General features: G+C 63.6%; 49 protein-coding genes and 1 pseudogene (2 of these 50 only partly in view). 17 read left to right on the forward strand and 33 right to left on the reverse strand.

Going from position 1 to position 56578, the window contains the following annotated elements:
- The 3 genes in view from mpl to ACYCCG_RS11255 are tightly spaced (each overlapping or abutting the next) and all read left to right on the forward strand, a layout consistent with a single transcriptional unit that may run on beyond the window.
- A protein-coding gene (gene mpl / locus ACYCCG_RS11245) for a UDP-N-acetylmuramate:L-alanyl-gamma-D-glutamyl-meso-diaminopimelate ligase (RefSeq protein WP_459670410.1) crosses the window boundary here: on the forward strand, positions 1–444 show its 3' portion. Its footprint begins 906 nt before the window's first position; only the last 444 of its 1350 coding nucleotides appear in the window; its start codon lies beyond the left edge, outside the window; it ends in the stop codon at positions 442–444.
- On the forward strand, positions 441–1070 hold the full coding sequence (gene ubiX, locus ACYCCG_RS11250) for a flavin prenyltransferase UbiX (RefSeq protein WP_003255348.1): 630 nt from the start codon (positions 441–443) through the stop codon (positions 1068–1070). The genes mpl and ubiX overlap by 4 nt, the downstream gene beginning before the upstream one ends.
- The gene (locus tag ACYCCG_RS11255) at positions 1067–1354 is read left to right on the forward strand and encodes a YceK/YidQ family lipoprotein (RefSeq protein WP_209968201.1); all 288 of its coding nucleotides are present in this window, start codon (positions 1067–1069) and stop codon (positions 1352–1354) included. Before ubiX ends, ACYCCG_RS11255 begins: the two co-directional genes overlap by 4 nt.
- Before the next feature lie 107 nt (positions 1355–1461).
- Here the strand turns inward: ACYCCG_RS11255 and ACYCCG_RS11260 are convergent, their stop codons facing one another.
- The 7 genes from ACYCCG_RS11260 to ACYCCG_RS11290 all read right to left on the reverse strand — a co-directional run bounded on the left by ACYCCG_RS11260 (position 1462) and on the right by ACYCCG_RS11290 (position 9411).
- A complete protein-coding gene (locus ACYCCG_RS11260; RefSeq protein ID WP_252459503.1) occupies positions 1462–2106 on the reverse strand; it encodes an oxidoreductase in 645 nt (214 codons plus the stop codon).
- A gap of 27 nt (positions 2107–2133) precedes the next feature.
- Positions 2134–3867: a C13 family peptidase gene (locus tag ACYCCG_RS11265; RefSeq protein ID WP_392460581.1), complete on the reverse strand. Its 1734-nt coding sequence runs from the start codon at positions 3865–3867 to the stop codon at positions 2134–2136.
- Between the two features lie 212 nt (positions 3868–4079).
- Positions 4080–5144 (reverse strand): 2,3-butanediol dehydrogenase, encoded by a 1065-nt coding sequence (locus ACYCCG_RS11270; RefSeq protein WP_245355382.1) that lies wholly within the window; start codon positions 5142–5144, stop codon positions 4080–4082.
- A gap of 52 nt (positions 5145–5196) precedes the next feature.
- Positions 5197–6303 carry an acetoin dehydrogenase dihydrolipoyllysine-residue acetyltransferase subunit gene (locus ACYCCG_RS11275; protein ID WP_459670415.1) on the reverse strand — a complete coding sequence of 369 codons (1107 nt, stop codon included), beginning with the start codon at positions 6301–6303 and terminating at the stop codon, positions 5197–5199.
- Positions 6300–7322 (reverse strand): alpha-ketoacid dehydrogenase subunit beta, encoded by a 1023-nt coding sequence (locus ACYCCG_RS11280; RefSeq protein WP_274148801.1) that lies wholly within the window; start codon positions 7320–7322, stop codon positions 6300–6302. The genes ACYCCG_RS11275 and ACYCCG_RS11280 overlap by 4 nt, the downstream gene beginning before the upstream one ends.
- Positions 7323–7355: 33 nt before the next feature.
- A complete protein-coding gene (locus tag ACYCCG_RS11285) occupies positions 7356–8333 on the reverse strand; it encodes a thiamine pyrophosphate-dependent dehydrogenase E1 component subunit alpha (protein ID WP_459670418.1) in 978 nt (325 codons plus the stop codon).
- Positions 8334–8355: 22 nt separating this feature from the next.
- Positions 8356–9411 (reverse strand): ATP-NAD kinase family protein, encoded by a 1056-nt coding sequence (locus ACYCCG_RS11290; protein WP_176684380.1) that lies wholly within the window; start codon positions 9409–9411, stop codon positions 8356–8358.
- A 283-nt stretch (positions 9412–9694) separates the two neighbouring features.
- Here ACYCCG_RS11290 and ACYCCG_RS11295 point away from each other — a divergent pair, with 283 nt between their 5' ends.
- Positions 9695–11548: a sigma-54-dependent Fis family transcriptional regulator gene (locus tag ACYCCG_RS11295; protein ID WP_459670421.1), complete on the forward strand. Its 1854-nt coding sequence runs from the start codon at positions 9695–9697 to the stop codon at positions 11546–11548.
- A 193-nt stretch (positions 11549–11741) separates the two neighbouring features.
- On the opposite strand, the gene accC is transcribed toward ACYCCG_RS11295, so the two are convergent.
- The 6 genes from accC to ACYCCG_RS11325 form a co-directional block, all read right to left on the reverse strand.
- Positions 11742–13097 (reverse strand): acetyl-CoA carboxylase biotin carboxylase subunit, encoded by a 1356-nt coding sequence (gene accC / locus ACYCCG_RS11300; protein ID WP_003255333.1) that lies wholly within the window; start codon positions 13095–13097, stop codon positions 11742–11744.
- A gap of 17 nt (positions 13098–13114) precedes the next feature.
- Positions 13115–13576 carry an acetyl-CoA carboxylase biotin carboxyl carrier protein gene (accB, locus tag ACYCCG_RS11305; RefSeq protein WP_176684382.1) on the reverse strand — a complete coding sequence of 154 codons (462 nt, stop codon included), beginning with the start codon at positions 13574–13576 and terminating at the stop codon, positions 13115–13117.
- Between the two features lie 100 nt (positions 13577–13676).
- Entirely contained in the window at positions 13677–14132 is a 456-nt protein-coding gene (gene aroQ / locus ACYCCG_RS11310) for a type II 3-dehydroquinate dehydratase (RefSeq protein ID WP_003255330.1), read from the reverse strand.
- Positions 14133–14311: 179 nt separating this feature from the next.
- A complete protein-coding gene (locus tag ACYCCG_RS11315) occupies positions 14312–16084 on the reverse strand; it encodes a protein-disulfide reductase DsbD (RefSeq protein WP_459670424.1) in 1773 nt (590 codons plus the stop codon).
- Between the two features lie 188 nt (positions 16085–16272).
- Positions 16273–18234 (reverse strand): methyl-accepting chemotaxis protein, encoded by a 1962-nt coding sequence (locus ACYCCG_RS11320; protein WP_459670426.1) that lies wholly within the window; start codon positions 18232–18234, stop codon positions 16273–16275.
- 244 nt (positions 18235–18478) lie between these two features.
- Positions 18479–19834 (reverse strand): diguanylate cyclase, encoded by a 1356-nt coding sequence (locus tag ACYCCG_RS11325; RefSeq protein ID WP_176684385.1) that lies wholly within the window; start codon positions 19832–19834, stop codon positions 18479–18481.
- 248 nt (positions 19835–20082) lie between these two features.
- Between ACYCCG_RS11325 and ACYCCG_RS11330 the strand changes: the two genes are divergently transcribed.
- From ACYCCG_RS11330 to ACYCCG_RS11350, 5 genes are all read left to right on the forward strand, one after another.
- Positions 20083–21150, forward strand: coding sequence for a DUF2333 family protein (locus tag ACYCCG_RS11330; RefSeq protein WP_176684386.1), 1068 nt, complete (start codon positions 20083–20085; stop codon positions 21148–21150).
- Between the two features lie 2 nt (positions 21151–21152).
- The gene (locus ACYCCG_RS11335; protein WP_176684387.1) at positions 21153–21686 is read left to right on the forward strand and encodes an NUDIX hydrolase; all 534 of its coding nucleotides are present in this window, start codon (positions 21153–21155) and stop codon (positions 21684–21686) included.
- A 239-nt stretch (positions 21687–21925) separates the two neighbouring features.
- On the forward strand, positions 21926–22297 hold the full coding sequence (locus ACYCCG_RS11340; RefSeq protein WP_209968183.1) for a translation initiation factor Sui1: 372 nt from the start codon (positions 21926–21928) through the stop codon (positions 22295–22297).
- 150 nt (positions 22298–22447) lie between these two features.
- Complete coding sequence (gene speA, locus ACYCCG_RS11345; protein WP_176684389.1) at positions 22448–24361, forward strand: arginine decarboxylase; 1914 nt, start codon at positions 22448–22450, stop codon at positions 24359–24361.
- 170 nt (positions 24362–24531) lie between these two features.
- Positions 24532–24987, forward strand: coding sequence for an REP-associated tyrosine transposase (locus ACYCCG_RS11350; protein ID WP_459670429.1), 456 nt, complete (start codon positions 24532–24534; stop codon positions 24985–24987).
- 126 nt (positions 24988–25113) lie between these two features.
- Here ACYCCG_RS11350 and ACYCCG_RS11355 read toward each other — a convergent pair whose 3' ends face one another.
- Complete coding sequence (locus tag ACYCCG_RS11355) at positions 25114–26451, reverse strand: MATE family efflux transporter (protein WP_339443299.1); 1338 nt, start codon at positions 26449–26451, stop codon at positions 25114–25116.
- Between the two features lie 281 nt (positions 26452–26732).
- On the opposite strand from ACYCCG_RS11355, the gene ACYCCG_RS11360 reads away from it, so the two are divergent.
- The gene (locus tag ACYCCG_RS11360; RefSeq protein WP_459670432.1) at positions 26733–31634 is read left to right on the forward strand and encodes an alpha-2-macroglobulin family protein; all 4902 of its coding nucleotides are present in this window, start codon (positions 26733–26735) and stop codon (positions 31632–31634) included.
- Positions 31635–31785: 151 nt separating this feature from the next.
- Here ACYCCG_RS11360 and ACYCCG_RS11365 read toward each other — a convergent pair whose 3' ends face one another.
- Positions 31786–32079, reverse strand: a complete 294-nt coding sequence (locus ACYCCG_RS11365; protein WP_004577004.1) for a hypothetical protein — start codon at positions 32077–32079, stop codon at positions 31786–31788.
- A 77-nt stretch (positions 32080–32156) separates the two neighbouring features.
- Between ACYCCG_RS11365 and pbpC the strand changes: the two genes are divergently transcribed.
- Both pbpC and ACYCCG_RS11375 read left to right on the forward strand, forming a co-directional pair.
- Entirely contained in the window at positions 32157–34511 is a 2355-nt protein-coding gene (pbpC, locus tag ACYCCG_RS11370; RefSeq protein WP_459670437.1) for a peptidoglycan glycosyltransferase PbpC, read from the forward strand.
- Positions 34512–34603: 92 nt separating this feature from the next.
- Positions 34604–36268 (forward strand): ShlB/FhaC/HecB family hemolysin secretion/activation protein, encoded by a 1665-nt coding sequence (locus ACYCCG_RS11375; protein ID WP_459670440.1) that lies wholly within the window; start codon positions 34604–34606, stop codon positions 36266–36268.
- Positions 36269–36342: 74 nt separating this feature from the next.
- Here ACYCCG_RS11375 and ACYCCG_RS11380 read toward each other — a convergent pair whose 3' ends face one another.
- The 8 genes from ACYCCG_RS11380 to ACYCCG_RS11415 form a co-directional block, all read right to left on the reverse strand.
- The gene (locus ACYCCG_RS11380) at positions 36343–37119 is read right to left on the reverse strand and encodes a response regulator transcription factor (protein WP_176684394.1); all 777 of its coding nucleotides are present in this window, start codon (positions 37117–37119) and stop codon (positions 36343–36345) included.
- 119 nt (positions 37120–37238) lie between these two features.
- Positions 37239–37709 (reverse strand): A24 family peptidase, encoded by a 471-nt coding sequence (locus ACYCCG_RS11385; RefSeq protein WP_176684395.1) that lies wholly within the window; start codon positions 37707–37709, stop codon positions 37239–37241.
- A 276-nt stretch (positions 37710–37985) separates the two neighbouring features.
- The gene (locus ACYCCG_RS11390; RefSeq protein WP_180688901.1) at positions 37986–38555 is read right to left on the reverse strand and encodes a DUF4136 domain-containing protein; all 570 of its coding nucleotides are present in this window, start codon (positions 38553–38555) and stop codon (positions 37986–37988) included.
- Between the two features lie 19 nt (positions 38556–38574).
- Entirely contained in the window at positions 38575–39210 is a 636-nt protein-coding gene (locus tag ACYCCG_RS11395; RefSeq protein ID WP_209968168.1) for a DUF4136 domain-containing protein, read from the reverse strand.
- A 22-nt stretch (positions 39211–39232) separates the two neighbouring features.
- Positions 39233–39982 carry a methyltransferase domain-containing protein gene (locus tag ACYCCG_RS11400; protein WP_176684398.1) on the reverse strand — a complete coding sequence of 250 codons (750 nt, stop codon included), beginning with the start codon at positions 39980–39982 and terminating at the stop codon, positions 39233–39235.
- Positions 39979–40284: a MazG-like family protein gene (locus ACYCCG_RS11405; RefSeq protein ID WP_176684399.1), complete on the reverse strand. Its 306-nt coding sequence runs from the start codon at positions 40282–40284 to the stop codon at positions 39979–39981. Before ACYCCG_RS11405 ends, ACYCCG_RS11400 begins: the two co-directional genes overlap by 4 nt.
- Before the next feature lie 77 nt (positions 40285–40361).
- On the reverse strand, positions 40362–41213 hold the full coding sequence (locus ACYCCG_RS11410; RefSeq protein ID WP_339443292.1) for a MaoC family dehydratase: 852 nt from the start codon (positions 41211–41213) through the stop codon (positions 40362–40364).
- Positions 41214–41215: 2 nt separating this feature from the next.
- A complete protein-coding gene (locus ACYCCG_RS11415) occupies positions 41216–42568 on the reverse strand; it encodes a 3-oxoacyl-ACP reductase (protein ID WP_209968163.1) in 1353 nt (450 codons plus the stop codon).
- 117 nt (positions 42569–42685) lie between these two features.
- Between ACYCCG_RS11415 and ACYCCG_RS11420 the strand changes: the two genes are divergently transcribed.
- Positions 42686–43963: an acetyl-CoA C-acetyltransferase gene (locus tag ACYCCG_RS11420; protein ID WP_339535077.1), complete on the forward strand. Its 1278-nt coding sequence runs from the start codon at positions 42686–42688 to the stop codon at positions 43961–43963.
- Positions 43964–44052: 89 nt separating this feature from the next.
- Complete coding sequence (locus tag ACYCCG_RS11425) at positions 44053–44832, forward strand: AraC family transcriptional regulator (protein WP_176684403.1); 780 nt, start codon at positions 44053–44055, stop codon at positions 44830–44832.
- 95 nt (positions 44833–44927) lie between these two features.
- Here the strand turns inward: ACYCCG_RS11425 and ACYCCG_RS11430 are convergent, their stop codons facing one another.
- The 5 genes and pseudogenes from ACYCCG_RS11430 to ACYCCG_RS11450 all read right to left on the reverse strand — a co-directional run bounded on the left by ACYCCG_RS11430 (position 44928) and on the right by ACYCCG_RS11450 (position 50284).
- The gene (locus ACYCCG_RS11430; RefSeq protein ID WP_370688781.1) at positions 44928–45695 is read right to left on the reverse strand and encodes a methyl-accepting chemotaxis protein; all 768 of its coding nucleotides are present in this window, start codon (positions 45693–45695) and stop codon (positions 44928–44930) included.
- Positions 45696–45785: 90 nt separating this feature from the next.
- Positions 45786–46871, reverse strand: a pseudogene (locus tag ACYCCG_RS11435) (HAMP domain-containing protein); the annotation flags it as partial.
- Positions 46872–47038: 167 nt separating this feature from the next.
- Positions 47039–47449, reverse strand: coding sequence for a Cu(I)-responsive transcriptional regulator (cueR, locus tag ACYCCG_RS11440; protein WP_176684405.1), 411 nt, complete (start codon positions 47447–47449; stop codon positions 47039–47041).
- Positions 47446–49845, reverse strand: a complete 2400-nt coding sequence (locus tag ACYCCG_RS11445) for a heavy metal translocating P-type ATPase (protein ID WP_459670449.1) — start codon at positions 49843–49845, stop codon at positions 47446–47448. Before ACYCCG_RS11445 ends, cueR begins: the two co-directional genes overlap by 4 nt.
- A 52-nt stretch (positions 49846–49897) precedes the next feature.
- The gene (locus ACYCCG_RS11450; RefSeq protein ID WP_003255287.1) at positions 49898–50284 is read right to left on the reverse strand and encodes a hypothetical protein; all 387 of its coding nucleotides are present in this window, start codon (positions 50282–50284) and stop codon (positions 49898–49900) included.
- Positions 50285–50430: 146 nt separating this feature from the next.
- Between ACYCCG_RS11450 and ACYCCG_RS11455 the strand changes: the two genes are divergently transcribed.
- Both ACYCCG_RS11455 and ACYCCG_RS11460 read left to right on the forward strand, forming a co-directional pair.
- Positions 50431–50628 carry a heavy-metal-associated domain-containing protein gene (locus ACYCCG_RS11455; RefSeq protein ID WP_014589568.1) on the forward strand — a complete coding sequence of 66 codons (198 nt, stop codon included), beginning with the start codon at positions 50431–50433 and terminating at the stop codon, positions 50626–50628.
- A gap of 108 nt (positions 50629–50736) precedes the next feature.
- Positions 50737–51918 (forward strand): multidrug effflux MFS transporter, encoded by a 1182-nt coding sequence (locus ACYCCG_RS11460; RefSeq protein ID WP_176684407.1) that lies wholly within the window; start codon positions 50737–50739, stop codon positions 51916–51918.
- Here the strand turns inward: ACYCCG_RS11460 and ACYCCG_RS11465 are convergent.
- Complete coding sequence (locus ACYCCG_RS11465; protein ID WP_245354978.1) at positions 51869–52066, reverse strand: hypothetical protein; 198 nt, start codon at positions 52064–52066, stop codon at positions 51869–51871. The genes ACYCCG_RS11460 and ACYCCG_RS11465 overlap by 50 nt on opposite strands.
- Positions 52067–52555: 489 nt before the next feature.
- Here ACYCCG_RS11465 and ACYCCG_RS11470 point away from each other — a divergent pair, with 489 nt between their 5' ends.
- Positions 52556–53269, forward strand: a complete 714-nt coding sequence (locus tag ACYCCG_RS11470; protein ID WP_459670455.1) for a transcriptional regulator — start codon at positions 52556–52558, stop codon at positions 53267–53269.
- Positions 53270–53289: 20 nt separating this feature from the next.
- Here ACYCCG_RS11470 and ACYCCG_RS11475 read toward each other — a convergent pair whose 3' ends face one another.
- The 4 genes from ACYCCG_RS11475 to ACYCCG_RS11490 form a co-directional block, all read right to left on the reverse strand.
- The gene (locus ACYCCG_RS11475) at positions 53290–54237 is read right to left on the reverse strand and encodes an adenosine deaminase (RefSeq protein ID WP_209968151.1); all 948 of its coding nucleotides are present in this window, start codon (positions 54235–54237) and stop codon (positions 53290–53292) included.
- Between the two features lie 86 nt (positions 54238–54323).
- Complete coding sequence (locus ACYCCG_RS11480; protein WP_176684409.1) at positions 54324–55010, reverse strand: SDR family oxidoreductase; 687 nt, start codon at positions 55008–55010, stop codon at positions 54324–54326.
- Between the two features lie 368 nt (positions 55011–55378).
- Complete coding sequence (locus ACYCCG_RS11485) at positions 55379–55963, reverse strand: IMPACT family protein (protein ID WP_176684410.1); 585 nt, start codon at positions 55961–55963, stop codon at positions 55379–55381.
- 9 nt (positions 55964–55972) lie between these two features.
- Positions 55973–56578: the 3' portion of a TetR/AcrR family transcriptional regulator gene (locus ACYCCG_RS11490; protein ID WP_003255279.1), read on the reverse strand. 57 nt of this gene lie beyond the right edge of the window; the window shows 606 of its 663 coding nt (coding positions 58–663); the start codon falls outside the window, past its right edge; its stop codon occupies positions 55973–55975.

Below are 56578 nucleotides of genomic sequence, written 5' to 3' on the forward strand. Positions count from 1 at the left end.
GACGGCCTGAGTGCGTTCAAGAGCGTCAAGCGGCGCATGGAGAAGGTTGCCGAAGTACAAGGTGTGACCATCTATGATGACTTCGCCCACCATCCGACTGCCATTGCCACCACGCTCGACGGCCTGCGCAAGCGGGTGGGGGAGGCGCCTGTGATCGCGGTGATCGAGCCACGCTCCAACTCGATGAAACTCGGTGCCCACCGTGACGGCCTGCCAGAAAGCGTCAACGACGCCGACCAGGTGATCTGGTATGCGCCGGCCAACCTCGGCTGGGACCTGGCCGCAACCGCCGCGCAGTGCAAGGTGCCGAGCGTGGTGGCCGACAGCCTCGAAGCGATCATCGAGCGGATCAAAGGCCAGGCTCGCCCAGGCACCCATGTGGTGATCATGAGCAACGGCGGCTTCGGCGGCCTGCACGGCAAGCTGGCCGAGGCGCTGAAATGAACGGACCGGAGCGCATCACCCTGGCCATGACGGGCGCCTCGGGTGCCCAGTATGGCCTTCGCCTGCTCGATTGCCTGGTACGCGAAGACCGCGAGGTGCACTTCCTGATCTCCAAGGCCGCACAGTTGGTGATGGCCACCGAAACGGACGTCGTGTTGCCGGCCAAGCCCCAGGCGATGCAGGCCTTCCTGACTGAATACACCGGCGCGGCCGATGGGCAGATCCGTGTGTATGGCAAGGAAGACTGGATGTCGCCGGTAGCCTCGGGCTCTGGCGCCCCGGCGGCAATGGTGGTGGTCCCCTGTTCCACTGGCACCTTGTCGGCCATCGCCACTGGCGCCTGCAACAACCTGATCGAGCGTGCTGCCGACGTTACCCTCAAGGAGCGTCGCCAGCTGATCCTGGTGCCTCGCGAAGCGCCATTCTCCACCATCCACCTGGAAAACATGCTCAAGCTGTCGCAGATGGGCGCGGTGATCCTGCCGGCGGCACCGGGGTTCTATCACCAGCCGCAGACCATCGACGACCTGGTCGACTTTGTCGTGGCGCGTATTCTCAACCTGCTGAACATCCCCCAGGACATGTTGCCGCGTTGGGGCGAGCACCACTTCGGGGTGGATGATTGAAGCGAGCACTGGCGGGGTTGCTGGCGCTGGTGATGCTGGGGGGCTGCGCCACGGTGCGCACGCTGGATGCCAACAAGCCCGGCGCACCGGTGGTGTATGCCGGTACCCGGCTGGATTTGTATGTGATCAATGGCGGGTGTTGCCCGCGGGATCATTACGGTGCGGACGCTCCGGCGTATCCGCGCCTGGATCTGCCCGGCAGCATGCTGCTCGATACCCTGCTGCTGCCGTTGTCTTTGCTGACAGCGGCCGGCATAGGCTTCCAGGCCACCGGCGGCCTGTGATGGCCTCTTCGCAGGCACGCCCATTACTGCTGGTGAGTAGTCACTGGAAGATTATGGAGACCCTGTGGGAGCGGGCATGCCCGCGAAGAGGCCAGCACAAGCGAAGCCTAGATCCTGCCCAACTTGCGCAACTCATCCGACTCCACAACCCGCACGCCGTCTTCTTCCTCCAGCGCCAGCCGCCACAGGGCCCGCGCCAGGGTACAAGCCTCGATTCCCCGGTACTTCCCGGGAATCAACCTGGAAAACGGCGCCACAAGCTGTTCAGTCAGCCGTGGCTCCAGCCGCTCGCCCAGCAGGAATGAGGGCCGCACGATGGTCAACTGTGGCCAGTCCTGAGCCTTGAGCGCTTCTTCCATCTCGCCCTTGACCCGGTTATAGAAAATTGACGACTTGGGGTCGGCGCCTACTGCACTGACCACCAGCAGATGCCGCGCGCCCATTTCCCGGGCGCGCTTGCTGAAGGCGACCACCATGTCCAGATCCACTGCGCGGAAAGCCGATTCGGACCCCGCCTGCTTTAGCGTGGTGCCCAGGCAGCAGTAGGCGATGTCGACCCGGCCAGCCAGTTGCGGAAGGAATACCGCCGGGTCGCCCACCGGGTTTTCCAGGTGCGGGTGCTCGGCCAATGGTCGGCGCGTAGGCGCCAGTACGCGGGTGATGGTGGGCTCGTTGAGCAGGCGGTCCAGTAGGTGCTCACCGGTCAGGCCGGTGGCTCCGGCAAGCAGGACATGCTGAGGCGTCAAGTACATGATGTCTCTCCCTTGTTACACACAAGTCTAGTGAGTGCCGGGCATTTTTGCCTGTTCCCTCGCGTTGGCCTGTGTGGTGTTACGCAACGCTTCTTTGGCTTGTTGCTGGCGCAGGTGGTGCCAGTGCTCAAGCACGGCGGGCGGTGCCCACAGCTGCGGCTCGGAGGCCTCGAAGCCTTCCCTGTGTTCTCTTTCGGCAACGCTGGCGCGCGCCAGTTCAAACGCCTGTTTCAGGTCGTCGGTCTGGTTCAGCGCTTCCGCGAACAGGGCATCGCCAAAGTAGGTGAAGTCGGCTTCTTCCGAGCAACCGAAGGAGACGCGGTCGGCCCGGGCAGCGGTCATGATCAGCGTGCGCTCATCTTTGAGCGGGGCGATATAGCCCCCTGAATAGCAGGCGGAGATGACGATTACCTTGTCGCGATCCTTCAGCGGTGCCAGGGCAGTGGCCAGCTCGTCAGCGGCCAGGTCGGCCAGCTGCAGGCGGGGCTGGTCGAGCACCAGTTGGTGGTCCTGGCTGCCATGGCTGGTGAGGTAGATGAACACCAGGTCTTCAGGGCCGCTGCGCTCTGCCAGGGTGGTGGCGGCGCGGGACAGGTTCTCGCGGGTGGCCATGGGGCGTGTGGCCATGTGGTCGCGGTGGTTGACCAGCGTCACCTGGCCACTCGCACCAAAGCGCACCCTGAGCATGTTGCTGACATAGTCGGCTTCGCGCAGGAATACGCTTTGCTGGCCATCGCCGGCCACTACCAGGCTATACAGCTGGATCGGTGGCGCCGAGCGTGGTACCCGAGCCAGCGCCTCGTCCAGCAGCCGGCCCTGGTTGAGCAAAGCCAGGTCCAGTGGGTCTGGCAGCAGCTTGCCATTCTGGTCACGCACGCGCACGCCGTTGGCCCATGTTCCGCTTTCGACCTTGCCACTGGTCAGGATCAGCCGCCCGTGGCCATGGTAGGCATCGTTCAGGAACCCGCCGATGTACTTGCTGCCGTCGGGCAGTTGCAGGCTGCCCTGGCCCGACAGACGCCAGTCGGCGAACTCACCCTTGTAGTGGCTGCCATCGCTGCCCAGCAGTTCCCCTTCGCCGTTCAGCGAGCCGTCCTTGAATTCACCGATCCACACGTCGCCATCGGCATTCTCGTAACGGCCACGGCCCTCCAGGCGGTTGTCCTTGAACTCGCCGATGTACTGCTCGCCATCAACGCTGTCGTAGGTGCCGGCGCCTTGTAGCTGGCCGTTGACGAAGAGGCCGCTGAACTGGTTGCCGCTGGCATCGCTGCGCACCCCGGCGCCGTTGGGCTTGCCCTTGGCGAACAGGCCTTGATAGCGACTGCCGTCGGCCAGTTCCAGTTGGCCTGCGCCGTCGTACAGGTCGTCCTTGAACTGGCCGCGGTATGTCTGGTCGGCTTGCTTGAGGGTGCCCTCGCCGTCGCGGCGGCCGTGGCGGAAGGTGCCGCTATAGTGGCTGCCTGGGGTGGTCAGGTCGCCCAGGCCCTGAAACAGCCCCTCGGCGAACTGGCCGCGGTAGACCTCGCCGTTCTGGCCATGCCATTCGCCCTGGCCGTGCCACTGGCCGTCCTTGAAGCTGCCGGCGTACCAGCTGCCGTTGGGGTAGTCGATCCGGCCCTCACCCTGCAGCAGGCCATCGACCACCTGCCCCCGGTAACGCCCACCGTCAGGCAGACGTGCGTCCGGTGGGAGCAGCGATTCGCCATCGCCACAGGCGGCGAGCAGCAGGAGCAGGGTAATGGGGAGCAGTGGACGCATGGCGAGGACCGGGCAATAGGTCTGCCGAGTATGACGCAGAATGGGAGCCTGAGACAGTGAGCCCATGTCTCGGCGCATAGGCCGTGTACCCTGCGCGTACCCTGTAGGAGCGGCTTCAGCCGCGAACACCGGCGAAGCCGGTGCCCTCCACCGTGTTGCTTCTTCGCGGGCGCGCCCGCTCCCACAGGTGCCACGTTGCCTTCAAGGTACAATCAGCGCACAGCTGGTGAAACGATGATCTTCACGTTCTCCTCTTTGTTGTTCACCAGTTCCTCGAAGCCCAGCTCGACAATCTGCTCCAATCCGATCCGGCCGGTTACCAGTGGGCGAATATCCAGACGACCATCAGCAATGAAGGCAATCACGTCGGCAAACTCGCCGTTGTACGCCAACGCCCCCAGCACCTGCTTCTCGGTAGACACCAGCTCGAAGAAGTTGAACTCGCTGGGCTCTTCGAAAATACCCACCAGCACGCACTTGCCTGCTTTACGGATGGTGTCGATGGCCAGCTTGGCCGTATGTTTGTTGCCGATGCACTCAAAACTCACATCGGCGCCCAGCCCTGCTGTCAGTGCACGGATTTCCGCCAGGGCATCGCACTGGCTGGGGTCCAGCACCACATTGGCGCCCACTTCCTTGGCCTTGGCTTTACGCGCAGAGGACATCTCAAGGGCGATGACCTGCGCCGCACCCGCAGCCTTGGCGCACATGATGGTGCACAGGCCGATGGTGCCGGCTCCCACCACTACAACGGTTTGCCCAAGCAGGCTGCCGGCCTTTTTCACCGCGTGCATACCCACCGCCAGCGGTTCGATCAGTGCCCCGGCTTCGGCAGGGAAGCCCTGCGGCAGCCGGTAGAGCAGGTTGGCGGGCACGTTGACCAGCTCGGCGAAGGCACCGTTGTTCATCAGACCGGTGAAGGCCAGGCGTTCGCAGATGTTGTACAGACCATGGGTGCAGTAATAGCAGGTGCCGCAATGCTGGCAGGCGTCTGCTGCCACCGGGTCGCCTACGGCATAGCCTTCCACGCCTTCGCCAAGCTTGGCGATGTGGCCGCAGAATTCGTGGCCGAGGATGCACTGGCCCTGAATGCCGGTCAGCGGATGCGGGGCCTCTACCGGGATGAACACCGGGCCGGCAACATACTCGTGCAGGTCGGAGCCGCAGATGCCGCACCAGTCCACCTTGATCTGCACCCAGCCCGGCGCAGGGTCGGCCGGCAAAGGTACCTGTTCGACACGAATATCGTTGCGGCCATGCCAGACGGCAGCGCGCATGTGGGTGTGGCTCAGGTCATTCATTGTTGTTCTCCAGGCTCACGAAAAGGGCTTAGTGCTTGCGCAGGAATGCGAGCAGTTGCTGGTTGACCTGTTCGGCCGCCTCCATCTGCACCATGTGGCCGGCCTCTGGCAGCACCCGTATTTCGGCTTCCAGGCCCTCGGCATGGCTGGCCGGGATGATCGCATCCTTGCCACCCCACACCACCAGTGCCGGGTGATTGCCCAGTACCCCGCGCAAGTCGTGGCGCTGCCGGTCGCCGTCGGCGAGCGCCCCTGCCAACTGCTGCAGGGCTTGGTCCACACCTTCCAGGCGCTTGAACTTGAGCATGTCCTCCAGCATTTGCCGGGTGACCAGCGCCTGGTCGGCAAACAACTGCACCATCTGCGGTTTGAGTGCATTGCGGTTGGCCGCGGTGACGAAACCTTGCAAGTACTGCCCGTTGATCGCTTCGCCCAGCCCGGCGCTGGCCACCAGGCTCAGGCTGGCCACCCGCTGCGGGGCCAGGCGCGCCACATTGAGGCTGACGGCACCACCCATGGAATGGCCGGCCAGGTGAGCCTTGGCAATGTCCAGGTGGTCGAGCAGGGCGAGCACGGTTTCGCTGAGCTCATCCAGGTCGCCCCGCTGCAGGGCCTTGGCCGACTCGCCGTGGCCCGGCAGGTCGAGGGCGATGACCCGCCGCTCGGCCGCCAGCGCCGGGTGGTTGAACAGCCAGTTGTTGAGGTCACCGCCAAAACCGTGCACCAGCACCAGCGGTGTGCCGCCTTCACCCAGCTCGAACCAGCGCAGCAGGCGCCCACCTACTTCCGCCTTCTGCGGGGCCGGCCCCTGGCTCTGGTCGGCCGCACCTTCGGCGACGAACTCGGCCTGGAAGCGCTGTACCACCGCATCGATTTCGGCCTCTTCTGCTTCGCCTTCGACGACCACCGCCAGCAGTGCGCCGACGGGCAGGGTTTCATCCGGTTTGGCCACCTGGCGGCGCAGCACGCCGTTGAACGGCGCTTCGACGCTGCTGCTGATCTTGTCGGTCTCGACGTCCAGCACCTCGTCGCCCTTGCTGATTTCGTCACCTTCCTGCTTGAGCCAGGTGTCCACCCGGCCCTCGGTCATCGACAGGCCCCACTTGGGCATGGTCAGGGTATGGATCTGGCTCATGCGGCACTCCTTGCGGCTTCGATCACCTTGCGCACGGCGGCTTCAATCTTCGCCGCGTCAGGGATGTACAGGTCTTCCAGGGCGTCGGAGAACGGCACCGGGGTATGCGGCGCGGTGACCATTTCGATCGGGCCCTTGAGTGCGCCGAAAGCTTTCTGCGCCACCAGCGCGCTGATGTCGGTGGCCATCGAGCAGCGCGGGTTGGCTTCATCGATCACCACCAGGCGGCCGGTCTTCTCCACACTTTCCAGAATGCTGTCTTCGTCCAGCGGGCTGGTAGTACGCAGGTCCAGCACTTCGCAGTCGATGCCCTGACGGGCCAGGTTGTTGGCGGCCTCCAGCGCCACATGCACCATGCGCCCGTAGGTAACCAAGGTCACGTCGTCGCCATCGCGCACGAAGTTGGCTTCGCCGAACGGTACGGTGTACACCTCTTCCGGCACCTCGCCCTGCATGCTGTACAGCAGCTTGTGTTCGCAGAAGATCACCGGGTCGTTGTCGCGGATTGCCTGGATCAACAAGCCCTTGGCATCGTAAGGCGAGGATGGGCACACCACTTTCAGGCCGGGGATGTGCGTCCATAGCGAGGTGAGCATCTGCGAGTGCTGGGCGGCCGCGCGCAGGCCGGCGCCATACATGGTGCGCATCACCAGCGGGGTCACTGCCTTGCCGCCGAACATGTAGCGGAACTTGGCGGCCTGGTTGAGGATCTGGTCCAGGCAGCAGCCGGCGAAGTCGACGAACATCAGTTCGCACACCGGGCGCAGGCCCTGGGTGGCAGCACCGACGGCGGCGCCGACGTAGCCGATTTCCGACAGTGGCGCGTCAAGCACGCGCCCGGGGAATTGGTGGTACAGGCCTTTGGTCACGCCCAACACGCCACCCCAGGCGTCATCCTCGCCGGGCGCACCGGCACCGCCGGCGACGTCTTCGCCAATGATGAACACTGTGTTGTCGCGACGCATTTCCTGGGCCAGAGCTTCGTTGATGGCCTGCTGGTAGCTGATCTTTCTTGCCATGGTGGTTCTCCTGTTTTTCTTGTATTCCGCGGCTCAGGGGTAGGCGACGTAGACGTCGGTGAGCAGGTCGGCGGGCTGTGGCTTGGGATCGGACTTGGCGCGGCGAACGGCGTCTTCGATCAGGTCCTCGACGCGGGCGTCGATGGCGTCCAGTTGCTCGGCCGTGAGCAGGCCGGCGCGGGTGGTCTTGTTGCGAAACTGCATGAGGCAGTCACGGGATTCACGCAGGTTCTTCACTTCATCAGGGGCGCGGTAGGTTTGCGCATCGCCTTCGAAATGGCCGTAGTAACGGCTGAGCTTGACCTCGATCAACGACGGCCCTTGCCCGGAACGGGCGCGCTCGATGGCGGCGCCGGCGGCCTCGTATACGGCAAAGAAGTCGAAGCCGTCGATGGTGACGCCTGGCATGCCGAAGCCGGCAGCGCGGTCGGCAATATGGTCGCAGGCGACGGACCAGTTGGAGGCGGTGGCCTCGGCGTAGCCGTTGTTCTCGGCCACGAAGATGCAGGGCAGGTTCATGATCGACGCCATGTTCATGGCTTCGAACACGGCGCCCTCGTTGGATGCCCCATCGCCGAAGAAGGCTATCGACACGTCATCGCGGCCCTTGAGCTTGGCCGCCAGCGCCGCCCCGGCCACCAGTGGTGCGCCGGCGCCGACGATACCGTTGGCACCGAGCATGCCCTTTTCCAGGTCGGCAATGTGCATCGAGCCGCCCTTGCCGCCGCACACGCCGGTCTTCTTGCCGTAGATCTCGGCCATCATGCCGTACACGTCCACACCTTTGGCGATGCAGTGGCCATGGCCGCGGTGGGTCGAGGCGATGCAGTCGCTGTCGCGCAGGTGGGCCATGACCCCGGCGGCAGAGGCTTCTTCGCCGGCATACAGGTGGACGAAGCCGGGAATTTCGCCGGTGGCGAACTCCACATGCAGGCGTTCTTCGAAGGCGCGGATGGTCCGCATGACTTCATAGGCATGCAGCAGTTGTTCAGTACTGAGTTGATTGGACATCTTGTTGTTCTCCGGGGTTGTCTCAACACGGGTTTGCAGGGTGCAGGCGGTGGCCGCGCGGGACGGCCAGCAAGTGGTGGCGGGCGGCATGCGCCAGTACGGCCTCGACGTCCACGCTGAGTGGGCCTTGGTGGTCGAGGGTGATGGTGGGCGTGTCATGCTCGGCAAATTCGATTTCGCGTTCGCCGTCCAGGGCCAGGGTGCCGCTGGCCAGGCTCAGGCGATGGGCGACGCCGGGCGTCAGCGCACCGCAGGCAGAGATGCCGCAGGCTTGCAGCAGGCCGGGCGCCAACGGCGCCAACAACGCCTGTTCGGCGCCGGGGGCCAGGCGAACCCAGGCGCCGTGCGGGTCTTGGCGTGACACGGGGCACCACAGGCCGCACAGGGCCGACAGGCCGATGGCGTGGGGTTCGGCGAAGCAGGCGAAGACTTCGCAGAGATCCTCGCTGCGGCTGAGCGCACGGGCACCGATGAAGCGCTGCGGCGACACGGCCACCTCGACCAAGGCCCATTCGGCCAGCTGTTGTTCTGGCACGTTCACCAGTAAGCGTTTATTGCGGCGCAAGCCGATGCTTGCCGGTACCCGGCCGCTGGCAAGCAGGCCACCGGCCAGGCCCGCGCTGGTGGCTTCACGAAGTTCGGGGAAGGCGTTGTTGGTGCCGGTGGACAGGGTCAGCAGCGGCACGTCAGCGGCCTCGGCGGCGACCGCCTTGTGGGTGCCATCCCCGCCCAGTACGGCGATCATCGCCACGCCGCGCTCGACCATGCGCCGAGTAGCCAGGCGGGTATCGGCCACGGTCTGGGTCAGTGGCAGGTCGAGTATCTCGATGGCCGGCCAATGCTGGTCACGGGCCCCCGGGCCTTGGCTGGCCTTGAGCACCGCGGCAGCGATGCCGGTCATGTCGCTGGGCAGCAACACCTGGCCAATGCCGGTGGCACCGAAAGCGGCCAGCAGGCGCTGGATGGCCGAGGCCTTGTCGGTGCTCGAATAGAGCCCGGCATTGGCGGTCAGGCGGCGCAGGTCGCGGCCAGAGGCAGGGTTGGCAATGATCCCGACAATCGGGGCGGGTAGCGGCATGGCGCACCTCGTGTTTTTGTTTGCAAGGGCAGGAGCAAGCGGGGTGCCAGCTTTCTTCGCGATGGCTGAAGTGGCCGGGCTAGAGGGCTCTGGTCGTGATCGGTCAGGGCTTCACGGGTGTGGCGGCGAGACGCCGGGTGCCAGTGCCGGGCCTGCGTTGCCGAGACGCTGAGACGCTGCGTCTCAAGCCGGCCGGTAATCACACAGTGCTTGTCGGGGCATGCCCAGAGGCGCTTAATGGCCGGACAACGATAAAAACAGTAATGAGAACCGGAGGGCCTGAATGCTTGCCGCGAACTCCCGAGCCCATGTGGACTGCGTCAGCAGGGTGGTGAAGAATGCCGACCGCCTGCCGCAGGCGCCGGTACCACCGCTGATCCTCGATTCATGGCGCCGCTCCATGGATGTGTACCGTCTCGACCCCGGTTCCCAGCAGGGGCCGCGTATCCTTTCCCAAAGCCTGCTCAATGAATGCCGCGAACGCGCCGAGCTGTTCCTGCGTATCGCCAGCGATGCCGTGGCCCGTTTGCACGAGCGGGTACGCGGCGCTGACTACTGTGTGTTGCTGACCGATGCCCAAGGGCGCACCATCGATTACCGGGTCGAGTCGGCCATCCGCAACGACTGTCGCAAGGCTGGGCTGTATCTGGGGACCTGCTGGTCGGAGGGCGAGGAGGGCACATGCGGCGTGGCGGCGGTACTGACCAGCAAGGCCCCGGTCACGGTGCACAAGCGCGATCACTTCCGCGCCGCCTTCATTGGCCTGACCTGCACAGCGGCGCCGGTGTTCGACCCGTTGGGTGAGTTGCTGGGCGTGGTTGATGTGTCGGCCTTGCAGTCGCCGGACGATCGGCGCAGCCAGCACCTGATCCGCCAACTGGTCGAGCAGACGGCCCGCGAGATCGAAAACGCCTTCTTCATGCACAGCGCCCAGGGCCACTGGGTGATGCGCGCCCACGGCACGCCGGGCTATGTGGAGAGCCAACCCGACTACCTGCTGGCCTGGGATGCCGATGGCCGCTTGCAGGCAATCAACAGCCTGGCGCGGCAACGGCTGGTGGAACGCCTGGGGCGCTTGCCCGAGCATATTGGCGAACTGTTCGACATCGACCAGCTGCGCCGGGTGAGCGCGTCGTCCGCCCAGCGCCTGCCCGGTCTGGGCGGTTTGTATGGCCGGGTCAGCGCACCGCAGCAACGCCAGCGTGCGCAGCCTGTACGCCAGGCCCAGGACACCCGTATCGAGCAGCACCTGCGGCTGGCCACTCGGGTCAAGGATTGCAACCTGGCGGTGCTGGTGCTGGGTGAGACCGGGGCCGGCAAGGAGGTATTCGCCCGCCAACTGCACCAGCAAAGCCAGCGCTGTGATGGCCCGTTCGTTACCCTGAACTGCGCGGCCATTCCGGAAACCCTGATCGAGAGCGAGTTGTTCGGCTATGTGGCCGGGGCCTTCACCGGGGCTTCCAGCAAAGGCATGCAAGGGCTGTTGCAGCAGGCCGATGGCGGCACGCTGTTCCTCGACGAGATCGGGGACATGCCGCTGAACCTGCAGACCCGCCTGCTGCGGGTGCTGGCGGAGGGGGAGGTGGCGCCGCTGGGTGCGGCACGGCGGGAGCGGGTGGATATTCAGGTGATCTGTGCGACCCATCGCGATCTGGCGGCGATGGTTGAGGACGGGCGATTTCGTGAGGACTTGTACTTCCGCCTGGCCAATGCCCGCTTCGAGCTACCACCTTTGCGTGAGCGTGATGACCGGTTGGGGCTGATTCATCAGTTGCTGGCCGAAGAGGCTGCAGCTTGCGGGGTGGAGGTGGTGTTGGCGGATGACGCGCTGCAGGCGCTGCTGGTTTATCGCTGGCCGGGCAATTTGCGCCAGCTGCGACAGGTGTTGCGGTATGCCTGTGCGGTGAGTGAGGGCGGGCAGGTGCGGCTGCAGGATCTGCCGCAGGAGGTGCGTGGTGAAGCGGTTGGCTCGGCTGAAAGCGGGGTGTCGTGCCCGGCCCGGCAGCTGCTGCTGGACGCGCTGATCCGCCATCGCTGGAAACCGGCTGATGCGGCGCGCGCTTTGGGTATTTCGCGGGCGACGCTTTATCGGCGAGTGCATGAGCATCGTATCGACATGCCGCGGATGAAGGGGTAGAGCCCTGGGGCCGCGCTGCGCCCCTTTCGCGACGCAAGGCCGCTCCCACAAAGACGGCGTCAGTCCTGAGGCATGCGCGGAATCTGTGGGAGCGGCCTTGTGTCGCGATAGGGCCGCGACGCGGCCCCAGATTCTGGCAGGCAATAAAAAACCCCGGCACAGGGCCGGGGTTCTGGTACATCACACTACACGATCACTCCTGGTTGGCCAGTTTGTGCTCGAGGTAGTGAATGTTGACGCCGCCTTTGCAGAAGCCTTCATCACGCACCAGGTCGCGGTGCAGCGGGATGTTGGTCTTGATGCCGTCGACGACGATCTCGTCCAGGGCATTGCGCATGCGCGCCATGGCTTCGTCGCGGTCCTTGCCGTAGGTGATCAGCTTGCCGATCAGCGAGTCGTAGTTCGGCGGAACCGAATAACCGCTGTACAGGTGCGAATCGACGCGTACGCCGTTGCCACCCGGGGCGTGGAAGTGCTTCACCTTGCCTGGGCTCGGGATGAACTTCTTCGGGTCTTCGGCGTTGATCCGGCACTCCAGCGAGTGGCCACGGATCACCACGTCTTCCTGGCGGAACGACAGCTTGTTGCCAGCGGCGATGCTCAGCATCTCCTTGACGATGTCGATGCCAGTGACCATCTCCGATACCGGGTGTTCAACCTGCACGCGGGTGTTCATCTCGATGAAGTAGAAGCGGCCGTTTTCGTACAGGAACTCGAAAGTACCGGCACCACGGTAGCCGATCTCGATGCACGCATCGACGCAGCGCTTGAACACTTCCTGACGGGCTTTCTCATCGATGCCCGGGGCTGGTGCTTCTTCCAGTACCTTCTGGTGACGGCGCTGCAGCGAGCAGTCACGGTCGCCCAGGTGAATGGCGTTGCCCTGGCCGTCGGACAGTACCTGTACTTCCACGTGGCGTGGGTTGGTCAGGAACTTCTCCAGGTAAACCATCGGGTTGCCGAAGGCTGCACCGGCTTCGGTACGGGTGAGCTTGGCCGAGGAAATCAGGTCCTCTTCCTTGTGCACCACGCGCATGCCGCGACCACCACCGCCACCGGCGGCCTTGATGATCACCGGGTAGCCGACGTCACGGGCAATCGCCAGGGCAACTTCTTCGTCTTCTGGCAGTGGGCCATCGGAGCCCGGTACGGTCGGTACGCCCGACTTGATCATCGCGTCCTTGGCCGAAACCTTGTCGCCCATCAGGCGAATGGTATCGGCTTTCGGGCCGATGAAGGCGAAACCGGATTTTTCCACCTGTTCGGCAAAGTCGGCGTTTTCCGCCAGGAAGCCGTAACCCGGGTGAATCGCAGTGGCGCCAGTCACTTCGGCGGCAGCGATGATTGCCGGGATATGCAGGTAGGAATCCTTGGACGATGCAGGGCCGATGCAGACCGACTCGTCTGCCAGGCCCAGGTGCATCAGTTCACGGTCAGCAGTGGAGTGCACGGCGACGGTCTTGATACCCAGCTCTTTGCAGGCACGCAGGATCCGCAGGGCAATTTCCCCGCGGTTGGCGATCAGGACTTTTTCGAGCTTCCCAGACATCGTTGGCTCTCCGCGATTCAAACGACGGTGAACAGCGGCTGGTCGAACTCAACCGGCTGGCCGTCTTCTACCAGGATGGCGTCGATGACACCGCCAATATCGGCTTCGATGTGGTTCATCATCTTCATGGCTTCGACGATGCACAGGGTGTCGCCTTTCTTCACGGACTGGCCAACTTCAGCGAAGTTAGGCGAGGTCGGCGAAGGCTTGCGGTAGAAGGTACCTACCATTGGCGAACGGATCACGGTGCCTTTCAGGGCTGGGGCAGCAGCAGCAGCTTCGGCGGCTGGGGCAGCAGCAGCGACCGGAGCAGCGGCAGGGGCGGCAGCCATAGGCGCCGGTGCGTAGAACTGCTGGGCAGCTGGAGTCTTGCTGTGACGGCTGATACGGACCGACTCTTCGCCTTCCTTGATCTCCAGTTCGTCGATGCCAGACTCTTCCAGCAGCTCGATCAGTTTCTTGACTTTACGGATATCCATTAATCATCAACTCCCAAAGGTTCGGTCAGGGGGCGAAATACAAAAAAACGTATCTGAAACGTTTCTCTCGAACCCCGGCCCACTTAGGCCAGGGTTTTCATCATTTGGGCTGTGCGTTGGCAGCCAGTTGTTCCAGCGCGGACTCCAGGGCCAGGCGATAACCGCTGGCGCCCAGACCGCAGATAACCCCTACGGCAACATCGGAAAAGTAGGAGTGGTGACGGAACGGTTCGCGTTTGTGCACGTTGGACAGGTGCACTTCGATGAATGGGATGCTCACCGCAAGCAATGCGTCACGTAATGCAACGCTTGTGTGAGTGAAAGCAGCCGGATTGATCAGGATGAAGTCCACACCCTCGTTGCGTGCGGCGTGAATGCGATCGATCAGTTCGTATTCGGCATTGCTCTGCAGGTACTGCAGATGGTGGCCTGCGGCGCGGGCACGTTGCTCCAGGTCCTGGTTGATCTGAGCCAGGGTCACGGCGCCGTAGTGGCCCGGCTCGCGAGTGCCGAGCAGGTTGAGGTTGGGGCCGTGGAGCACCAGTAGCGTTGCCATCTGCGGATTCCTTGGATTTGTAGGGCAATTCGACACAGCGCGCCGAGTGTGCCGTAAAGCGACGGCAAGTGTCCAGTTCCCGGCAATAGGCAGCACGATGTCCGAGGTTCGCGCGAAGTATGTGACCGGATGATTAAATCCGGTCATTCATTTCAGGATTTTTCCGGGCTCGCGGGAAGTTATAGACCGACTTTGTCGCGCACGCGTGCCAGAACGTGCGCAAATTCACCTGCATTTATCTCGCCAATCACCCGATCAGCGGTAATTTCGCTGCCGTTCGCAGAAAAAAACAGCAGGGCGGGTGGGCCGAACAGCTGGTAGCGGTCGAGCAGTTTGCGTTGCTGGGCATTACTTTCGGTTAGGTCGAAACGCAGCAATTTGAAGCCGGACAGCTGTGTTTGCACCTGTGGTGCATTGAGCACCTCATGCTCGATCACTTTGCAACTGATGCACCAGTCGGCGTACCAGTCCAGCAGCACTGGCTGGCCGGCAGCCTTGGCCTGCGCCAGGGCTGCGTCCAACGCATCAGGGGTAGTGATGGTCTGCCAGGCATCGGCTTTTGCTGCTGGCAGGCCGCCGCTGGCGGTCAGTGACGCAACCGGCAGCGGGCGCAGCGGGTCGCCCTGGCCAGTGAGGGCGCCGTACCAGCAAGCCAGCGCGTACACCAGCAAGGCCAGACCGAGCAGTTGCGCCAGGCGCTGGGGTGCCGTCTTGACGACGAATTCAAGGGCGCCGAGGAACAGTGCCACACCCGCGGCGAGGAAACCGACCAACAGCAAGGTCACAGGGCCTGGCAGTACACGGCTGAGCAAGCCGATGGCCAGCCCCAGCAGCAGTACGCCGATGGCGTTTTTCACGGTGTTCATCCACGGGCCGCTTTTGGGCAGCCAGGCCGCGCCCCCGGTGGCCACCAGCAGCAACGGCGCCCCCATGCCCAAACCCAGGGCGAACAGCTTGAGCGCACCACCCAGGGCATCGCCACTGGCACTGATATAGAGCAAGGCACCGGCCAAGGGCGCCGATACACACGGAGAAACCAGCAAGCTGGAGAGCACACCGAGCGCTGCTGCGCCCAGCAGCGAGCCGCCCCGGGTGTGGTTGGCGACGTTGTTCAGGCGGTTACTCAGGGCCTGGGGCAGCTTCAGCTCGAAGAGGCCGAACATGGCCAGGGCGAACACCACGAAGAACAGCGCGAAGGGAACCAGCACCCAGGCCGACTGCAGGCGCGCCTGCAGGTTCAGGCTTGCACCGAACAGGCCCATCAGTGCGCCGAGTACCGCGAAGCTGGCCGCCATTGGCAGCACGTAGGCCAGCGACAGCGCCAGGCCGCGCACGCCGCCAACCTGGCCGCGCAGCACCACACCGGAGAGGATCGGTAGCATTGGCAGGACACAGGGGGTGAAGGTCAGGCCGACCCCGGCGAGGAAGAACAGCAGTAGCGACTTCCAGTTCCAGCCGTGTTCGCGGGTGGCCGGTGCGTTTGCAACGCCTTCGCCATCGATACTCAGGCGTGCGGTTTCCGGTGGGTAGCACAAGCCCTTGTCGGCGCAACCCTGGTAGCCCACCAGCAGGGTGAAGGCGCGTGGGTCTTTGCGCGGCAACTCGATATCGAGCACGCCGTGGTACACCTCGACGTCGCCGAAAAATTCATCGTGCTTGGGCTCACCCTTGGGGATGTTCGGCGTGCCCAGGGTGATATCGGCCGGTTCCGTGTGGAACTGGAAGCGGTGGCGGTAGAGGTAGTAGCCATCGGTGGCGACGAAGCGCAGCTTGATGGTTTGCGCATCGGCCTGGACCAGGTTGAGCTTGAAGGCCTCGTGTACCGGCAGGAAGTCGGCGTTGTTGGCCAGCGAAGCGGCGCCGAGGGTGGCGCTGGGGCGGTTGTCGAGCAGGCCTGCGGCGAAGGCAGGGCTGGCCAGCAGCAGGAACAGCATGAAAAACAGGCGGCGCATGGCGGACTCGCGAGGTGGAACGTGCCCGGCATGATAACGGATGCGCAGGAATAATTGGCCCGAAACAAACGTAGGAGCGGGTTTACCCGCGAAGCGCCGCGCGGGCGGCGCTCGATCTCCCAGGCGCAGCACATGTCCCGTCGAACACCACCCAACTGCTACACCTGTCATGGCGACCACCCGCCGGCTCAGACCCTGAACGCTCGCACCGCCCGGTTCAGCTCACCGCCCAGGCTCAGCAACTGTTCGCCTTGCTCACGCCCCTCGCCAATGCGCTGCAGGTTGTCTTCACCCAGTTCGTGAATCCGCTCGCTATGGTCACGAATCTCGCTTACCGCGCCACTCTGCTGCGCCGTGACATCGGCAATCCGCACCGCTGTATCGGAAATGGTACGAATGGCACAGACAATCTCATCCAGTGCCCCATCCGCCGCCTGGGCTTGGTTGGCCGTGGCCTCGGCGTGTTCCAGTTGCGCGCGCATCCCCGCCACCGAACTCCTGGCGGCCTGCTGCAAGCGGTCGATCAATGCCTGTATCTCGCCGGTAGCCCCCGTGGTGCGCTGAGCCAGCGAGCGCACCTCATCGGCAACCACGGCAAAGCCACGGCCCATTTCGCCGGCGCGGGCCGCTTCGATCGCGGCGTTCAGTGCCAGCAGGTTGGTCTGCTCGGCAATCGAGCGGATCACCGTCAGCACCCCGCCAATGGTTGCCGATTCTTCCGCCAGTTGCTCGATCATGCGGGCGTTGCCTTGCACTTCATCGACCAGTTCACGCAAGCCCGACAGGCTCTGGCCGATTACCGCCTGGCCTTGTTCCACCGCACGCCCGGCATCGCGGCTGGCCTCGGCGGCTGCGCTGGCATCACCAGCCACTTGTTGAATGGTTGCTTCCAGCTCGCCCAAGGCATCGCGGATCTGCCCGGTATCGCCGGCCTGTCGCTCGGCGCCGCCGTGCAGCGCAGCGCTCATGCCGGCCAGGGCATGGCTGCTGCCGGCCACCTGCTCGGCGTTATGGCGGATGGTGCCGACCAGCTCCACCAGGTACTGACGCAGGCGGTTGAGCGACTCCTGGATGTCGTGCAGTTCGCGGTTGGTCTTGCCCAGGGCGATGGCTTGGGCGAAATCGCCCTCGGCCCAGCGTGACAGGGCCGGGGCCAGTCCGGTCAGGGTACGGGCCAGGCGCCGTTGCAGCGTATCGATCAATAGGGCGATCAGCAGGATAAGGCCGATCATCAGGCCTTGGATGATGCGCACCTCGGCAGCGATTTTCGCATGCTGGCCGCGTACTTCGGGTTCCAGCGCGGCGATGGCCTGTTGTACGGCTTCCAGGCGCTGGCCGGTGGTGGCGGCCAGCTCGGCGCGGCGCTCGATCTGTTCGCGGGTGCGTTGCAGTTCGGCCGGGTAGCGGTTGAGCAGGCTTTGCAATTCACGCTTGAGGCCCACGGCAATGTCTTCCTGCTGGGCGCTGCTCTGGGATTCCAGGCCCATCATAGCAGCGAAGTCGTCGGCTCCGGATTCGGCCGTGCGGGTTACGCCGAGCAGTGGCAGGCCGTCGACCGTCTGGGCCTGGGCGCGGATCAGTTGCAGTTCGCGCTCCACCTCGTCGGCCAGCTCTGGGCGGCCGCTGCTGACCAGCTTGTCGCGGGCCAATGACAGCCGCCCCAGATGCAGGGTGGCGTCGAGCAAGGGCTGCAAGTAGCGATTGGCCTCGGCGTTGCCACTGTCGCGGGCGTAGCTGGCCATCTGCTCGAAGTTCGCCCCCAGCTCCCGCTCGGCTTGCAGCAGCAGGGCTTGTGGGTCGCCGGCCAGCTTGCCGGCGGCCAGCAGTTCATTGGCGGTGAAGGCCTGCAGGCTATCCAGGCTGGGGCGCAACTTCTCGGCCAGCTCAACGGGCCAGTCCGCCAGTGCGGCCTGCAACTGGTGGTTCGCCTCCATGGCGGCGGCCTGGCGCAGGGCATCGCCGCTGCCCAGGTAGGCCTGGATATTGCGCGCCGCCTGGTTCTGGAACTGCTGGGACAGGCCCAGATAGCGCTCCATCAGCTGGTAGGGGCGTTCGAGGGCGCGCTGTGACCACCACAGGGTGGCGCCCAAGGCGATACACACGGTCACCAGCAACAGCGTGTTGAAATTGGTCAGCCACTTCAGGCGCATAGCCGCGAACTTCCTGCGCAGGGGAGAGGTAGGCGCCTGAAGTTATTGCGATTTTGTGACGGGGTGATGACGCCAGGGGCTTGGCGTCAGAAAAAAAGTGGCACAGTGCCTCTATTGGTGTGGCCTGCACTGGCCTCTTCGCGGGCTTGCCCGCTCCCACAGGTTTACCTCCAGATTTGAGGTGTGTGAAATGCCTGGGGAAGCGGGCGAGTCTGTGAAGAAGCCGGCACAGTGAGTGCGAATTTCAGGGCTCTACACGAACGACGCAATTGCGCCCCGCATGCTTGGCCCGGTACAGCGCCTCGTCCGCTGCGCTGGCCATGGTCAGTGCATCCAGCCCCTCATCCAGTTGCACCACGCCGGCGCTGAAGGTGCACTGCAAGTCTCGTGGCTGCGCCGGGTAGAGAATTTCGGCAAAGCGCCGGCGAATTTCGTCCAGCACTTTGTGTGCGGCGTCCAGCGCGGTATTGGGCATGACGATGGCGAATTCCTCGCCACCGTAGCGGCCAATGAAATCGGTCTTGCGCAAGCGCTGCTTGAGGAATAGAGCAAGGCTCTTGATCACTCGGTCGCCCATGGGGTGGCCATGGCGGTCGTTGATCTTCTTGAAGTGGTCGATGTCGAGCATGGCAAAGCTCAACGGCTGCTGCTCACGGCGGGCGCGGAAGCTGCAGTCTTCCAGCAACTGCAGGATATGAGTGTGGTTGTACAGCCCGGTGAGGCTGTCGCGAACCATGCGCGCCTTCAAATGGCGGGCGCGGGCGGCGCGGTTGCGCACGGTAGTGATCAGGTGGCGTGAGCGAAACGGCTTGGTCAAAAAGTCATCACCGCCTTCGCTCATGGCATCCAGTTGCTTGTCCAGGTCGTCCTCGGCAGACAGGTAGATGATCGGCACACTCACATACCGGTCACTGTGGCGGATTACCTTGGCCAGCTCCGGGCCGGTGCAGGCCGGCATGTACAGGTCGAGGATGATCAGGTCGGGCTGGAAGTCGGCAAGCTCGGCCATGGTGCGGATCGGGTCGGTCAGGCTGCGGGTGAGCATGCCGGCGCCGGCCAGTACACGCTCGGTGTACATGGCCTGGGTGCGCGAATCGTCGATGATCAGCACGCGCAACGGGTCGTGCGGGGCGGTGTTGGTCAGCAGTTCGACCTTTTCCAGCAAGCTGGAGGCTTCCAGGCTGCCGGTGAGAAAATCCTGACCGCCGGCGCGTACTGCGGCAAGGCGGGTAGGGGTGTCGGCTTCGTGATGGCTGAAGAACAGCAACGGAATGGAGCGTGCCAGGCCCTGCTGCACCTGAGCGGCCAGCAGCAAGCCCAGCCCGGCGCCGGTGAAGTCGACATCCATGATGATGGCCGACGGCGGGTACTCGCTGATCGAGGCGAGAAACGCTGCGGCGCTCGGCAACGCTTGCACCACCAGACCAAAGAATTCCAGTTGCTGGGCCAGGCGCTGGGCGCGCTCGTGGTCCTGCAGCAGGATGTACACCGGTTTGCGCACGGGCAGATGCAACTGGTCGAGCGGATCGTCCTTGCGCAGGCCGTTACGCGTCAGCTGTTGGACGGGGCACTGCGGGCTCGGCTCGACTGCTTGGCTCATGTCCTGGCTACTTATAGGTTGGGATGTGCAGGGGCAATGATGGCTCTATGCTAGCAGCTCTTTTCAAGTGCGTGAGTGCCCTGCGTCAACAAAGCGGGCAGAACGAATATTCAGTTGCTGACTGAATGGTCGCTTATGCGTACGGTGGTGTCTGCTTTATAGTGCTGGCATTCGGGCTTACCGTGGCACCCTAGCGCAGGCCTGTGGTCAAAGCCCCTGAACCGTCGTGACTGATTAAGGACAAAGCCATGCTGGACTGGAAAAACCGAGAGGCCAAAGCCGAGCCCCGTGAGCGTGTCGACGGGCGCGGCGCTGCCGCCCGTAGCTACCTTGGCGGCCTTTGGAGCCGTGCCCTGGGGACCCTGATCGGGTTGTACCTGCTGGTGTGTATCGGCTTGGGCTGGTACTGGAGCCAGGAGCCTGCTCTGTTCCCGGTGCAGCAAAACGCCCAGGCCGCAGCCGAACGTGCTGGCCAGCAGATGGTGGTGGGCTATACCACCGTCGAAACCCTCAAGACCGTGGCCAACACTTTGCTGAACAAGCCGGGCGGCTACATTTCCAACGACCGCTTCCCGCCAGGGCTGTGGATGGACAACATGCCAAGTTGGGAATATGGCGTGCTGGTCCAGGTCCGCGACCTGTCCCGTGCTCTGCGCAAAGACTTCGCCCGTTCGCAGTCGCAGTCCACCGAAGACGCCGACCTGGCCAAGGCCGAGCCACGCTTCAACTTCGACAACAAGAGCTGGATCCTGCCGTCGAGCGAGTCTGAGTTCGAAGAGGGCATCAAGTCGCTGACCCGTTACCAGACCCGTCTGGCTGCTGGCGACAAGGGCGCGATCTTCTATACCCGCGCCGACAACCTGAACAACTGGCTGGGTGACGTGGCCACCCGTCTGGGCTCGCTGTCGCAGCGCCTGTCGGCAAGCGTTGGGCGGGTCAAGCTCAACAGCACGTTGAAGACCGAGTCGGTCGTTGCCGGTCAGGCGCCGCAGGTGGACGAGGAACTGGTAGAAACCCCATGGCTGCAGATTGACAACGTGTTCTACGAAGCCCGTGGCCAAGCCTGGGCGCTGTCGCACCTGCTGCGTGCCATCGAGGTTGACTTCGCCGACGTGCTGGCGAAGAAGAATGCCACCGTCAGCGTGCGCCAGATCATTCGTGAGCTGGAGGCCTCGCAAGAGGCGCTGTGGAGCCCGATGGTGCTCAACGGCAGTGGCTTCGGCATGTGGGCCAACCACTCGTTGGTCATGGCCAATTACATTTCCCGGGCCAACGCTGCGGTAATCGACCTGCGTCAGTTGTTGTCGCAGGGTTGATGATGGCTATCAGCCCCGCCGAGGCCGCCCATCGGGCGGCTTCCGACCGCGAGCTGGTCACCTGGGTGGACGAGACCGACCAGGTACTGGGCGCCTTGCCCCGTGCCGAGCTGCGCGAGCGTGGCCTGATCGGGCGCTGCACGTTCATTCTGCTGTTCAACAGTGCCGGTGAATTGTGTGTACACCGGCGTACGCTGAGCAAGGCGCTGTACCCAGGGTATTGGGATGTGGCGGCGGGCGGCATGGTCACGGCTGGGGAGGCGTATGCCGAATCGGCAGCGCGCGAGCTGGCCGAAGAGCTGGGCATCGAAGGCGCTGAGTTGCGCTTCCACGAGCGGTTCTACTTTGACCAGCCGGATAACCGCTTGTGGTGTGCGGTATATTCGGCGGTGTCGGATGCGCCGTTGCGGTTGCAGCCGGAAGAGGTGATCGAGGCGCGCTTCATCGGTCTGGAACAGGCTGAGCAGGAAAGCCTGAGCAAGCCTTATTGCCCGGACTCGTTGGCGGCGTTGCAGCGCTACAAGGCCACTTTGTAGCCTCGGGTTTGCCCGCGAAATACCGGCCCAGACACCCGTTTCGCAGGGCAAGGGCTTTGCCCTTGTTCGCGGGTAAACCCGCTCCTACACAACAGGCGTATTTATCGTTACACTGCGCGCCCTTTTCGGGCTGCCGCAATTCTTGCAGCAGTAGCGCCGCCCCTGCCAGAGTGGGGCTTCGCGGTCGGCCTCAACCCCAAGGCACGACCAGTTTTTGTCCTCAGCACCGAGGAACAAAAGTGGCCAAGAAAGCTTCTTCCTTTTCCGCCCTTGGCGGTCTCGTGTACTCCACCGACGCCGGTCGGCACTGCCCCGACTGTGGCCAGCCGGTGGATGCCTGCACCTGCAAGCAGCAAACCATCCCCGAAGGCGACGGCATTGCCCGCGTGCGCCGCGAAAGCAAAGGCCGTGGTGGCAAGACCGTGACCACCGTCACCGGCGTGCCGCTACCGCCTGACCAGCTTAAAGAACTGGCGACCACGCTCAAGCGCCGCTGCGGTACCGGCGGCGCGCTGAAGGACGGGGTTATCGAGATCCAGGGCGACCATGTCGAGCTGTTGATCGGCGAGCTGACCAAACAGGGTTTCAAGGCGAAAAAGTCCGGCGGCTGAAGCCACCGCGCGATTTTTTGCCCAGCGCTTTCTAAACTCGTTCCCGTGGTCAGAGTCTATGCCTGAGCACGGATGAATCGTCATTTTCAGCTTTTACACTCGCCCCGCTGCCTGCGGGCAGTGTCTTCGACTTATCTATAGGGGACTTGAATGTCCGTACGACGCACACGCAAAGACGATGGTAGCCAATGGACCGTGGCTGATAGCCGCAGTGTTTATGGCATCCGCCATTGGGGCGCTGGCTATTTCGCCATCAATGACGCCGGGCGCGTCGAAGTACGCCCCAACGGCCCTGACAGTGCTCCGATTGACCTGTTCAAGCAGGTCGACGAACTGCGCCAGAGCGGCTTGTCGCTGCCCTTGCTGGTGCGCTTCCCTGACATTCTGCAGGACCGTGTGCGCCAACTGACCGGCGCCTTCGACGCCAACATCGCGCGCCTGGAATACCAGAGCCAGTACACCGCGTTGTACCCGATCAAGGTCAACCAGCAGGAAGCGGTGGTGGAGAACATCATCGCCACGCAGAACGTTTCCATCGGCCTGGAAGCCGGCTCCAAACCCGAGTTGCTGGCAGTGCTGGCGCTGGCGCCGAAGGGCGGCACCATCGTCTGCAACGGCTACAAGGACCGTGAGTTCATTCGCCTGGCGCTGATGGGCCAGAAGCTCGGCCACAACGTGTTTATCGTCATCGAGAAAGAGTCGGAAGTAGCCTTGGTGATCGAAGAAGCCGCCGAGCTCAAGGTGAAACCGCAGGTTGGCCTGCGTGTTCGCCTGTCGTCGCTGGCCTCGAGCAAGTGGGCCGACACCGGTGGCGAGAAGTCCAAGTTCGGTTTGTCCGCCGCCCAATTGCTCTCGGTGGTGCAGCGCTTCCGCGATGCCGGTCTGGACCAGGGCATCCGCCTGCTGCACTTCCACATGGGTTCGCAGATCGCCAACCTGGCCGACTACCAGCACGGCTTCAAAGAGGCCATCCGTTATTACGGCGAACTGCGTGCGCTGGGCCTGCCGGTCGACCACATTGACGTTGGCGGTGGCCTGGGCGTGGACTACGACGGCACCCATTCGCGCAATGCCAGCTCGATCAACTATGACATGGACGACTACGCCGGCGTGGTGGTGGGCATGCTCAAGGAGTTCTGCGACGCGCAGGGCCTGCCGCATCCGCACATCTTCTCCGAGAGTGGCCGTTCGCTGACTGCGCACCACGCCATGCTGGTGATCCAGGTCACCGATGTCGAGAAGCACAACGACGACGTACCCACCATCGAGAACAAGGAAGCCCTGCCCGAGACCGTGCAGTGGCTGGCCGATCTGCTTGGCCCGACCGACATCGAGATGGTCACCGAGACCTACTGGCGTGCCACCCACTACATGGGTGATGTGGCCGCGCAGTACGCCGACGGCAAGATCAGCCTGGGCGAGAAAGCCTTGGCCGAGCAGTGCTATTTTGCCGTGTGCCGCCGCCTGCACAACTCGCTGAAAGCCCGCCAGCGCTCGCACCGCCAGGTGCTGGACGAGCTGAACGACAAGCTGGCCGACAAGTACATCTGCAACTTCTCGGTGTTCCAGAGCCTGCCAGACACCTGGGCCATCGGCCAGGTACTGCCGATCATCCCGCTGCACCGCCTGGACGAAGAGCCGATGCGGCGTGCGGTATTGCAGGACCTGACTTGCGACTCCGACGGCAAGATCAACCAGTACGTTGACGAGCAAAGTATCGAAACCAGCATGCCGGTGCATGCGGTGAAGGAGGGCGAGGATTACCTGCTGGGCGTGTTCCTGGTGGGTGCCTATCAGGAAATCCTGGGTGACATGCACAACCTGTTCGGTGACACCGACTCGGTGAACATCTACCAGAATGCCGACGGCAGCGTGTACCACGCCGGTATCGAAACCCACGACACCATTGAAGACATGCTGCGCTACGTGCACCTGTCGCCGGAGGAGTTGATGACGCATTATCGCGACAAGGTTGCCAGCGCCAAGATCACTGCGCGCGAGCGGACCCAGTATCTGGATGCCTTGCGCCTGGGCTTGACCCGGTCTTCGTACCTGTCGTCGTAATTGACGGGGCCGCCCCGCAAAAACTGCACGGATTGCTTGTTTTTGTGGGCGCGGCCTCGTGTCGCGATATGAGGGCGAAGCCCTCACCGTGTCATACCCGGTAATGGTCCTGTCCTCGCCCGTCGCATTCGCGGCGCTAACTTTGAATGCACAATTCAAAGGAGAAAGACATGGAACGTCCAGGCTCCCATCGTTTACGTAATGGCCGGGTGTCCGAATCCGGGCGCCTCTACCTGTTGACCACAACTACCCGCAGCCGAACGCCGTTGTTCAAAGACTTCCGATTCGCCAGGACCGTGATCCAGCAGTTGCGGTTCAGCGATGAGCGCAAGGCTTGTAGATCGCTGGCATGGGTGTTGATGCCGGATCAGCTTCACTGGCTTATCGAGCTGGGTCCAGTGAGCCTGGGTAGGCTAATGTGCGAATTCAAATCCAGAAGCAGCTGTGCCTTGTACAAGGCCGGTGCTGAAAGACGGCATATCTGGCAAACCAGCTTTCATGACCGGGCTTTGCGTCGCGAGGAGGATGTGCGAGCGGTGGCCCGCTACATCATCGCCAACCCCATTCGGCCCGGCCTGGTGCGGCGGGCTGGCGAGTATCCCCATTGGGACTGTGTATGGCTGTGAGCATGTGAGGGCTTCGCCCTCATTTCGCGACACAAGGCCGCTCCCACAGCGATCGCGAAAGCAGGCCGACCCGCTATCCCCTGTGGGAGCGGCCTTGCGTCGCGATGGGCCGCAAAGCGGCCCCAATCAGCCAAACCACAGGTCCCTCTGCTGCAACCGCCACCCGACCCACCCCAACGTCACCGCCCGCAACCCCATGAACCCAAGAAACGCCATCCACAACCCATGGTTGCCCAACCCGCTCATGGCCACTGCCACCGGCAGCGCAATCAATACCGAAACCAGCATTGCATTACGCATTTCCCGCGCCCGGGTCGCGCCGATGAACAACCCATCCAGCAAGTAACTCCACACCGCGATCAACGGCAGCAATGCCAGGTAGGGCAAATACGGATAAGCCGCCGCCCGCACACTGTCGATGTCGGTCTGCAAGTCGATGAACAGGTGCCCACCCAGCAGGAACAGCCCGGCAAAGCCCATGCTGGTGATCAGTGACCAACCACAAGCGACCACCAGCGAGCGGCGCAAGGTGTCGCGGTCACGGGCACCAATGGCATGGCCGCACAAGGCCTCCACCGCATGGGCCAGCCCATCCAGCGCATAGGCCGTCAGCAGCAGGCCATTGAGCAACAGGGCGTTGGCCGCCACGGTCGCTTCGCCCAGGCGTGCGCCTTGCACGGTAATCAGCAGGAACACCAGTTGCAGCGCCAGGCTGCGCAGGAAGATGTCGCGGTTCACCGCCAGCAGTGGCCTCCAGGCCTGCCAGCGCTTGAGCGCTGCCCACACGATCTGCCCCGGGTAGGCCCGCAGGGCCGGACGGGTCAAGGCCAGGCCGAGCAGGGCGGCAGTCCATTCGGCAATCACCGACGCCCGCGCCGAGCCCAGTACGCCCCAGTCCAGGCCCAGCACGAACCACAGGTTCAAGGCGATGTTCAGCAGGTTGGTGGTCAGCAGGATGGCCAGTGGAGCCCTGGCGTTCTGGGTGCCGAGGAACCAGCCGACCAGCGCGTAACTGGCCAGCGCCGCAGGCAGGCCAAGCAGGCGGGTATGGAAGAAGTCTTCGGTGGACTGCTGCAGGGCTGCGCTGGGTTGCATCGCATGAAGTGCCAGCTGGCTGAAGGGCAGGGCCAGCAGGCCGATCAACAGGGCGAAGCCGACCGCCAGCAGTAGCCCTTGCACCAGTACCTGGCGTAATGCTGCACCGTCGCCACGGCCGGCGGCCTGAGCAGCGAAGCCGGTGGACCCCATGCGCAGGAAGCCCATCAGGCCGACCATGAAGGTGAACAAGGTGGCACCCACGGCCACCGCACCCAGCTGGTGGGCGTGCGGAAGATGGCCGATGACCGTGCTGTCGACCAGCGCCACCAGCGGTACCGAGATGTTGGACAGGATCATCGGCGCGGCCAGCGCCCAGACCTTGCGGTGGGTGGGTCGGTGGCGCCAGTCGGCAGCGAGTTGGGGCATGTGCATTCCATGAGATCTTGGGGCCGCGTTGCGCCCCTTCGCGAGCGTGCTCGCTCCCACAGGAAAGTGTTGCTCTTGCGGCCGGCGCCAAACCTGTGGAAGCGGGCAAGCCCGCGAAGGGGCGCAACGCGGCCCCCTTTTAACGAATGGCCACAGTGTACCGACCAGGCAACCATTTAGCGCGACCATGGTCTGACCTGGCGCGCAACGCCGGGTGCTGCACCTGACGTTGCGCTATAGTTGCTGCCCTCACGTACACGCTGCCCAAGAGTTCCTATCTCATGTTCAACAAAGGATTGTTGCTGGCCTGCGCGCTGGCGTTGCTCAGTGCCTGTGACTCTTCCACGCCGGGTAAACCGGCGCCGGTCGAGAAGTCTGTGGCACCCGTGCCCGCCGAAGCCTCCGCCCCCAAGCGTGAGGACCCGACCGTGCTCGCCAAGCGCTACGAGGGCCGCGAACTCACGGTGCTGGACGTATCGGAAGTGCAGCTCGATGGCGCGGCAACGCTGTCGGTCAGCTTCTCCGTACCGCTGGATGCCAAGCAGGACTTCGCCAACAAAGTGCACCTGGTAGACACCGTCAAAGGCAAGCTCGACGGTGCCTGGGAACTCTCCGACAACCAGATGGAGCTGCGCTTGCGCCACCTGGAGCCGCAGCGCAAGCTGGTGCTGACCATCGACAAGGGGCTGTTGGCAGTCAATGGCAAGCAGCTGGACAGCGAGTCGATCACCCGCCTGGAAACCCGCGACATGCAGCCGACCATCGGCTTTGCCAGCCGCGGCTCTCTGCTGCCTACGCGTCTGGCCGAAGGCCTGCCGGTGATTGCCCTGAACGTCGACAAGGTGGATGTCGAGTTCTTCCGCGTCAAGCCAGACATGCTCTCGACCTTCCTGGCCAACTGGGGGCGCAACAGCAGCCTGTACTACTACCAGTCCAAGGAAACCCTGGACATGGCCGAGCTGGTCTACAGCGGCCGCTTCGATCTCAACCCGGCACGCAACACGCGTGAGACCGTGTTGCTGCCGATTGCCGGCATCAAGCCGTTGCAGGCGCCAGGCGTGTACCTGGCAGTGATGCGCGCCTCGGGTACCTACGATTATTCTCAGCCGGCAACCCTGTTCACCCTTAGCGACATCGGCGTGTCGGCCCACCGCTACCGCGACCGCATCGACGTGTTTGCTCAAGCCCTGGAAGGCGGCAAGGCGCTGAGCGGCGTCAACCTGGAAATCCATGACGAAAAGGGCAAGCTGCTGGCCCAGGCCACTACCGATGGCAAGGGGCATGCCCAACTGCCGATCACGCCCAAGGCCGATACCCTGATCGCCACTCAGGGCGTGCATACCACGCTGCTGCGCCTGAACACCGCAGCCCTGGATCTGGCCGAATTCGACATCACCGGGCCTCAGGCCAACCCGCTGCAGTTCTTCATTTTCGGCCCGCGTGACCTGTACCGCCCGGGTGAGACGGTGCTGCTCAACGGCCTGCTGCGCGACCAGGACGGCAAGCCGGTCAAAGCCCAGCCAGTGAGCGTGGAAGTGCGTCGCCCGGATGAACAGGTGAGCCGCAAGTTCGTCTGGGAAGCCGACAGCAATGGCTTGTACCAATACCAGTTGCAACTGGCCACCGAGGCCCCGACGGGCCGTTGGCAACTGCTGCTCGACCTGGGTGGCGGGCGCAAGCAGGTCTATGAATTCCTTGTCGAAGACTTCCTGCCCGAGCGCCTGGCGCTGGAGCTCAAGGGCAGCAGCCAACCGCTTTCGCCGGATGAAGATGCGCGCATCCAGGTCAATGGCCGTTACCTCTATGGCGCCCCGGCCGCCGGCAATCGCCTGAGCGGTCAGGCCTATGTACGCCCGCTGCGCGAGGCGGTACCGGCGTTGCCTGGTTACCAGTTCGGTTCGGTCACCGAAACCGATCTGAACCAGGACCTGGAACTGGACGAAGTCACCCTTGACCAGGCCGGCAAGGCGGTGGTCGATATCGAAAGCCGTTGGGCCGAGGCCCGCTCTCCGCTGCAACTTACCGTGCAGGCCAGCCTGCAGGAGTCGGGTGGCCGGCCGATCACCCGGCGCCTGGAGCAGCCTATCTGGCCGGCTGAGCGCCTGCCGGGCCTGCGAGGCCTGTTCGAAGGTGAGGAAACTGATAGCAACGGGCCGGTGGAATTCGAGTTCCTGGTGGCCGACCGCGACGGTAACAAACTGGCGGCCGATGCGCTCAAGGTGCGCCTTGTTCGCGAACGCCGCGATTACTACTGGAATTACTCGCAAAGCGACGGCTGGAGTTACGCCTACAATGAGAAATTCCTGACCCAGAACGAAGAGACGATCAGCGTCAAGGCAGGTTCCACTGCCAAGCTCAGCTTCCAGGTTGAATGGGGCCCTTACCGCGTCGAGGTCGAAGACCCGCAGACCGGTCTGGTATCCAGTGAGCGCTTCTGGGCCGGCTATCGTGCCCAGGACAACGCAGAGGGCGGCGCGGTGCGACCGGACCAGGTCAAGCTGGCGCTGGACAAACCCTCCTACGCCGATGGCGCTACCGCCAAGGTCACCGTCACCCCGCCCGCTGCGGGCAGCGGCTACCTGATGATCGAGTCCAGCGATGGCCCGCTGTGGTGGCAGGAAATCGATGTGCCCGCCGAGGGCAAGACCTTTGACGTGCAACTGGACAAGGCCTGGGCCCGCCACGACCTGTACATCAGCGCGTTGGTTATCCGCCCGGGTGAGCGCAAGGCCAATGCCACGCCCAAGCGCGCCGTGGGCGTGCTGCACCTGCCGCTGGACCGCGCCGAGCGCAAGCTTGCGCTGAGCCTGCAGGCACCGGAGAAAATGCGACCGAAACAGCCGTTGACGGTGAAGATCAAGGCCGCCAACGCCGATGGCAGCGTGCCCAAGCAGGTGCATGTGCTGTTGTCGGCGGTGGACGTGGGCATCCTCAACATCACCGATTTCAAAACCCCCGACCCGTTCGCCAGCCTGTTCGGGCGCAAGGCCTATGGTGCCGATCAACTGGACATCTACGGCCAACTGATCGAGGCCGGGCAGGGCCGCCTGGCCAGCCTGGCATTCGGTGGTGACGCAGCGATGGCCAAGGGGGGCAAGCGACCCAACACTACGGTAACCATCGTTGCCCAACAGAGCCTGCCGGTGACGCTGGACGACAAGGGTGAGGGCCAGGCCACGGTCGATATCCCCGACTTCAACGGCGAACTGCGGTTGATGGCCCAGGCCTGGACCGAAGAACACTTCGGCATGACCGAAGGCAAGACCGTGGTCGCCGCACCGTTGATTGCCGAGCTTTCGGCCCCGCGCTTCCTGGCCGGTGGTGACCGTACCCGCCTGGCACTGGACCTGGCCAACCTGTCCGGCCGCGCCCAGCAACTGAACGTCGAAATCACCACAGAAGGGCAACTGAGCCTGGCGGCCGACGCCGTGCAGAGCGTTAATCTGGCCGAAGGGCAGCGCTCGACGCTGATGATTCCGGTGCAGGCCCAGGGTGGTCTGGGGCAGGGCAAGGTACATGTCCGGGTGACGGGCCTGCAACTGCCGAACGAGCCGATCACAGCGTTCGAGCGTGAGTGGACGCTGGGCGTGCGCCCGGCCTACCCGGCAATGCTCAAGCACTACCGCGTGGCCTTGAAGGACCAGCCGTGGACCCTGCCCGAAGCAGACCTGGCCGCCTTCGAACCGGCTGGCCTGGAAGCCAGCCTGGCCTTGTCGAGCCGGCCGCCGCTGAACCTTGCCGAGCAGATTCGCGCGCTGCAAGCCTACCCCTACGGCTGCCTCGAACAGACCACCAGTGGCCTGTACCCCTCGCTGTACGCCGATGCCGACAGCCTCAAGCGCCTGGGCATCAAGGGGGAGCCGGCGGATGTGCGCAAGCGCAAGATCGAGATGGGCATCGAGCACTTGCTGGGGATGCAGCGCTACAACGGCAGCTTTGGCCTGTGGAGTTCGGACAGCGAAGAAGAGTACTGGCTCACCGCCTATGTTACTGACTTCCTGCTGCGTGCCCGTGACCAAGGTTACGGCGTGCCTGCCGAGTCACTGAAGAAGGCCAGTGAGCGCCTGCTGCGTTACCTGCAGGAACGCAACCTGATCGAAGTCGACTACAGCGAAAATGCCGACCACACACGCTTTGCCGTGCAGGCCTATGCGGCGCTGGTGCTGTCGCGCAGCCAGCAGGCGCCGTTGGGTGCCCTGCGAGGCCTGTTCGAACGTCGCGCCGATGCCCGCTCCGGTCTGCCGTTGGTACAACTGGCGGTGGCGCTGGACAAAATGGGCGACAAACCGCGTGCCGAGCAAGCCTTGCAGGCGGGCCTGGGCATCAGCCGTGGCAAAGGCTGGCTGGCCGATTACGGCAGCGCCCTGCGTGACCAGGCGCTGATCCTGGCGCTGCTACAGGAAAGCAACCTGGCCAGCAGCCAGGTCGATCAGCGCCTGTTCGCCTTGTCGGATGAACTGGCAGCCAACCGTTGGCTGTCGACCCAAGAGCGCAATGCACTGTTCCTCGCTGGCCGTGGCCTGCTGGGCAAGCCGGAAGGCCAGTGGCAGGCACGCCTGGACAGCGCGGGTGAAGTGCGCGAGTTGAACAATGCCGACGCCGGTATGAAGCTGGAAGGCCCGTTACTGGCCTCGCCACTGAGCGTGCAGAATGAAGGCAACGAGACGCTGTACCAGCAGCTGACCTTGTCGGGCTATCCACGGCAGGCGCCTGCTGCTGGCGGCAACGGCCTGCAGATTCGTAGAGAGTACCTGGGCATGAATGGCCAGCCGCTGGACGTGCACAACCTGCGCAGTGGCGACCTTGTGCTCGTGCACCTGGCGCTGAAAGCCGAGGACCGCGTGCCGGACGCGCTGGTGGTGGACCTGCTGCCGGCAGGCCTGGAGCTGGAAAACCAGAACCTGGCTCAAAGCGCGGCCAGCCTGGACAACGCCAGCACTGCAGTGAAGGCGTGGCGCGAGTCGATGCAGAACGCCAGCGTGGTGCATCAGGAGTACCGTGATGACCGTTATGTTGCCGCGCTCAAGCTTGACGGCTATGGCACCACCCACCTGCTGTACCTGGCGCGAGCGGTGACACCGGGCACTTACCGCGTGCCGCCGCCGCAGGTCGAGTCGATGTATCGGCCGAACCTGCAGGCCGTGGGCGATGGGCAAGGGGAGATGACCGTGAAAGCCCGCTAGCGACCCGCTCGACGCGGACAATGTGGGAGCGGCCTTGCGCCGCGATAGGGCCGCGAAGCGGCCCCGGAAGTTCAAGCGGCGAAGCTGAAATCCTGGGGCTGCTGTGCAGTCCTGTCGCGACGCAAGGCCGCTCCCACAAAGACCGCGCAGATCAGTGGATCACCCAGCTCATCACCCACAGCCCCAGCACCAGCCAGATGATCCCGAGGATGATCGACGCGCGCATGAATGCGCGGATTGCCGAGTACAGCAGCATCAGGCCGATGATCAGCGCCAGGATGCTCAGCAGCGAGGTGTCCATGCCCAAGGTGCGCGACAGGCCATCGATGAAGTTGCCACCAGCATTGGCCAGCAGGTTGAACAGCCCGCTCAATGCGTCGACGATGAAGCGGATCAACGACCCCAGTGCCTGGCCCAGCCACTCGAAAAAACCTTCTACATGCATAGTTGCTTCCTGATGAAAAAATCGGCGAGGTTGTCGTCCCAAAGCCTTTGGCCATTACCTGGCCAGGTCGGTTCCCGATGCCAAGCTTAGCGCGACCACGCAGCCGTGCGGGCAGGTTGTTGCGTGCCACGCTGATCAGTTTGCTGGTGCTGGGCGGCCTGTTCTGGCTGGCTGATCGTATCTGGCCGCTGCCGATGCCGGGTGACGACCTGGCCCGGGTAGTGCTGGCCGAAGACGGCACACCGTTGTGGCGATTTGCCGATGCTGAGGGCGTGTGGCGCTACCCAGTTAGCCCTGAAGAGGTTTCGCCGCTTTACCTGCAGGCCTTGCTGGCTTACGAGGACCGTTGGTTCTACGACCACCCAGGGGTCAACCCGCTGGCATTGGCCCGTGCGGCCTGGCTGAACCTGCGCAGCGGGCGTGTCGTGTCGGGCGGCAGCACACTGTCGATGCAGGTGGCACGCCTGCTCGACCCGCACGACCGTACCCTGGGCGGTAAACTGCGCCAGCTATGGCGCACGTTGCAGCTGGAGTGGCACTTGTCCAAGCGTGACATCCTGCAGATCTACCTGAACCGCGCACCTTTCGGCGGCACGCTTCAGGGCGTGGCGGCAGCCAGCTGGGCGTACCTGGGCAAGTCCCCCCGTCACCTGACACCCGCCGAAGCGGCGCTGCTGGCTGTGCTGCCCCAGGCACCCAGCCGGCTGCGCCCGGACCGCCACCCCGAGCGTGCCCAGCGTGCCCGGGACAAGGTGCTGCAGCGCCTGGCTGAATACCAGGTATGGCCGGCCCAGCAGCTCCGCGAGGCAGCCGAGGAGCCGTTGGTGTTGGCGCCACGCCAGGAGCCGGCTTTGGCGCCATTGCTGGCCCGACGCCTGAACAGTGCTGACAGCCCGCCACTGATTCGGACCACGCTTGACGCTGCGCTTCAGCGGCGCCTCGAAGACTTGCTGCTGGGCTGGCGCGCCCGGCTGCCCGAGCGTACCTCGGCCGCCATTCTGGTGGTCGAAGCGCAGTCCATGGCGGTGCGCGCGTACCTGGGCTCGGTAGATTTGTCTGATGAGCGCCGCTTTGGCCATGTCGACATGGTGCGTTCGCTGCGTTCGCCCGGCTCCACCCTCAAGCCTTTTCTCTACGGCATGGCGCTGGACGATGGCCTGATCCATTCCGAATCGCTGTTGCAGGATGTTCCACGACGCTATGGCGACTATCGCCCTGGCAACTTCTCCATGGGTTTCAGCGGGCCGGTGTCGGCGAGCTCAGCGCTGGCCCTGTCGCTCAACCTGCCCGCCGTGCAATTGCTGGAAGCCTACGGCCCGAAACGCTTTGCCGCGCAATTGCGCATGGCGGGCATGCCGCTGATACTGCCGCCCCTTGCCGAGCCCAACCTGTCGTTGATCCTGGGCGGTGCCGGCAGCCGCCTGGAAGACTTGGTCGGCGGCTACGCGGCGCTGGCGCGGGGGGGCAACAGTGCGCAGGTGCGCTTGCAGCCACAGGCCCCCCTGGTGGAGCACCGGTTGCTGTCACCGGGGGCGGCGTGGATCATCCGGCGTATTCTCAGTGGCCAGGCGCGCCCGGACCGCGACCCGCACGCCGAACTGGTGCAGCGCCCGCAACTGGCCTGGAAAACTGGCACCAGCTACGGCTTTCGCGATGCCTGGTCGATTGGCGTGGGGCCGCGCTACCTGATTGGCGTATGGATTGGCCGCCCCGACGGTACACCGGTGCCCGGTCAGTTCGGCCTGGCGTCGGCGGCGCCGCTGATGTTGCAGGTGCACGATCTGTTGAGCAATCGCGACAGCCAACGCGGTATCAGCGTCCCGGTAGAGCGAGTACCTGCGAATATTGGCGTTGCGGCAATCTGTTGGCCGCTGGGCCAGCCAATGAGCAAGCAGGACACCAACTGTCGGCGTCAGCGCTTTGCATGGACCCTGGACGGCACCACGCCGCCAACCTTGCAGGCAACTGACCAGCCGCTGGGCCTGGGCTTGCGCGAAACAGTGTGGGTCAACGAGCAGGGCCTGCGGGTCGATGGTAGCTGCCCGGGCGCCAGGGCTCGTGACATCGTCCTGTGGCCGGCGCCGCTGGAGCCGTGGCTACCCCGTGTCGAGCGGCGCATGGCGCGTTTGCCGGCCATCGACCCGGCCTGCCCGCCGCAGGCGCCGGCCAGTGCACCACCGCTGTCGATCGTCGGTGTGCGCCCTGGCGACCATCTGCGCCGCCCGGCCACCAACACTGAGCCGTTGCAATTGCAGGTATCTGCCTTGGGGGGGGGCGGACGGCGCTGGTGGTTCCTCAACGGCCGACCGTTGGGCGAAACCCAAGGGCAGGACAGCCTGTTGTTGCGTTTGCCACAGGTCGGGCAGGCTGAACTCAGCGCGCTGGACGAAAGCGGTCAGACGGCGCGGGTGGCGTTCCAGGTCAGCGAGTAGGTGTTCGACGGCCGCCGGGCCAGCACCTACGCTTGCAAGTGACGGGTGTGACCGGCTGGTGCCCCGCAACCCATGGGAACATGGAGTGCCCTATGCGTCCTCTGGTCGTGCCCCTGATGTTGCTGCTTTGGGCACTTGCTGCTCACGCAGACCCGTTGCCGGGGTTTCTCGACAGCCATGAATACGAGCGGCGTCTGCCCAGCGCCAATCTGCCGATGACGGACTACTCCCCTGTGAGCCCCCACATATGGTTGGCAGGGGCGGCTATCGACAACCCCGACTGGGCCCCGGCCAACACCCGGCTGGTGCTGCAAAAAGTGCGTTTCGAGGGCGGCACGGTGTTCCCCTTGGGCGACCTGCGCGAACACTATCAGCCGCTGATCGGGCGCGAAACCACGTTGGGTGAATTGCAGCAATACACCCAGCGCCTGACCCAACGCTACCGGCAGGAGGGCTACTTGCTGTCGTATGCCTACCTGCCGCCTCAGGATGTGGCCGATGGCAGGGTCAACGTGGTGCTGGTCGAAGGTTACGTACGTGATTACCACGTGGACGGCGATATTGGACCGGCCAATGAGTATTTGCAGCAGTTGCTGGCGCGCATTGAGGCCGAGCGCCCACTGACCCGCGAAACGCTGGAGCGCTATCTGGGCCTGGCTACGCGCATGCCAGGGGTCGTGGTAGAGGCCGAACTGACAATGGCGCGGGCTGCCGAGGATGTCGCCCAGTTGACCGTGCATGCACGGCGCAAGCCGCTCAGCGCCGCGGTGACCGTGGCCGACTCCAGCCGTGACGCTGCTCAGGCCCTGTTGACGGCAGCCAGCAATGCCCAGACTCGCCATGGCGAACAGTTCGCGGCCAGTTGGCTGCTGCCCTCTGGGGAAGACCGGGTCCATTACCAGCGTCTCGATTACAGCCAGTACCTGGACTCTGCCGGTAGCCAACTGCTGCTATCGGCCTCGCGCTACCGCAGCGAGCCCGGCACGCGCATACGTCTGGACGATGGCCGCGATATCACTCGCAAGCACGACAGTGAACGCTATGCGATCGGTTTGCGCCAGCCGGTGATCGTAAGGCCGAATGAGTGGCTGGCGGTGCAGGGCCACGTGTACTCAGTCAGTGAGAAAGATCAAGACCGGATGGCCGAGCAGCCACCGTTTCGCAAGTACGACACCTATGTACGGGCGCTGTCATTCGAAGGTGACTGGCGCAAGGTGGAGCTGGGGCGTTTGCGTATCGTCAGTGTCGGGGTCTATCAGGGCCTGGACTATCTGGGGGCACGCAGCGATGCTGACTACGATCTCGATTTCCTGCGCTTTCGGCTTTCCGGCCTGCAGAGCGACACGCTGCTGGAAAACTGGCAGGGGGTGGTATCCGGTGCGTTGTACTGGAGTGACGATCGCTTGCCCGACAGTGAGCGTGCGGGGTTTGGCGGGCAGAATTTCGGGCGTGGCTACCCGCGCGATCAGGCGGACGGTGACAAGGGCTGGGGTGTGGCTTACGAGCTTAACTACAGCATGCGAAGTAGCTGGCTTGCGCGGGTTCAGCCCTATGCGGTGGTGGATACCGCACAGGCCTGGCATAACCGGGGACCGGTGGAGGACGCCCATCTGGCTTCGGTGGCGCTGGGTGTGCGGTTAGGGGCTGGGCATATGTTCAATGTGGCGCTGGAAGTGGCCAAGCCGTTGGCGGATGTGGCGCTGGATAGCCTGGACCGTGGGCCTCGGCTGTCGTTGAACCTGGCGATCCAGTTGTAGCAGGCAACTATGGGCTTGCAGGAGCAGCCTTTCGCAGCGCTAGGCCGCTCCAGAATGGTGTGCCGAGCCTTCACTCAATGGGTCGTGAACCGCTGGTGCACGGGCGACGAGCTAGGGGTCAGCGCCAGAGCCAGTTGGGTGCGGTTGTGCATATGCGTCAAACGCAATACCTGAGATACATACAGCTTCACGGTGTTTTCGGTAATGCCCAGTTCACAGGCGATCTGGTAATTGGTCTTGCCCTTGCTAACCAGGCGCGCCACTTCCAATTGGCGTGGTGACAGTTTCTCGAACGCTGCTGGCAGCTCGCTTTCGCTTTCTTCTGCATCACTGGCACGCCGGTGGGTGCCTTGGCCACGGGCTTTTTCCAGGTCCTGATACAGTTCGTCCACCGACTCGGCCAGTTCCTGCAAGCGCTGGTTCAATCCACCCAGATCACGGATATTGCGCTGGCGCTCCAGCAAGACCTCTTCCTGCCGGCGGACGCCTGCCAGCAGTTCATCGAGGTCCATCGGCTTCTGGTAGTAATCGGCGAAACCTTCGCGTAGCGCCCGGATCAAGTCCTGCTTCTCGGCACGCCCAGTCAACATGATGGCTTCGAACATGCGCTGGCTGCCGTTGATCTCCTTCAAGGCGCGCACCAGCTCGATGCCGTCCCGATCGGGCATGTGCAGGTCACAGATAAGCAGGCCGATGCTAGGGTCTGCCACATAGTGCTCGATGGCTTCGTCGGTTGAGAGGGCTGTAACGCAGGCATAGCCCTTGGTTTCGAGGAATTCACTCAGTTGTTCGACAATGACCGGTTGGTCATCAACCACCAACACCTTCACTTCACTCACTGATCTGGACACGATCAACTCCCTGTTCTTATACGGCCCTGCTCCCGTGCCAGACGCTCTGGCAGCTTAAAAGTAGTCGCACTAGGCGAAATTGTACAAGGCGTGTACAAGTCATCGGACCACTGGAAGGCTTACTGGATCCATACGGCTGTCAGAAGAAAACCTGACAACACATAAGGGACGAAAGCCTGCTTGTCGCCCATTTCCTCGGTCAGGGCCTGCAAACGCTTCTTTATCTTGGGATTGAGCAGAGTCCACAGGCGTCGGCGGGTCAATAGCCAGACCAGCACACTGACACCCGCGCCAATAAAGGTGCCGAGTACATATTGCGGGCTTGTGGCCAGGGCCAGGGCGCCCATCAGCTTGACGTCGTCAGCGCCGAAGCGGCCGAGCATGTAGCCTGGCAGGGTCAGCAGCATGACGATGGCCAGCGCCCAACCGGCATCGCTGGCATCGGCGCCTATCCAGCTGTGGCCGGTAGCGAACAGCCAGGCCAGGGCGCAGCCAGCCACCCCCAGGGTCAGCATGTTGGAGATCTGGCGTTGACGCACATCCTGTTCGGAGCACAAGGCAAGCCACAGCAGGAGAACAATGCTTTGCATTGGCAGGTCGCCTTTCCCAAATGTTGAACACTTCTACCCGGTCAGTCAGGTTTACCTAGATGAAGATAGACGGGAACGCGCGGGGGAGTGCGGTTGGCAACGGAAAAAAGGCGTGCGTGGAATGGATTTTGTCGCAGCTGACACCGGCCTGGCAGGGGATTCAGTCGTACTGAGAATCGCGATCAGTGTAGGCGCGGGTTCAGCCGCGAAGGCAGTAACATGCACCGTGCCACTTCCTTCGCGGGCCACGGTGCATGCCAACGCCATATTCCGACGCTATTTTTTGCTGCCCGGTGGGTAGTTGCCCAGCACCTTGGCCACGGTGTTGCGGATTGCGCTGTTACGTTCTTCCGGGCTTGGCGGGTAGTTGTTCATGATCTGCTCGGCACTGCCGCGCCATACCAGCTTGCCGTCACGCCCATCGAACATGTCGACCTGGATGGTGGCGACCTTGTAGTCGACACTGCGGGTTTCGTTGTACATCGGGCCACCCCAGTAGCCGCCCCAGTAGCCACCCCAGCCACCGCCGTAGTTGGTGGTGATCTGTTGTTGGCGCTGTTCCACGATCAGGTACGTGCGTACTGCCAGGTCGGGCCGCGCTCCGCCTTGTACCGGACGCAGGCCACGCTGGTCGAGTTGGTCTGCCACCGCCTGGCGAATGCGCTGCTCGGTAAGGTCGCTCTTGATCCTTGGGTCATCCGGGCGGTACTGCAGGCCTGGCTCCTGCCATGCCCAGCTACGGTAGGCGGCAAAATCGCGGCTGGCATCGAAATCCTGCTGGACGTTGTTGCTCGAGCAGGCAGCGAGCAACAATGCGAATGACAGTAGAACGAGACGGCGCAACATGATGGTTCTCCGTTAGCTATTAACTGGGAGGATAGCCGCTGAGCGCCTTGTGCACAGAATCGCGCAAGGCACTTTCGCGCTCGCGGGGCGAGTCCTTGTTGCTGCTGCTTTCGGCGCTGGCGCTCCAGACCGGCTGGCCGCTGCGGGCGTCGTACAGGTCGATGCGTACCACCAGGACTTCGACCTCGTAGGTACGCACGATGGGCACGCTGGCATAGCCCCCATAACCATGGTGATAGCCGCCATAGCCCACGCCACCATAAGGGTACGGCCCGTAGTAGGGGTCGTAGCTGTCGTAGTCACGCACCTGGCGCAAGCGTTTTTCCAGGCGCATACCGGCGCTCACCAGCAAATCGCCAGGGCCTGCGCGAGAGGGGCGCAAGCCATGCTGGTCGAGCGCGCCGCTCACCGCATCGGCCAGTTGCGCCGGGTCTGCACCCACAGCGCCGCTGGGCAACTGGCCGTTGCGCCAGCTCCAGCTGCGGTAGTGCCCATAGTCACGAGCGGGTGCAGGGTAAGCACTGGCGTCGAAGGTGTGGGCCGCCTGCGCAGGGGCCGGTGGTAACGGGCGGCTGCTGGCCACATACGGGTTGCTGCCCTGGCAACCAGCCAGGGCAATGGGCAGCAGGGCCAGGCACAACAGACGGTACGGCATGTGTTCCTCCCGGCGTGGCGGATTAGCGGGGGCGGCAGACCCAGTGCAGGTAGCGGCCAAGTCCGGCGAAGGTAGGGTGGCGACGGTGGGCCAGTTCCATTTCCAGCAGGTCGAGCAGCTCGGCCTTGCCCTGGAATTCCTTGGGCATATAGTCGTGAAACACCCGCACGCCGCTTTCGCTTTCAACCTGCCACATAGGCTCAAGTTGCGCCTTGAGTTCGCGTGGATCAAGCGGTTTCTGTGGGGTCAGGCTCTGCTTTTCACCTTCCAGCCGGTTGCTGCGCAACTTGCGGAAATGGCCCTTGAGCAGGTTGCGATAGACCAGTGCGTCGCGGTTGTAGAAGGCCAGCGATAACCAGCCGTCGGGCGCCGTGAGCTGGTGCAGCACTGGCAGGATGCTCTCGGGTTCGGCCAGCCATTCGAGCACGGCATGGCAGAGCACGAGGTCGTAGCGCTCGGTCAGTTGGCCGAGCAGGTCTTGCCAGGGTGCCTGGATGAAGGTCGCGGTCTGGCCGGCTTCGGCAAAGCGCGCCCTGGCGCCTTCGAGCATGGGCGCCGCAGGTTCGGCCAGGGTCAGCTGGTGGCCGCGCTCGGCCAGCCACAAGGCCATGTGGCCCAACCCGGCGCCGATGTCGAGGATGCGTAGCGGGCGGTCGGGTAGCGCTTCGGCCAGGTCGGCCTGCAACACCGCCAGGCGGATCGCACCCTTGGCGCCGCCATAGATCTTTTCGGCAAAGCGGGTGGCCAGCTCATCGAAATGACGATCGTTCATCGGGCGAAGCGCCTCTCGCTGTCGGCCAGCTTGGCACGCACCACCTGGTCCATGTCCAGACCCAGTTCGCTGCACAGCAGCAACAGGTAGAGCACCACGTCACCGACTTCCTGGCCGGCGTGGGCCAGTTTGTCGGCAGGCAGTTGGCGCGATTCGTCCTCGCTCAGCCACTGGAAGATTTCTACCAGCTCGGCCATTTCGACGCTGGCGGCCATGGCCAGGTTCTTCGGGCTGTGGAAGCCGCGCCAGTCGTTGGTATCGCGGATCTGATGCAGGCGTTGGGTGATTTCTTGCAGGTTCATCGGGGGTCTCCTATTGCTGCATAGCTTCTGCCCAGGCCCGATGCAAAGCAAGCGTATACCGCCAGGACAGGCCCGGCCTACAGGCACTCCCAACGGCCGACCATATGCAGCACGTCCCCGTGCCCATCCAGGCGCAGTTGGCCCGAAGGGCCCGCTTCACTGGCACTGAGCACCACCTCCGAAGGCAACCTTACCGGCTTGCGGAAGTCCACCTCAAAGGCATAGCCACTGTGCGGCAGGTGCCCACGCAGCGCGGCCAAGGCCATGGCCTTGGTCCACATGCCATGGGCAATGGCCGTGGGAAAGCCGAACAACCGCGCACTGACCGCACTGAGGTGGATAGGGTTGTAATCCCCGCACACCTTGGCATAACGCCGACCGATATCACTGTCGGCATACCAGCGGGTGGCCTCGGGCAATGGATCAGGCTCAGTGTCGGCGGGCTCACTTGCCTCGCCTTCCAGCGCCAAGCCACGCACCAACATGCGGCTGGTCTCGCGCCAGAGCAGGCCGATGCCATCTTCAGCCTCGGTGACCAGGTCGAAGGTGCCACCTTTGGCATGGCGCTGCAGGTTATGCGCGTGCACCGCAAAACGCAGCCCTTCGACAGCACCAAGGGGGCGCAGCACTTCGATGCGGTTGTGCAGGTGTACCAGGCCAAGCAGCGGGAAGGGGAAATCATCGGCAGTCATCAGCTGCAATTGCAGGGCAAACGCCATCACATGTGGATAAGTCCCCGGCAGGCGGCCATCATCGGGAAAGTGGCAAAGCCTTCGATACGCCCCCAGGTTGCCTGGCTGAACCCGAATGAAACAGCGCAGGCCATCGTCCGGTAGCTGGTCGCCGCTGATGGTGCGTTTGCTGGCTGCGCGCAGGTACAGGCTGGCGCGGGCGGCCGGGTTGTGCAGATCGTGCCATTGTCGGCTCATGCTCAAGCTCCCATCAGTGCCTGGCCGCACACCCGCAGCACCTGGCCGTTGACCGACCCGGAGCCTGGCTGGCTGAGCCACGCAATGGCTTCGGCGACGTCCTGCGGGCGCCCACCCTGGCCCAGCGAACTCAGGCGCCGCCCTGCCTCGCGCAGGCCCATGGGCATGGCTGCAGTCATGTGGGTTTCGATGAAACCGGGGGCGATGGCGTTGATGCTGCCACCGCGCTCGGCGAGCCGTGGCGCCCAGGCCTGGGCCAGGCCGATCAGCCCGGCTTTGCTCGCGGCATAGTTGGCCTGCCCGCGGTTGCCGGCAATGCCGCTGACCGAGGCCAGCAGGGTGATGCGCGCGTTTTCCCCCAGCGCGCCGTTGTCATACAGCGCCTGGGTGAGCACCTGCGGTGCCTTGAGGTTCACGGCCAGCACGGCGTCCCAGTATTCCGGCGTCATGTTGGCCAGTGTCTTGTCGCGAGTGATCCCGGCGTTGTGCACCACGATATCGATGCCGTCGGGCAGGGCTGCGAGCAGTTGCGTTGCCGCATCGCTAGCGCATATATCCAATGGCAGTGCCTTGCCGCCAAGGCGTGCAGCGAGGGCGTCGAGGTCCTGGCTGGCCTGCGGTACATCCAGCAGCAGTACATCGGCGCCGTCCCGTGCCAAGGTTTCCGCAATGGCGGCACCGATGCCGCGCGCAGCCCCCGTGACCAGCGCACGGCGACCGCCGAGTGGGCGGGTCCAGTCTTCCACCTGGCTGGTGCAGGCTTGCAGGCGCAGAACCTGGCCAGAGATGAAGGCACTCTTTGGCGAGAGGAAGAAGCGCAGGGCGCCTTCCAGCTGATCTTCGGCACCGGGGGCGACATACAACAGCTGGGCAGTAGCGCCATTGCGCAGTTCCTTGGCCAGTGAGCGGCTGAAGCCCTCAAGGGCACGCTGTGCAACGCTGGCCAGTGGGTTGTCGAGGCCTTCCGGTGCAAGGCCTAAAACCAGTACATGGGCGCATGGGGCCAGACTGCGTAGCAGCGGCTGGAAAAATTCACGCAACTGCTTCAGTGCATCGCTGTCGGACAAATGACTGGCATCGAATACCACGGCCTTGATTTTCGGCCCCAGGCCGGCCACCCAGGCTTCAGCCTGCAGGTTGTCGGCGCTGAAGCTGTAAACCTCGTCAGTAAGGCACGGGGCGATGGCTTCGACCTGCTTCGCCAGTGGCCCGCCACCCAGTACCAGGGCACCTTCTACCGGGCGCAGGCGGCCAGCCTGCCAGCGCTCCAGTGGCGCCGGGCGTGGCAGGCCAAGGGCATCCACGAGGCGGCGGCCGAGATTGGAGTTGGCAAAACCGAGGTAGCGATCGCTCATGAGGGGTCTCCCGAAAGGCAAGCTTGAAAGTGTGGACCAACTTTGCGGCAGGGTCGTTCGAATGCGGTAAAAACACCTAGGCTGTACCGATCAAATTGTTTCAGGAGGAATAAGCGCATGCGTTCAGCTCGCCGGGTCGCGATCCTGGGTGGCAACCGGATCCCCTTCGCCCGCGCCAATGGCGCCTACGCCACGGCCAGCAACCAGGCGATGCTCACGGCCGCGCTTGAAGGCTTGATCGAACGCTATCGCCTGCACGGGCTGCGGTTGGGCGAGGTGGTGGCCGGTGCCGTGCTCAAGCACTCGCGCGACATGAACCTGACCCGCGAGTGCGTGTTGAGTTCGCGCCTGTCTGCGCAGACCCCGGCCTACGACATCCAGCAGGCCTGCGGTACCGGGCTGGAGGCTGCGCTGCTGGTGGCCAACAAGATTGCCCTGGGGCAGATCGACTGCGGTATTGCTGGCGGTGTCGATAGCACCTCCGATGCGCCCATCGCCGTCAACGAAGGCTTGCGCCATATATTGCTGCAGGCCAACCGTGGCAAAAGCCTTGGCGAACGGTTAAAGCCTTTCCTCAAGCTGCGGCCTCGTCACCTGAAACCCGAACTACCACGCAATAGCGAGCCGCGCACGGGGTTGTCGATGGGCGAGCATTGCGAGCGCATGGCCCACACCTGGCGCGTTGGCCGTGCCGAGCAGGACGAACTGGCCCTGCTTAGCCACCAGAAGCTGGCCGCTGCCTATGCCGAGGGTTGGCAGGAAGATCTGTTGACGCCGTTTCTTTCGCTGACACGGGACAACAACCTGCGCCCCGACCTGAGTCTTGAGCAGTTGGCCAGACTCAAACCAGCCTTTGACCGCAGCGGGCAGGGCACGTTGACGGCGGGTAACTCCACGCCGTTGACCGATGGTGCTTCGCTGGTGCTGTTGGGCAGCGAGGCGTGGGCGCAGCAGCAGGGGTTGCAGGTGCTTGCCTATCTGGTCGATGGCGAAACCGCTGCGGTGGATTTTGTCACGGGGCGCGAAGGGTTGTTGATGGCGCCTGTGTATGCCGTGCCGCGCTTGCTGGCACGCAATGGCCTGACGCTGCAGGACTTTGACTATTACGAAATCCACGAAGCCTTTGCTGCCCAGGTGCTGTGCACGCTCAAGGCCTGGGAGGATGCCGACTACTGCCGTGAGCGGTTGGGCCTGGAGGCGCCGCTTGGCGCGATCGACCGTAGCAAACTCAATGTCAAGGGCAGTTCGCTGGCGGCCGGGCACCCGTTTGCGGCAACCGGTGGGCGGATATTGGCCAGCCTGGCCAAGCTGCTGGCGACGGCGGGTAAGGGGCGCGGGCTGATTTCGATCTGTGCGGCAGGCGGGCAGGGGGTGACCGTTATCGTCGAGCGCTGAAGTACCTCCAGGGTAACGGCAGAGGCGGCGAGTGCCTCGATCATGATCCAGCTGTTAGGCTTGTCTGGTCAGAACTAAAAGAAAATACCATGCCGATCATCGGACACCCCCGCGCTATCCCCGCGCTGGAACACCTGCCCAGACCCCTCTACGCCCGTGCCGAAAGCCTTGGCGCCGGTTCGTGGACCACTCGCCACCGGCACGACTGGGTACAGTTTTCCTACGCCATCAGCGGCGTACTCGGCGTGTACACACGCGACGGCAGTTACTTTGCCCCACCGCAGTGGGGGGTGTGGATCCCTGCCGATGCCGAGCATGAAGTGGTCACCTCGATGCAAGCCGAGATGCGCAGCCTGTATGTACGCCGCGATGCCTGCCCATGGGCGCCGGAACAATGCCGGGTGCTGGAAGTGACGCCGCTGGCGCGCGAGCTGATCAAGCAGTTCTGCCTGTTCCCGGCGGATTACCCAGAGGACGACAGCGCCGAGGCGCGTCTGGTGGCGGTGCTGCTCGACCAGTTGCGCACTTTGCCGGAAGTCGGTTTTTCGCTGCCGTTGCCCCGCCACCCTGGTTTGCTGGCGCTGTGCAATGGCTTGATCGCTGCACCAGACCAGTCGCAGACCTTGCAGCAGTGGGCGCGGCAGCTGGGGTGTTCGGAGAAGACGCTGATGCGGTTGTTTCAGCGGGAGACCGGGTTGAGCTTTCGTAATTGGCGGCAGCGCATGCGGTTGTTGTCGTCGCTGGCGTTGCTGGAGGCGGGGGAGAATGTGACCGAGGCGGCACTGGGGTGTGGGTATGACTCCACTTCGGCCTACATTGCGGCGTTCAAGCAGCTGTTTGGGGCGACACCGGGGGAGTTGAAGCTTTAGTTTACGCTTGCTTGTGCCGGCCTCTTCGCGGGTAAACCCGCGCCTACAGAGGCCGCGTTACCACCCGCGAAAGGGCCGGCACAGGCCATGCATCATCAGGTGCGGAACCTGCGCACCAGCGTATCCAGCTCATTGGACAGCCCGGCCAGGCTCTCGGAGTCCTGGCGCGCCGCCTGGGCCAGCTCGGCCACCAACTGCGCATCCCCGTGAATCTGGCTGATGTGCCGGTTGATGTCCTCGGCCACCTGATGCTGTTCTTCGGCTGCCGTGGCGATCTGGGTGTTCATATCGCGGATCACGTCCACCGACTCACGGATCTGCCCGAAGCTGTCGCGGGCCAGGCCAATGCGGCTCACCGACTGCTGCGACACTTCCAGGCTGGCGTGCATCTGCTCGGCCACTTCGGCGGTACGGCTGGCCAGGTTGCCCAGCAGACCGTCGATTTCGGCGGTGGAGTCGGCAGTGCGCTTGGCCAGCGCCCGCACTTCGTCCGCCACCACGGCAAAGCCGCGGCCCTGCTCACCGGCACGGGCCGCTTCGATGGCGGCGTTCAGGGCCAACAGGTTGGTCTGCTCGGCAATCGAACGGATGGTGCCGAGGATCGACTGAATAGCGTTGCTGTCACGCTCCAGTTGCTGGATCGACTGCGCCGATTGCTCGATTTCGTGGCTCAGGCGATCAACGCTGTGTACCGCCGCATCGATCTGCTGCTGGCCTTCGCGGGCCTGCTGCTGGCCACTGTCGGCCGACTGCGCTGCCTGGCTGCAGGACCGTGCCACTTCATTGGCGGTGGCGACCATTTCGTGGAATGCAGTGGAAACCATGTCCACGGCTTCACGCTGGCGGCCGGCCGCCTCGGCCATGTCGCTGGAGACGCGGGTCGAGCTGCTGGACGTGCTGAGGATCTTGCTGGCAGCAGTGCCGATGTGCTGGATCAGGCTGCGAATGGCCCCGAGGAACTGGTTGAACCAGCTGGCCAGTTGCGCGGTTTCGTCGCGGCCGCGGATTTCCAGGTTGCGGGTCAGGTCTCCCTCACCCTGGGCGATGTCTTCCAGGCCATTGGTGACACTGTTGATCGGGCGCACGATCAGTTTGGCGAAGGCCGCACCGACCAACGCGAACAGCGAGGCCAACACCACAGCGATGACGCCGATCAGCCAGGTGAGCCGGGTGGTGGTCTGCATCACTTCGCTTTGCTCGATCAGGCCGATGAAGGTCCAGCCCAGTTGCTGGTCGGGGTAGACGTTAGCCATGTAGTGCACGCCATTGAGTTCGACCTCCACCAGGCCTTTGCCGGCTTTGGCCAGCTTGGCATAACCGTCGCCAAAGCTTCCCAGCTGCTTGAAGTTGTGGGTGGCGTCGCGCGGGTCGACCATCACGTTGCCGTTGCTTTCCACCAGCATCAGGTAGCCGCTTTCGCCCAGTTTGATCTGCTTGACGATCTCGGTCAGGCCCTTGAGCGACACGTCGATGTTGACCACACCGCCGGGGTTGCCCAGCTGGTTGGCCACGGTGCGCACGGTGCTGACCAGCACTGCATCGTCGGCGGCCCAGTAGTAGGCGCCGGTACGTAACGTCTTGCCAGGGTTGGCCATGGCGAGTTGGTACCAGGGGCGCGTGCGTGGGTCATAATTGACAAACTTCTGGCCGGCCGGCCAGCCGGTGTAGCCGCCGTCATTCACCCCATAGGACAGGTAGGCGTAGGCGGGATGTGAGTTGGCCAGGCGGGTCATGAAGTCGAGTATTTTGCTGGCCTGCTCGCCCAGTTCGTAGGACGGGGTTGCGCTCATGTACTTGTTCAGCTCGCTACCCGTGGCGGCGACCATTGGCTGGGAAGCCATGTACTCGACGTTCTGGTTGATCCCCTGGAAGAAGATGTTCATCGCGTTGCTGACCTGGCGGATTTCCCGGCTGCTGCTGTCGAGGAATCCGTCGCGGGCTTCGCCGCGCAGGTTGATGACCACCAGGGTGGCCACCAGAACGATGGGCAAGCCGGCGATGACCGCGAATGCCCAGATCAATTTCTGTTTGATGCTCATCGACGCTCCCGGAATTGTTATTTTCGACACACGAGGCAGGTAGCAACTACATCGGCAGCATCCGGGTTTTATAAAGCCAAAAGGCCCGTATTTATTGGATAAAGTCGTGGTTGGTGACTATTCGGTCGTGTTTGGACATTTATGGCATACCAAACGCTCGTGGCAGCTCAGTGACAACAGCTGCCTGCAGCGCCATTGGCCAGGTCTTTGAGGATCGGGCAGTCCGGGCGGTCGTCACCCTGGCAGTGCGAAACCAGCTCGCCGAGGGTGTCGCGCAGGCTCACCAGCTCCTCGATGCGCCGGTTCAGTTCATCGATATGGTGCATGGCCAGCGCCTTCACATCGGCGCTGGCACGTTGGCGGTCCTGCCACAAGGCCAGCAACTTGCCGACCTCCTCGAGGGAAAAGCCCAGGTCGCGGGAGCGTTTGATGAAGGCCAGGTTGTGCAAATCTTCCGCCTGGTACAGGCGGTAGCCGCTGTCGCTGCGTGTGGCCGGTTTGAGCAGGCCGATGGATTCGTAGTAACGGATCATCTTGGTGCTGAGCCCGCTGCGGCGGGCGGCCTGGCCAATGTTCATGGCGCCTCCTGGGTGTTGCTGGTGGGTTTCCACGTTTTAAGCCACAGCGCGTTGCTGACGACGCTTACGCTGGACAGGGCCATGGCGGCACCTGCCAGTACCGGGTTGAGGTAACCTAGCGCGGCCAGCGGGATGCCGATCAGGTTGTAGATGAATGCCCAGAACAGGTTCTGGCGGATCTTCGCGTAGGTCTTGCGGCTGATTTCCAGTGCGGCGGGCACCAGGCGCGGGTCGCCACGCATCAGGGTGATGCCCGCGGCCTGCATGGCCACGTCGGTACCGCCACCCATGGCAATGCCGATGTCGGCTGCGGCCAGCGCCGGTGCATCGTTGATACCATCGCCAACCATCGCAACCACACCCTCCTGCTTGAGCGCGGCCACGGTCGCGGCCTTGTCGGCCGGTAGCACTTCGGCATGCACATCGTCGATGCCCAGGGCCTCGGCAACCACTCTGGCGCTGCCACGGTTGTCACCGGTCAGCAGGTGGCTGCTGATGTGTTGGGCGTGCAGGGTGTCGATGGCCTGCGCGGCGCCCGGCTTGAGGCTGTCACCAAAGGCGAACAGGCCTACCACACTTGGTTGCGTGCCGCGTTCTATCAGCCACGACAGTGTGCGCCCTTCGGCTTCCCAGGCCTGGGCCTTTTCGGCCAACTCGCCGGGCTGCAGCCCGCTTTCGTCAAGCAGTCGACGGTTGCCCAGTGCCAGTTCACGGCCTTCAACGCGACCGGCAATGCCGCGCCCGGTCAGCGACTGGCTGTCGGCAACGCTTGGCACGTCCAGCCCTTGCTCTGCACAGGCCATCAGTACCGCCTTGGCCAGTGGGTGTTCACTCCCGCGCTGCAGGGCGCCGGCCAGGCGGTACAGGTCGGCACTGTTGCCGTCCAGCGCCTGGCTGTGAACCACCCGCGGGCTGCCGGAGGTGAGGGTGCCGGTTTTGTCGAAGACTACGCGGTTGACCGCATGGGCACGTTCCAGGGCTTCGGCATCCTTGATCAGGATGCCGTGGCGGGCGGCGACCCCGGTGCCGGCCATGATCGCCGCGGGCGTGGCCAGGCCGAGGGCGCAGGGGCAGGCGATGACCAGCACGGAGACGGCGTTGATCAGCGCGATTTCCAGCGGTGTCCCAGCCAGCCACCAGCCAATCAGGGTGATCAGGGCCAGTACCAGCACAGCGGGGACGAATACCTGGCTGACACGGTCGACCAGCTTCTGGATCGGCGCTTTGGCGGCCTGTGCGTCTTCCACCAGGCGGATGATGCGCGCCAGCACGGTCTCGGTGCCCAGCGCCTGGGTACGCACCAGCAGCCGGCCTTCGCCATTGATGGCGCCACCGGTAACGCTGTCGCCGGGTTGCTTGGGCACTGGCAGGCTCTCGCCGCTGATCAGGGCCTCATCGGCGTGGCTGCTGCCGTCTTCGACCACGCCGTCGACCGGGAAGCGCTCGCCGGGCTTGACCAGTACCAGGTCGCCCAAGCGCAACTGGGCGATCGCCACGTCCTCCTCCAGGCCGTCGACCACGCGCACGGCGCGTTCCGGGCGCAGGGCTTCGAGGGCGCGGATGGCACTGGCAGTCTGGCGTTTGGCGCGGCTTTCCAGGTACTTGCCCAGCAATACCAGGGCAATCACCACGGCCGAGGCTTCGAAGTACAGGTGCGGGGCCATGCCGGCGGGAGCCTGTGCCCATTGGTACAGGCTCAGGCCATAGCCAGCGCTGGTGCCTAGGGCCACCAGCAGGTCCATGTTGCCAGCACCGGCGCGCACGGCCTTCCAGGCCGCAATGTAGAAGCGGGCACCGAGAATGAACTGCACGGGTGTGGCCAGCAGGAACTGCGCCCAGGCGGGTAGCATCCAGTGCAAGCCGAACGGTTGCACCAGCATGGGTAATACCAGTGGCAGGGCCAACAGCAAGGCTGCGCCGACTGCCAGGCGCTCGTTGCGCAGGCGTCGCTGGACAGTGCTTTGGTCGTCCTTGGTCGATTGTGGCAGGCTGGCGCTGTAGCCTGCCTTTTGCACAGCGTCGATCAGCAGGTTGTCATCCAGGGCCGCAAGCACTTCGAGGTGCGCGCGTTCGCTGGCCAAGTTGACGCTGACCTGCTCGACCCCCGGCAATTTGCCCAGGGCGCGCTCCACACGGCCGACACAACTGGCGCAGGTCATGCCGCCAATCTGCAGCTCGAGGGTGCGGGTGGGCACCCCGTAACCGGCCTCCCGCACGGCTTTGACCAAAGCCGGCAGGCTGTCAGGCGCGGCCAGAACCCGGGCTTTCTCAGTGGTGAGGTTTACGCTGACCTGTTCAGCGCCGGTGACCTTGCGCAGGGCGCGCTCGACCCGGCCAGCACAGCTGGCGCAGGTCATGCCGGAGATCGGCAGGTCGTATGTGGTGGATGCGGGCATGGCTCTCCTCCTTGGACAGGCCTCCAGCATCAACCTTGCCACGCAGGCAAGGTCAATAGCCCAGGTCGGCTCGTTTCAACTCCAGCCCATATTGCCCCATGGCGATGCGGTATTTGTTGATCTGGCCCGCCTGCAGATTCAAACGCGTGCTGCGCTGGTCCTCTATACCAGCGGCGCAACCCGGCATTTGCCCAGGTAGCAGGCGCAGGCGTACATCCACCGGGCCAGGCGGCAAGTTGAACGAGGTAGACTGCTCCTGGAAAACGCGCCCGGAAAGCTGGTCGTTGAGGTACACGCCGATTTCGCAGCTGGTGGCCACTTCCAGGCGCTCCCGGGAAATGATCAGTACGCTGTAGGCCGAGTTGCCCTCGGCGAAGGCCGGTGGCACCACAGCCAGCGCGCCCAATAGCCCGACGACGCCCAATGCTGCCCTGAACATGAAAAAATCTCCTGCTTGCCTGATCGTCAAAGGCGCAGCTTGGCCGACGCGGACGCGGATTTCCACCCCGGGTGTTGCAGGCAAGGCTTGACCTTGCCCTGATGGCAAGCTTGAGACTAGTGAAAAACCTGAAGGAGGTAACCCTCATGCAAGTGTTCAATGTACAAGGCATGACCTGCGGCCATTGCGTGAAAGCCGTGACCCGCGCGGTGCAGGAGCAGGATGCGGCAGCCAGGGTGGAAGTTGATCTGGCAGGCAAACAGGTGCGTGTGCAGAGCGAGTTGGCGCAGGAGCAGATCCTCACTGCGATTCGGGATGAGGGGTACCAGGCCGAACTCGCCTGAAGACCTGATTGCTCCCACTGGGGGGTAACAGTGTTGCAAATGTTTTCACATCGATAGGGTCCACAGCAGGTAGAATCAGTCACTTGCTTAGCCTGCTATGGATTCCTGATGAACCTGCGAATGGTGCTCATCCTGGGCGCACTCAGTGCGTTCGGGCCCTTGGCGATCGACTTCTACCTGCCAGCCTTCCCGGCCATGGCGCAAGCGTTCGCCACCGATGAAAAACACATCCAGGCCACTTTGGCCGCTTACTTCCTGGGCCTGTCTATCGGGCAATTGGCCTATGGCCCAGTTGCCGATCGCTTTGGTCGACGCAAGCCACTGATCTTCGGCGTCACCCTGTTCACCTTGGCTTCACTGGCCTGTGCCTATGCCCCCAACCTCGACACCTTGGTGCTGGCACGTTTTATCCAGGCATTGGGTGGGTGTGCCGGCATGGTGCTTTCGCGGGCTATCGTCAGCGACAAGTGCGACCCGGTAGCTTCAGCCAAAGTGTTTTCGCAACTGATGCTGGTCATGGGCCTGGCGCCGATCCTGGCACCGATGCTGGGTGGGGTGCTGGTGAACCTGGCCGGCTGGCAGTCGATCTTCCTCGCTCTGAGCCTGTTCAGTGCCGGCTGCCTGTTGGCGGTAAGCCTGGGCCTGCCAGAAAGCCTGCCTGAGCATATACCGCGCCAGCCGCTGTCTGGTGCGTTGCGCCAGTACCTGCGGCTGCTGGCTGACCGGGTTTTCCTCGGCCATGCCCTGACCGGCGGTATCGCCATTGCCGGCATGTTTGCCTATATCGCCGGTTCGCCTTTCGTGTTCATCAAGCTGTATGGCGTACCCGCAGAGCACTACGGCTGGCTGTTCGGTACCAATGCCGCAGGTTTTATTCTGGTGGCGCAGGTGAACGCCCGCTTGCTGGCCAAACGCGGACCGGCGTTCCTGCTGGGCCGCGCGGTGTGGCTGTATCTGGTTGCGGGCCTGGTGCTGCTGGGCGTGGCGGCCTTGCGCCCAGCGCAGTTGTGGCCGCTGCTGGTGCCGCTGTTCATCTGTATCGCCAGCCTGGGTTGCATCATTCCCAATGCTTCGGCCTGCGCCATGAGCGGACAGGGCGCGCGTGCCGGTAGCGCCTCGGCACTGATGGGCTGTGTGCAGTTCAGCGTCGCTGCGGGTGCTGCCGCACTGGTCGGCCTGCTGCATGACGGCAGTGCGGTGCCAATGGCAATCGTGATCAGCCTGTGCGGGGCGCTGGCGGTCAGTGTCGCGCTGTTGACCCGACGTCTGCAGGCCAAGGCTCCCGCATGAGGGGATGAGGTGCCTGCAGACGGTTTTCCAGCGTGGCGACGAAGGCACGTGCCTCAGCCTCGCTGCGGAAACTGACCACGTGCTGATCGAGCTGGACTTGCCAAGGACAGGCGGGGTTTCGGCTCGACGCACTTACGATAATTTTCATCGCGGCATACCTCCAGAAAGGGCAGCGGCTCAAGTGTAGCGCTGGCCCGCGAGCCTGCCATGACACCGCTTCAGCGTCCTGACTGACGGTAGGTGCGTGCATTTTCCTGGCGGTGTTTCCTGCTTTGGGCGCAATGCCTGCAAACCCACAGAACCTTCGCTTTGTTTCGCGCTATTTGTGGAAGGTTGCTGTGGGCCGTATCTGAAATGACTGCAAGTTTGTTTTCATCAAGATGTTTCAGCGCGCCTGTGTGGGCGTACCGGTGCCTTGGTTGACGTGGTGCCGGGGAGTATTTCGCAGCCGCTTCGCTGCTTGCCATGGGTAGACATACCCAGTGGTTTTTCATCCTGGGTGCTGCGGCAGGTGGGCGTCTGAACGGCGTTTTCTGCGGCTTATACTGGCGAACCAGGCCAGTGCCAGCGAGAGGCGCTTCCCTGGCAGGGTTGGCCATCGCATCCCCACCGTGAAATTGCAGGGAGTTACAAGGACATGAACGCAGCCAGCAGTATCAGCCAGATCGCCAGCCTGATGGCCGACCCCAAGCGCAGTGCCATGCTGTGGGCATTGATCGATGGCACACCACGATTGGCCAATGAGCTCGCGATGATGACTGGCCTGACTTCATCGTCAGCCTGCGCACACCTTTCGCTGCTGTCGTCGGCCGGTTTGCTCAGGCATGAAGCCAGGGGCCGCAAACGTTACTTCTGCCTGGCTACCCCGCAGGTCGGAGCAGCGGTAGAGGCCTTGGCCAGCGTACAACTGGAAAGCGCCAGGGGAGAGCGTGCCGAAGCGCCGGTATCGTCGCTGCCCCTGTCGATGCGCCGGGCGCGCCGTTGTGGCGATCACCTGGGTGGGGAGTTGGCCAGTGAGCTGTACCATCGCATGGTGGTGGCTGGCTGGTTGGAAGGCAGCGGACGGCACTTGAGGGTCAGTGACGAGGGGCGGGCGCAGTTGGCCTTGGTCGGGGTGTACATAGATGCCCTGGCGCCACACCAGCAACGAGGTTGCGTGATCTGCCGCTGCACCGAATGGAATGACCAGGGCCCGCATCTGGGGGGCGTACTGGGCCAGGCCTTGTTCAGGTTGTTCCTGCAATCTGGCTGGATGCGTGAGTTGGAGGACTCGCGGGCATTGCATATCTCGGCGCTGGGTATCCAGCAGATCAATCGCATAGCCCGCGTGGCGACGTTGCAGGTCGGTTGAGCGCAACGTCGTCATGCTACTCAAACCAGCCGTGCGTCCAGGCTGTTCTGCGCCAGGCGACGCGCCTGGTCTTCGGTCATGCCCAAGTGGGTATGCAGAGCGTGGAAGTTCTCCGTGACGTAGCCACCGAAGTAGGCCGGGTCGTCCGAGTTGACCGTGACTTTCACGCCACGCTCGAGCATGTCGAGGATGTTGTGCTGGCTCATGTGGTCGAACACGCAGAGCTTGGTGTTGGATAGCGGGCACACCGTGAGCGGGATCTGCTCGTCGATAATGCGCTGCATCAGGCGCTCGTCCTCGATGGCGCGCACGCCATGGTCGATACGTTTGATCTTCAGCAGGTCGAGGGCTTCCCAGATGTACTCAGGCGGGCCTTCTTCGCCAGCATGGGCAACGGCGATGAAGCCTTCGCTACGGGCGCGGTCGAACACACGCTGGAACTTGCTGGGTGGGTGGCCCATCTCCGAGCTGTCCAGGCCTACGGCAATGAACGCATCGCGGAACGGCAAGGCCTGATCGAGGGTCTTGTGCGCTTCATCCTCGCTGAGGTGGCGCAGGAAGCTGAGGATCAGGCCGCTGCTGATGCCCAGCTGTTCGCGGCCATCCTTGAGCGCCTGGCTGATGCCGTTGAGCACCACTTCGAAAGCAATGCCACGGTCGGTATGGGTCTGCGGGTCGAAGAAGGGTTCGGTGTGGATCACGTTCTGGGCCTTGCAGCGCTGCAGGTAGGCCCAGGTCAGGTCGTAGAAGTCCTGCTCGGTGCGCAGCACGTCGGCGCCCTGGTAATACAGGTCGAGGAACTCCTGCAGGTTGTTGAAGGCATAGGCACCGCGCAAGGTCTCCACATCGGCCCAGGGCAAGGCGATCTTGTTGCGCTCAGCCAGGGCGAACAGCAACTCGGGCTCCAGCGAGCCTTCCAGGTGCAGGTGCAGTTCGGCCTTGGGCAGGGCGTTCAACCAGTCATACATAGTGGTTCATCTCAATCAGGTACAGTTGCGGCCATTCTACAGGGGCCGGCCGGGCAATGCGCCCAGCCGGGCTGCGACCTGGTGAATCACCAGACCAAGGGTTCGCCCTTGTAGTTGATGAAGCGCAGGCCGCCCTTGCCGCTTTGGGCCTTGATCTGTTCGATCATGCCGCGGGTGCTGGTGAGCACATCGATATCGGCGTTTTCGCCACCCATGTCGGTTTTCACCCAGCCCGGGTGCATGGCCAGCACGCACAGGTCCGGGCGCTGCTGCTCAACGAAGAAGCTGTTGATCATCGAGTTCAGTGCCGCCTTGCTGGCCTTGTACAGGCAGATTTCGCCACCGTCGGGGATGGTGATGCTTCCCAGGATCGAGCTCATGAAGGCCAGCACACCACTGCCTTCGCGTATTTGATCCACCAGGCGGCGAGCCACGCGTATCGGCGCCACGGCGTTGGTCATGAACAGATCGCCAATGTCGCTGTTGCTTACCGCCTCCAGATCTTGCGGCAAGGGGCCCATGACCCCGGCGTTGACGAATATCAGGTCGAATACCTGGCCTTGCAGGCGTTGCTTCAGGCCATCGAGTTGGACGGTGTCGTTCATTTCCAGCTGCTCGATGTGCACGCCGGGCACGTTCGCCAGGGCGCCGGGCTGCTGCGGGTTACGGACGGTGGCAGTGATTTTCCAGCCGTCTTCGTGCAGGCGTTGTACCAGGCCCAGGCCAAGCCCGCGCGAGGCGCCGATGATGAGGGCAGTTCTTGAATTAGCCATAGGAACATTCCTTTATCGGTGTAGGAGAAAGGAACTGAGCATACGTCACGGCGGATATGCGTGCCTGGTTTGCTGTTGGTCAAAAAATGGTCAGTTTCGTCTGGGCCTTGCGGGGCCGGGCGCTTCGCCGGTTGGCACACGGGTTATCCACAAGCTGGTCCACAGTTATTGTGTGCAAGGTGAGCGAGTGGGGTGCGGTTTGGGTGGGCGGTTCGCTGGGGATAAGTCGCGCACATTCAGCAGTTTACGACTGTCATCAAATAGTGATCAAAATATGATCAAGGCTCTGAGGGCCTTGAAATCACTAGCCTGCAAGAGCTTGCCCCAAGCTTATCCACAGGCAGGCCCACAGTTGCTGTGGGCAATGTTCAGCGTGCTTCGAGCAAAATACGTCCGCGGCTCAAATCCGCCAGTTGCTGTTGCAATGGCGCCAGGTGGGCGTCACCGAGGGCAATCAGCAGGTCAACACCATTGGCGGTGAACTGTTCATCCAGGACCAGGCCGTCAACCTCGGCCAGGCGCAGCTTCACCAGCGCCAGCTCGCTGAAACTGCAGCTGCAACTGAAATTGCTGCGTTGCACCAGCAGGCGCTTGGGCGCCTGTTGCAGGCACTTGTTGGCTCCGCCGCCATAGGCCCTGGCCAGGCCGCCGGTGCCCAATTGGATGCCGCCGTACCAGCGGATCACCAGCACCACCACCTGGTCGCAGTCCTGCGCTTCGATGGCCGCCAGGATCGGCCGCCCAGCGGTGCCACCGGGTTCGCCATCGTCGCTGCTGCGGTACTGCGCGCCGAGTTTCCAGGCCCAGCAGTTGTGGGTTGCGGCCAAGTCGCTGTGACGTTCGATGAAATTCATCGCGTCGGCGGCACTGCTGATCGGCCCGGCGAGGGTGATGAAGCGGCTTTTGCGGATTTCCTCGCGGTATTCGCAGAGGTCGAGCAGGGTAGAAGGCATAAAGGACGGTCAGGCAGCCGGCTTGATGCCGCAGCCCTTCAGAATGATGTGGATAAGGTTGTTGCTCGCGTCTTCCATGTCCTGTTTGGTCAGGCGGCTGCGGCCAGTCACCTGGCAAATCTGGGTGGCAAAGTCGGCGTAGTGCTGGGTGCTGCCCCAGAGCAGGAAGATCAGGTGCACGGGGTCGACCGGGTCCATCTTGCCTGCTTCGATCCAGGCCTGGAATACCGCAGCACGGCCGCGGAACCATTCGCGGTAATCGGCGCTGAAGTATTCGGTCAGGCAGGTGCCACCGCTGATCACTTCCATGGCGAAAATGCGCGAAGCTTGCGGGTTGCGCCGGGAGAACTCCATCTTGGTGCGGATGTACTGGCTCAGGGCTTCACCGGGGTCGTCATCGACGCTCAAGGCGTTGAAGGTGCTGTCCCACAACTCGATGATGTTGCTGAGCACGGCGATGTACAGGCCCAGCTTGTTGGTGAAGTAGTAGTGCAGGTTAGCTTTGGGCAACCCCGCCTTGAGGGCGATGGTGTTCATGCTGGTGCCCTTGAAACCATGGCGGGCGAATTCATCTTCGGCGGCCTGGATAATGGCCTGTTCGTTCTTCTGGCGGAT

The sequence above is a fragment of the Pseudomonas sp. VEM90 genome (assembly GCF_054611535.1).

Excerpts from the sequence above, each read along its gene's own strand:
- ubiX (WP_003255348.1), top strand. The coding sequence starts at position 441 with ATGAACGGACCGGAGCGCATCACCCTGGCCATGACGGGCGCCTCGGGT.
- ACYCCG_RS11260 (WP_252459503.1), bottom strand. The coding sequence starts at position 2,106 with ATGTACTTGACGCCTCAGCATGTCCTGCTTGCCGGAGCCACCGGCCTG.
- ACYCCG_RS11265 (WP_392460581.1), bottom strand. The coding sequence starts at position 3,867 with ATGCGTCCACTGCTCCCCATTACCCTGCTCCTGCTGCTCGCCGCCTGT.
- ACYCCG_RS11270 (WP_245355382.1), bottom strand. The coding sequence starts at position 5,144 with ATGCGCGCTGCCGTCTGGCATGGCCGCAACGATATTCGTGTCGAACAG.
- ACYCCG_RS11275 (WP_459670415.1), bottom strand. The coding sequence starts at position 6,303 with ATGAGCCAGATCCATACCCTGACCATGCCCAAGTGGGGCCTGTCGATG.
- ACYCCG_RS11280 (WP_274148801.1), bottom strand. The coding sequence starts at position 7,322 with ATGGCAAGAAAGATCAGCTACCAGCAGGCCATCAACGAAGCTCTGGCC.
- ACYCCG_RS11285 (WP_459670418.1), bottom strand. The coding sequence starts at position 8,333 with ATGTCCAATCAACTCAGTACTGAACAACTGCTGCATGCCTATGAAGTC.
- ACYCCG_RS11290 (WP_176684380.1), bottom strand. The coding sequence starts at position 9,411 with ATGCCGCTACCCGCCCCGATTGTCGGGATCATTGCCAACCCTGCCTCT.
- ACYCCG_RS11295 (WP_459670421.1), top strand. The coding sequence starts at position 9,695 with ATGCTTGCCGCGAACTCCCGAGCCCATGTGGACTGCGTCAGCAGGGTG.
- accC (WP_003255333.1), bottom strand. The coding sequence starts at position 13,097 with ATGTCTGGGAAGCTCGAAAAAGTCCTGATCGCCAACCGCGGGGAAATT.
- accB (WP_176684382.1), bottom strand. The coding sequence starts at position 13,576 with ATGGATATCCGTAAAGTCAAGAAACTGATCGAGCTGCTGGAAGAGTCT.
- aroQ (WP_003255330.1), bottom strand. The coding sequence starts at position 14,132 with ATGGCAACGCTACTGGTGCTCCACGGCCCCAACCTCAACCTGCTCGGC.
- ACYCCG_RS11315 (WP_459670424.1), bottom strand. The coding sequence starts at position 16,084 with ATGCGCCGCCTGTTTTTCATGCTGTTCCTGCTGCTGGCCAGCCCTGCC.
- ACYCCG_RS11320 (WP_459670426.1), bottom strand. The coding sequence starts at position 18,234 with ATGCGCCTGAAGTGGCTGACCAATTTCAACACGCTGTTGCTGGTGACC.
- ACYCCG_RS11325 (WP_176684385.1), bottom strand. The coding sequence starts at position 19,834 with ATGAGCCAAGCAGTCGAGCCGAGCCCGCAGTGCCCCGTCCAACAGCTG.
- ACYCCG_RS11330 (WP_176684386.1), top strand. The coding sequence starts at position 20,083 with ATGCTGGACTGGAAAAACCGAGAGGCCAAAGCCGAGCCCCGTGAGCGT.
- ACYCCG_RS11335 (WP_176684387.1), top strand. The coding sequence starts at position 21,153 with ATGGCTATCAGCCCCGCCGAGGCCGCCCATCGGGCGGCTTCCGACCGC.
- speA (WP_176684389.1), top strand. The coding sequence starts at position 22,448 with ATGTCCGTACGACGCACACGCAAAGACGATGGTAGCCAATGGACCGTG.
- ACYCCG_RS11350 (WP_459670429.1), top strand. The coding sequence starts at position 24,532 with ATGGAACGTCCAGGCTCCCATCGTTTACGTAATGGCCGGGTGTCCGAA.
- ACYCCG_RS11355 (WP_339443299.1), bottom strand. The coding sequence starts at position 26,451 with ATGCCCCAACTCGCTGCCGACTGGCGCCACCGACCCACCCACCGCAAG.
- ACYCCG_RS11360 (WP_459670432.1), top strand. The coding sequence starts at position 26,733 with ATGTTCAACAAAGGATTGTTGCTGGCCTGCGCGCTGGCGTTGCTCAGT.
- ACYCCG_RS11365 (WP_004577004.1), bottom strand. The coding sequence starts at position 32,079 with ATGCATGTAGAAGGTTTTTTCGAGTGGCTGGGCCAGGCACTGGGGTCG.
- pbpC (WP_459670437.1), top strand. The coding sequence starts at position 32,157 with ATGCCAAGCTTAGCGCGACCACGCAGCCGTGCGGGCAGGTTGTTGCGT.
- ACYCCG_RS11375 (WP_459670440.1), top strand. The coding sequence starts at position 34,604 with ATGCGTCCTCTGGTCGTGCCCCTGATGTTGCTGCTTTGGGCACTTGCT.
- ACYCCG_RS11385 (WP_176684395.1), bottom strand. The coding sequence starts at position 37,709 with ATGCAAAGCATTGTTCTCCTGCTGTGGCTTGCCTTGTGCTCCGAACAG.
- ACYCCG_RS11390 (WP_180688901.1), bottom strand. The coding sequence starts at position 38,555 with ATGTTGCGCCGTCTCGTTCTACTGTCATTCGCATTGTTGCTCGCTGCC.
- ACYCCG_RS11395 (WP_209968168.1), bottom strand. The coding sequence starts at position 39,210 with ATGCCGTACCGTCTGTTGTGCCTGGCCCTGCTGCCCATTGCCCTGGCT.
- ACYCCG_RS11400 (WP_176684398.1), bottom strand. The coding sequence starts at position 39,982 with ATGAACGATCGTCATTTCGATGAGCTGGCCACCCGCTTTGCCGAAAAG.
- ACYCCG_RS11405 (WP_176684399.1), bottom strand. The coding sequence starts at position 40,284 with ATGAACCTGCAAGAAATCACCCAACGCCTGCATCAGATCCGCGATACC.
- ACYCCG_RS11410 (WP_339443292.1), bottom strand. The coding sequence starts at position 41,213 with ATGAGCCGACAATGGCACGATCTGCACAACCCGGCCGCCCGCGCCAGC.
- ACYCCG_RS11415 (WP_209968163.1), bottom strand. The coding sequence starts at position 42,568 with ATGAGCGATCGCTACCTCGGTTTTGCCAACTCCAATCTCGGCCGCCGC.
- ACYCCG_RS11420 (WP_339535077.1), top strand. The coding sequence starts at position 42,686 with ATGCGTTCAGCTCGCCGGGTCGCGATCCTGGGTGGCAACCGGATCCCC.
- ACYCCG_RS11425 (WP_176684403.1), top strand. The coding sequence starts at position 44,053 with ATGCCGATCATCGGACACCCCCGCGCTATCCCCGCGCTGGAACACCTG.
- ACYCCG_RS11430 (WP_370688781.1), bottom strand. The coding sequence starts at position 45,695 with ATGGCCGAGGCGGCCGGCCGCCAGCGTGAAGCCGTGGACATGGTTTCC.
- cueR (WP_176684405.1), bottom strand. The coding sequence starts at position 47,449 with ATGAACATTGGCCAGGCCGCCCGCCGCAGCGGGCTCAGCACCAAGATG.
- ACYCCG_RS11445 (WP_459670449.1), bottom strand. The coding sequence starts at position 49,845 with ATGCCCGCATCCACCACATACGACCTGCCGATCTCCGGCATGACCTGC.
- ACYCCG_RS11450 (WP_003255287.1), bottom strand. The coding sequence starts at position 50,284 with ATGTTCAGGGCAGCATTGGGCGTCGTCGGGCTATTGGGCGCGCTGGCT.
- ACYCCG_RS11455 (WP_014589568.1), top strand. The coding sequence starts at position 50,431 with ATGCAAGTGTTCAATGTACAAGGCATGACCTGCGGCCATTGCGTGAAA.
- ACYCCG_RS11460 (WP_176684407.1), top strand. The coding sequence starts at position 50,737 with ATGAACCTGCGAATGGTGCTCATCCTGGGCGCACTCAGTGCGTTCGGG.
- ACYCCG_RS11465 (WP_245354978.1), bottom strand. The coding sequence starts at position 52,066 with ATGAAAATTATCGTAAGTGCGTCGAGCCGAAACCCCGCCTGTCCTTGG.
- ACYCCG_RS11470 (WP_459670455.1), top strand. The coding sequence starts at position 52,556 with ATGAACGCAGCCAGCAGTATCAGCCAGATCGCCAGCCTGATGGCCGAC.
- ACYCCG_RS11475 (WP_209968151.1), bottom strand. The coding sequence starts at position 54,237 with ATGTATGACTGGTTGAACGCCCTGCCCAAGGCCGAACTGCACCTGCAC.
- ACYCCG_RS11480 (WP_176684409.1), bottom strand. The coding sequence starts at position 55,010 with ATGGCTAATTCAAGAACTGCCCTCATCATCGGCGCCTCGCGCGGGCTT.
- ACYCCG_RS11485 (WP_176684410.1), bottom strand. The coding sequence starts at position 55,963 with ATGCCTTCTACCCTGCTCGACCTCTGCGAATACCGCGAGGAAATCCGC.